The following is a 55,445-nucleotide window of genomic DNA, read 5'->3' as shown; positions in this document are numbered from 1 at the left end:
CGACTGCCCGGCCCGCTGCGCGCGCAAGGCGATCTCCACAACAAGAAATGTTCCCCTCGGGGCTGATCCGACCCCCCGCGTTCGGCAGGTCGCCGTTGCCCGAAGGCTCAAGGCTCCGTGGTCAGTCCTCGCCGTCGGCGTCAGGACGCGGTAGACGCTGACCAGGGAGGGGTTGCTGCCCTTGTTCTTGCCGGTGGGGATGACCAAGCTTGGCTGCGATCTTCGGCACCGGCACCCCGGGCCCGCGCAGGCTGCGGGCATAAGCGATCACGTCGTCGTCGAATACCCTCCGGGGCCCGCCATTGCGGCCCGCCCTGAGAATGCGCCCGGCGTTGGGTCGGACGCGACACCCGTGTGACCTGCAACGCAGCTTGACCGGGAATCTGCAACATTATCTGGCCGTGTACGTCACGGTCAGCGACGGATGGTCCGCTGATTCTGAACCCGCCCCTCCGAGCGGAGGGCCCGGGGGAATTGCCAAGGGTGTCAGTCGGCGGAAGGGATGGGGCGTGGTGGTGCCCATGGCACCATGCTCACGATCGAGTGAGCCTCAGCGAGACTGGCGCGCATGATCACCAGGCTCTCGCCGCAACGGCTCAGGGCGTCGTGCAGCAGTATGCGGGTCTGCTGCGCCTTGTCGAGCTGACGCAGGACGGCCTGGTGGTGGTGCGCGGCCTGCTCCCGCAGAGCCCCGGACCGGCGGATGATGTCATTCAGTGGCGGGTCAACCCGCTGAGGGCGGGGCTGGGATCGCAGGTGGCTGCCTGAGCGGCGGACGCGTGGCGTGTGAGGGACATTGTGCAGGGTACGCAGCGGCGGATGCCGGAGCACGGGAGGTGACACGAGAGCTGACGCGGGGGTGAGGGGGGTGTCGATCTGGTAGGACTCGACATCGGTGGCGGACATGGCCTCGGCCATGCTGGCGTAGACCGGTATGTCCGGTAAGCCATGCTCGGCTGCCAGCGCGATCAGCCGGCGCAGGGGCGGCTGAGCTTCGGCGATGGACAGATGCCCGCCCCTGGCCAGCATGGCCTGGTGCGCGGAGGCAAGCTGGCGGAATCCGTTCAGGTCACAAAACCCCAGGTCGGCGGCGGCCACGACCACGCAGGTCACCGCGGACTGAGCGAGCGGGTCGAGGAAGGCGGCCAGGATGGGTCTGGTCGTCGTGTCGAGTTCTCCCGTCAAGGCGATCACCAGGGTGGTGTCGCCGACGGGAACCAGCCGTATCGATAGCGGCATGGCCCGTCCCGCCCTTCGTCTCCGTCTGATGGAGGGTGAATATCTCGCGTGTCCCTGCCGAGGGCCCGGCCTATCACGCGGGCCGGTCGCGGGAGAACCGCAAGGTGTGAGCCAGTACCCGGTCGGCGACCTGCGACAGTGGCTCGTTGCCGGCGAAGGCGTAGGCGCGCAGCCGCAGCAGTGCCTGATCAGGTGAGCAGCCGAGCTGAACGGCGACGACGCCGCTGGCCTGGTGGATGTGCGCGGTCAATGTCAGGGCGTCGAACGGCACCACCGCACCGCCGCCGCCGTCGTGGGTCACCAGGCCGAGCAGCAGGATAAGAGCCGCATCCGCGAACAGCTGCGCCCGCCGCTGTTCGGCCGGGCTCAAGGTGCGCGGACCGACTGGGCATAACACCAGCACCCCGACGGCAACCGAGTCGGTCGGCGAACCGGCCACCAGTGAGCCGGTCAGCATCGGGAAGGCGAAGACCGCCCGCACCCGGGCCGCTTGGGGCATCGCGGTCAGCACCGGCCAGCGCGCCTGCTGATCCGCCTGCCGCAGATCAGCCGTCAGCACCGGCAGACGTGTCCCGGCCGCCTCGATGCACGGCCCGTCACCGCTGGTCAGTTCGGCTCCAGCAGCTGCTGGGCCGGTTCACCCACCGCGCACAGGGGCTCCAGCCGGCCACCGAGTCGGCCACTGCGGTTGCCGACGAGCACCGACAGGCCCACGCCGCCCACCCGGACCGAGATCGCGCACGCGGTACACACGTCCTGGGCCGCCATGGGTGCGTGCCGTCGCCGGGCGGCTTCCATGATGAGCACCCAGACCGGCAGCGCTCCCTCGTCGACCATTCGACCGGACCGCCTGCCTGTGGCTCGAAGCACACCTGAGGCCAGGCTACGCCTGTAATCCGGCGGCCGCCTTCTGATCAAACCGCAAGAGTAGCTGGCGGTGCTGCTCCACGTCATCGTCGCGCTCACCCAGAACGGGCCGTAAACACCAAGGGAGGTGGCCTGCCCTCGCCCGGCACAGGTCCACCCCCAAGATCGTTCGTCGCTCAGAGCGGGCCATCTGACTGCATGCCCTCGGCGCCCGGCCCCGGCCCGAGGTCGAGCTGTTCACTCAGGTCGAGCTCGAACCTGCCGTACAGGTTCAGATGGGACCAGAACAGAGTCGACAGGGCGCGCCAGTCGCCCCCTATCCAGCGGTGGACCGATCTCCTGCCGGCAGGCATCTCTCCGGATCCCCGATTCGCAGCCGCTCCGACAACCCGGGACTGCAATGAAGAAATTCCAACGAAGTAGCCTCTGACCTGGATTGATACGGACCCCTATGGCTAAGGTCTCGATTCGCTTACGGCGTTGACCATGAGCGACGACAAGCCGTAGTTCGGATACGGCGCGGGCGGTCGCCCGTTGTGGACGGTGCGAGGCAGGGATGCTGAGGTCATATGGAAGGCCGGTCCAGGTCGCGTGCGCCAATGACACGTCCGCGCAGGAGCTCGCCCGGTACTCCGACGACCTGTGCAGGGCCGGGTACCAAGTCCGGGGTTGAGGAACCTGCGGACAGCCGTTGGCGGTACCCGCGAGTAACTTAGCTGGACGCTTCGGCGGGTCGTTCTGTGCGCGCCGTCACCCCGCGAGCCTAGTTGCGGCCAACTGCACGTGCACGCTGGTCAATGTGCCGTAGAAGCTTCTTCGCCCTGCTAGTGGTCGGTGATGAGGGCGTCCAGGGCGGCGGCTTTGTCGGCTTCGGTGGGCAGGGCGTAGCGGCGGGTGGTGTCCAGCGAGCCGTGGCCGAGGAGTTCGGCGACCAGGATGGGGTCTTTGCCGTCGCGGATGAGCTGGGTGGCGAAGGTGTGGCGCAGGACGTGCGGGCTGAAGGGTTCGGTGGGGTCGTCACCCAGGCCGACGGCGTCGCCGAGGCCGGTGATGATGTCGCGGGCGGCGCGGTCGCTCAGGCGGCCGCCGCGGTGGTTGAGGAACAGCGCGGCGTGGGTGCCGGCCCCCTTCCAATCGGCGCGGGCCTGCAGCCAGTCGGTCAGGGCCTGGCGCAGGTCGGGGTGGACGGGCAGCAGGCGGATCTTGCCGCCGTCGCGGCCCTTGCCGCGGATGCGGAGTTCGCCCTTGCGGGCCGATAGGCGCACGTCGGCCAGGTCGAGGCCGACGACTTCGGAGATGCGCAGGCCGGCGTAGTAGGGCAGCAGGGCGATGGCCTTGTCGCGCGGCGGCGCGGTGAGCTGGACGTGGCGGATGTAGCGGCGGGTGCGCCGGGCGTCCAGGGCGCGGGGTGCGGTGCGGCGGGTGTCGCGTTCGCGGCGGGCTTGGGGTTTGCCGAGGCCGCGGCGGGCGTAGAAGTCGTCGATGGCCGACAGGTAGGTGTCGATGGTGTTGGGGGCGCGGCGACCGTTCTTCAGATGCCGGCGGAAGTCGCGTACCGCGCCGGTGGCGGCGATGGGGTCGGTGAGCGGGTCGCCGTCCAGGGCGCCGGCGTCGGCTTGGTCGGCGAGCCAGGCCAGGTAGCCGCGCAGCCGGGAGGCGTACTTGGTCTTGGTGGAGTCGGCCAGCGGGGCGTGCGCGAGCGCGGCGGTGTAGCCGGCCAGGACGGCGGCGTGCGGAGCGGAAAGCGGAAGGGCCCGCGGCCGGCGTGTGTTTCCGGAAGCTGATCCGACCGGTTCCGCGATCTCTGCGGGCCTGTTTCCGGTAGTCACTCCCACAGTCTACTTCCGGAATTGAGCGATTCCGGAAGTTATGAGGTAGAATAAAGATACCGAGGACTTTTCGAGCGTTGGCATTCAGGTCTGCGTCACCCGCGGCGAACCACCACCGGCCTCTTGGGGCCCGGACAGGTTAGGCGACATGACGCTGACACTTCTTTCTCAGCGTGCACCGCTCAGCGCCGCCTCATCGGCGATCCCCCTGGCCGATTCCGCGCTACGGCTCAGCCTCCACCCGGTGCCGAATCGGCGAGCCATGGTGGACGGGGCCTGGTGGCCCTACTCCCGCAATGCGGCCGCCGAACTGCCCGGCCTCATCGCCGCCGTCGACCGGCTGCTTGATCGAGTCACGCTCCGCGTCAGCGTCCATGGCGATACGTGGCAGAGCCTCCCACGCCGCATCCCGGCCCGCGGCCGGCAGATCCGCATCAGCTGGTCCCGCCACACCGATCCGCGCGTGATCACTCTCAGATTCGCCACCGGAGAGCCAGTGATCTTGCTGATCATCCCCTCGGGCGCCGCCGCCGGCGCCGCCGAGGCCACGCTCAAACTCACCGCCCAGGACACCGCCGGCCTGATGCCCGACGACATCCTCACCCTGGCGAATCTGCCATCCCAGCCCGCGGCGCGCCCGACCCGCCGTGCGGCGATCGCCGGCAGCTCGGCCAACTGAGACAACGAGGTCGGGTCGATCATCGGCCAGGAGACGACCACCTCAACCAACCGGCCGTCGGCAGCGGCGTGACCCACGTGCCGCCTGCCGGCCGGATCGAGCGGTCCAGGCACCGCCCTTACCGGCGGCGGCCCGATCTCCGGCCGGCAGGCATCCCATCCCCTTTCAGCTTCTTCAGTGAGGAAACTTCCATGACCGTCATCGACACCGCCCCACTCGGCGGCGCGACCGCCTCGGTACCGACCCTCGTGCATCTGTCCGGGAACATCGGCATCTTCAGCACAGCTCGGCTGCGCCAGCGACTGATCAACACCCTCACCCACAGCAGCGGCCTGCTCGTCCTGGACCTGTCCCGGGTCACCTTCTGCGGGGCCGGCGGGCTGGGTGTGCTGGTCGGCGTGCAAGGCCGTGCCCGGGCCCAGGGCATCACGCTGGCCCTGACCGGCCTTCCCCCGTTCATGGCCCGGCTGCTGCGCAGCGCCGGCCTGGACCACCGCTTCCCGATCATGGCATGACCGACACGCCCACCACCCGCAACACCGCCGCGGCGGGTTATGACGGCAGCTCGCCGTTCCCCCGGTCCGCAACGCCCGCGCGGACCGGCATCGCCCCGGTGACCCTGACAGCCGCGATCGTGGTCGCGCCGTTCATCGCGCTGGGCGCCGGCATCTGGCTGGCGTGGGGAAGCGGGGTAAGCCTCACCGACCTGCTGCTGGCCGCCACCTTCTACATGGTGACCGGGCTGGGGGTGACGGTCGGCTTCCACCGGCTGCTGACCCACCGCTCCTTCACCGCCCGCCCGTGGCTGCGCGTCGTCCTGGCCGTGGCCGGATCGATGAGCTTCCAGGGCAACCTCATCGACTGGGTGGCCGTCCACCGACGCCACCACGCCTTCACCGACCGGCCCGGCGACCCGCACTCCCCCTACCGCTACGGCACCGGCCTCGGCGGGCAACTGCGCGGCCTGGCCCACGCCCATCTGGGCTGGCTGTTTTCCAGCGAGTCCACCTCGGCCACACGGTATGCCGCCGACCTGCTGCGCAACGATCCGGCCATGCTGCGCATCTCGCGCGCCTTCCCCGCCTGGTGCGCCGCCTCCCTGCTCCTGCCGTTCGCGGCGGGCTGGGCGATCAGCGGCAGCCTGTACGGCGGGCTGACCGCGTTCATCTGGGCCGGCCTGGTCCGCATCGCCCTGCTGCAGCACGTCACCTGGAGCGTCAACTCCCTGTGCCACATGATCGGTGACCAGCCGCACAAGACTCGCCGCCATGACCGCTCCACCGACCTGTGGCCGCTGGCCCTGCTGTCCTTCGGCGAAAGCTGGCACAACGGCCACCACAGCCAGCCCGGCTGCGCCCGGCACGGCCGCGGCCCTCGCCAGATCGACCCCTCCGCCCGGCTGATCCGGCTGCTGGAACGGCTCGGCTGGGCCACCAACGTGCGCTGGCACCCCGCCGACGGCCTCCAACACCGTCGCATGGTGGCCGGCAAACACACACTGCGCACCACCATGCACCACTTCGGCGGCGCCTCCACCACCGGCGGCCACCGCGGCGCATGCCTCACTGATGGCCGCCGACCCGGCTCCGGGGCCCGGCCGTCAGGGACAATTCCCGACTGAACGCCCCTACCCGGAGCCAGGATGGCAGGTGAGTGATGACCAACGCCCGACCTCCGCAGCGACCAGGTCCTGGCAGTGGCGTGGATCAGGCCCTGGCCGGTGTCTTGAAGGCGCTCAGCACAGCCTCGCGCACTCTCGCCCTTCAGAACGCGATGAGCATGGCCTGCCACAGCGACCGGCAGCGGCTCGCCGCGTGTCTGGAGGCGATGACGCCTGGTCAGCTCGTTGAGGTAGCCGCCGCCGCACGATTGCTCAGCGCCGCGGCCGACCAGGTGCTGGACAAACCGGCGGCCCGGACGCAGTGACCGACGAGGGGACCGGCTGCCGGGGACGGTGGCCGGTCAGCGCGGTCCGGGCCAGTGGGCAGCCTGGTCGAGGCTGGCATAGGACGGGAACATGTCCACGAGCCGGGTGACGGACAGCAGCCGCGCCAGCGGCCCGTGCACCCCGATCAAGCGCAGCCCGCCGCCGCGGCCTTCGGCCTCGCGCTGGCCGGTGATCAGAGTCCACAGCCCGGAGGAATCGCAGAAGGCCAGCCGTGCGGCATCCACGACGATCTTCGGTGGGGCCTCGGTGAGCAGCTCGTTGAAGGCCTGCCTCAAGGGCAGTTGTGTGGTGCTGTCAAGTTCGCCTTCCAGCTGGACCAGGTGGAAGCCGGGGCGTTGGCGTACGGTGATGGCAAGTTCTGTCATGATCGGCCGTCGGTTGTCGGTGGATGTCGTCCTACCCGCCCCCGCAGCGCAGAACGGCGATATCGGACATTCGCGGGTGCCCCTACCCCGTAATGTCGTGACTTTGCCCGCGCGGCCGTCAGGTAAGCAACTTGTACCCGCCGAATCTTCGTGGCAGGCCTGATCTCGTGGCGCGGACTCGGGTGATGTTCACGTCACTCAGCCGAGGCGGTGGTCAGGCCGCCTCGTCTGGCCTCCGGCAGGGCGGCGTGGCGCTGTGCCGGCGGCGCGGGCTTAGGCGCTGTTACGAGGGGCGACATCGCGTGGCGGCCCCGGCGTCGGCCATGCCCCGCACCCGGGCCAGCAGACGACACGTTCTACAGGCGCGACCTATGGGTGGTGGCCGGTGCCGGACTGTCTCCTGTTCGGCTGAGCGTGGTCTCGCCGGCAGGGTTCATGAACTGGAAGCTCAAGGGGCGTGGGGTGGCGTCGATGCGGCGCGCGTACCAACGTTGCACGGCGTGGTGTGCGAGGTCGAGGTCGAGGGTCTGCTGAGGGAGCAGGAGGCGGTGGTCGTCCGGCGTGGTGTGGACGCTGCCCTGCTGCCAGAGGCGATGGGCCTGCCGGCGTTCGCGCTCAGGTACCTGAGGGCCGCAGGACAGATCCAGCCACCATTCGCGCAGGACCTCGCCGTCGCTGTCGATCTCGCACAGCGCTCCGGCGATGAAGCAGGTGCCCGTTGCCGTGACGGGCACCGCCCGGTAGAGGGGCCTGTCGATGTCGCGCAGCCAGTGCACAGTGTGATCCTCCCTGTCACATGGTGGGGCCCGCGTGTCGGCTCTCCTGCTCTGGAGCGCCGGTCAGGGCGCGGGACGGCGGGCGGGCTGTCGAGGCTGTCCGCCTTCGTTATCCCAACCGGCCAGGCCGAGCGCGTTCGCGGCAGTGTCGAGGCCGGCAGTGTCGAGGCCGGCGGGGGCGGAGGTGGTGGGGTTGTCTGGAGCTGCGGCGGTGAGGATGTCGCCGGGGCGGGTACGGCCCCGGCACCCGGTGGCCAGGCCGAGCGCCTTGTCGGCGGCGGCAGGCGCGGTGCCGGGCGGGATGACCAGCAGGTTGAGGTGTTCGATCCCCGGGATGATCAAATTGACCACGTGGGGATCGATGGTGCGGAACCAGCCCACTCTGATCTGGCGGCCGGGGGCGACGATGCGGCGCGGGATGTTGTCCCAGGTGTCCACATGCAGGCCCACGCGCAGAACCCGCCGCTCCAGCCGCTGGTCAATGGCGGCGATCAGGGCGGGCAGTTCCGCGCCGGCGTCGTAGCTGGCGGGCCACCACGCCCCGTCCACCGCACCCCGGCGCGCGAGGTCGGGATCCAGGCTGAGCCGCACCTTCTCAGGGCCGGTCATGAGGAAGGCTCGCGGCGTTGTGCGACCAGGCGTGCGGCCAGGCGCGCCGGGGTCGGCCAGCGCACGTCACGGGCCCAGCCGAACCGTTCCAGCAGCCGGATCAGCCGGGCGGAGATGTCGATCTGGCCGGGCAGCACGCCGTGGCGGGCGCAGGTGGGGTCGGCGTGGTGGCCATTGTGCCAGCTCTCGCCGAACGACAGGATCGCCAGCGGCCAGAAGTTCGCGGCCCGGTCCCCGGCACGGGTTTTCAGCGGCCGCTCGCCGAAGACATGGCAGACGGAGTTGATCGACCAGGTGACGTGGTGCAGCAGCGCGATCCGTACCAGGGCTCCCCAGAAGAACGCGGTCAGCGCGCCGCGCCAGGTGCCGGTGGCCAGTAGGCCGACGGCGGGCGGCAGCAGCAGCGAGGCCGCCACCAGCGGCCCGAACAACCGGTCCACCCGGCCCATGTCGGCGTCGGCGAGCAGGTCCTTGGCGAACCGCTCCCGATTGGTGACATCACGCCCGAACATCCAGCCGACATGCGCGAAGACCAGTCCCTTGGCCAGGCCGCGTACGCTGCGGCCGTAGCGCCAGGGCGAGTGCGGGTCACCGTCACGATCGGCGAAGGCATGATGGCGGCGGTGGTCGGCCACCCACTGGATGACCGAGCCCTGCACCGCCAGAGACCCGGCCACGGCCAGGCCGATCCGCAGCCACCGGCTCGCTTTGAACGCGCCGTGCGTGAGATAGCGGTGGAAACCCACCGTGACGCCGAGCCCGGTCAGGACGTAAGCCGTGGCGGCGATCGCCACGTCGGTCCAGCTCAGCCCCCACCCCCAGGCCACCGGCACCGCGGCGGCCAGCGCCGCGAACGGAACCAGCACGAACACCCACAACGCGACCACCGCCGCGACCGGTTTACGCCCATCGATGATCGGCGCCACGCCGACCCGCTCACGATCAACGACACCTGTGCCCGTTGAAGCCATGCCAGCATTGCCTCCCTGTCCCGTCGCAGCGCGCAGTCACGCGTTGCCATAAGTCAATTCGCCTTCCCACGCATACCGCGGCTACACACCACCGCGATCAACTCGCTCATGTGGGGCACGCTCGCGGGGGCCACCCTCCCCGCGAGGGCGGGAGGTCTTACGCCCCTTCCTCGTCCAGGTCGCCGCTGTCGGGGAAGGCGGGCAGGCCGTGCCGGATGCGGGCGCCGGGGGCTGTCACCCGTCCGGCGGCGGTTCGATGGTGCGCGCCACCACCGCCTGGGCCAGCTCCGTCAGGTGCAGGTGGCTACTGCGGGCGTGCTGACGCCAAGCAGCGCGAAGGCCTTCTGCAGGGACAGCGCGGGCCGCTCGCCGAGCATGCCTCTTGGCCTGCTCACTGACCACCCGGAGCTCGGGACATAGGATCCAGTAGGCGGCGTTTTCTCCCTTGATGGGAGGTCCGAAGATGCTGGATGAGCGGGAGGCGGCGGCGCTCGCCGCGCTGCTGCAGGAGCTGGCAGACCGGTCGGGGATGACCGGTTGTGCGCCGATGCGCGGCGGATGGCCGAAGCGCTGCACGAGCGCCTGGCCGGCGTCGGCCGGAGCGGTGTGACGCCCAGTGGATACGCCGAGGCATGCCAGGGCCGGGCCGTCGGCCGGGACCAGGCGGCCGGGCAGCGCGACCTTGCCGCTCGTCGGCGCGATAGCCGAGCAGCGTGATAGCACCGCCGCCGAACGGGGCCGCCAGACGCATCGCGGCCAGGGGGCGGCCGACGCGGCCGACCGGGCCTTCCACGACGTGCTGTGGGAAGCCGAACAACGTGATCACGCCGTCGACCGGCGTGACGACGCCGGCGAGCCGGGCGAGGGCCGGGACAGCACCGCGATGCGGCAGCGATGGCGCGATGCCCGCGAGCACGGCCGCAAGGATCGCACGGTGTTGCGTGAGTACTGGGAAGGGGCCGTGCGCCGGCAGCGGGCGGCGGCCCAAGCCGATGAGCAGGCCGCTCGGCAGGATCGGCGGCGGGCGCGCGAGGACCGTCGGACCGCTGCGGCGGATAGGACCGCGGCCGAGAGCGATCGGGACGCGGCCCTGGCCGATCGGGAGCAGGCCGAGATCGAGCGCCAGATGCTGAGGCCGCCCTGGCTGGACACGGCCGGCGACGTCGGCGGGACGGCCTGGCAGGATCAGTTCCTGGAGAGCGTGCAGGACGCCTGCGAGCGCGCGCGGGCCACCGTCAACCGGGCCAGACAGGCGCGCGAGCAGGCAATGGCGGCCCGCCGTCGGGCCGAGCAGCTGACCCAGCGCCCTTCAGCCGATCCGGCGTCGGGAGCTGAAGGGAGCAGGCCGGTGAGTGATCGACCGGCTCGCGGCGGTGGGGGTGCGTGAACGGCCGCAGATGCGTGAAATGGGTTTGCGCTGCCGCAGGGCTCGCGGTCGTCGCGGAAGTACTGTTCGCCCGCGTGCTGGTCGGAGCAGTGGCGCCCGCGCAAGCGGTCGGGTGAGGAGTACGCGGCGGCAGTGGGCGAGTTGGTCGCATTCGGCGTCGGGCGGGGTCCGACGCGTCGTGAGGTGCGGGCCCGACGGGAGAAGGCGACGTGCCCGGTGTGCGGGCGGACCTGGTGGGCAGGGCTGCAGAAGCGGTCGGATGCCACGTACCGCAGTCGGCGCTGCCGCATCCACACAGAGTGGACAAAGAGCGCCGCTGGAACCCTGCCAAAGAGCGCCGCACGTCACACCCGAGACCTCTCCTCTCGCGCGCGTGCGCGCGTAGGACTCCCGAAACTCCCGAAAGTGTGATCAGTTCTTTCCGGGTTCCTCCGCCTGCCGCCGAGCCTTGGCCTTGGCGATCCTGGCCATGATGTTCTCGATGACGGCCTGGTCGTCGGTCACATTCACGGGGCCGCCCTGTGGACCAGACACCTCGACCGCCCTAACCGGCCGCCAATCGTCGGGACACATTCGCGCGAGCAGTTCCAGGGCGACGCGTCCGTTCGGCGGGGTCCAAGCCCGTTCCCGAGTGCCGTCCGGCCGTTGAACATCGCGGATCAGGACGCCGCCCCCCGCATCGGCGAACGCGGCTGACACCAGCACGTCTGTCGCGCGTGCGCGTGCTCGCGTAAGAGCCTCGCAAAACTCCCGGTACTCGGGTGGTGCGTCCTCTTCCTCCCCACGGGCCATCCATCTGTGGACGGTCGAGCGCCCCACACCGCACAGGTCGGCAGCGGTGCCGAGGAAGTGACCCGCCTCCAGGTGGCGGCAGAGCTGGTCGCGCAGCTCGGGGGTGAGCTTGGAAGGCCGCCCCATCACCTGCACTCCTGACGGTGAGCGGCCAGTAGCCGACGGGCATGAGCTGCACCCCGATGCGCGATGTCAGGGTCTGTCACGCCTCGCGTACGGGGGACGGGCAGAACTGGTCGCGCAGCGGTGGGGCGCAGTCCGTACCGCATCAGGAGGGTTACGGCGTCGGCAGCCTTGCGCTCCGGGTCGGGCAGGCCCCACTCGTTGAGGAGTAGGGCGAGAGCGCGTTGGGCGCCTGTGATCGTGGCGGCCATCGCAGTGGTCAAGGGAAGAACCTCCGTGCTGGGTGGGCCGGGAAGAGCAGGGAGGCAGACTGCCAGGCTGCCACCGTCGTAGACGTAGGAGGAAATGGCAATCTGGCAGTCTGCCGAGGTCAGCCGCCTGAGCCGTTGGCAGCCTGGGGTAGGGACAGCCACCATTCACTCTTGCCATTGCGGCCGGTGGGCATCTGGTCGGGGACGACACCGAGGGCCTTACGCGCTCGGTGGAGGGTCCGCTGGCTGATGCCGTGCGCCTGGGCGGCCTCCTCCTCGATCTCCCGTGTGAGGACCTTCCGACCGCCTTCCAGGCGAGCCTTCAAGAACTCGACCGCCGTCATCTTTTCCTGGCGCTCTTCGCTGTTGAGCGATTGGCCGAGGATCTCCGAGACGCTGCGATCGGCCTCGCCTGCGAAGACGAGGCGGCCGACGTTGGCGATGCCCTTGCGGGTCTCGATCTCCGCCTGCTCGATGGTGTAAGCCAGGGAGGGCAGATCCTGGCTGCCCAGAGAGTTCTTGGTCTGGGTCATCACCCGCGTGCCGTCATCGGGGTCCCGAGCGAACCCGAACACCGCGCGGGCGACGTTCTTGAAGGCGCCTGAACCCGTGATGAGCGACGAGGCGTCGGTCCCGCTGCCCTTGTTGAAGTGGGCGATGCCGAGGATGATCGCTCCGGTCCGATCGGCGAGTTTCGCGAGCGGATCCAGTGCTCGGCGGGCGTCGCGTTCTTTGTGGGTGTCGATGCCTGCGCCGATCATGGACATGAGGGGGTCCAGGACGACGAGCGCAACGCCATTCTCGGCGATGACGTCGGCCAACTCCTCGATGTCGCGGGGCAGCGTGACGGTTCCGTGCGTGCCCTCGACCTCGACCGCCTCGACCCGGTACACCAGATCGAGGTCAGCCCCCGCCGCCATCAGACGCGGGACCAGTGTGTGCGCCCACGAGTCTTCGACCGCGACGTAGAGCACTGATCGACGCGTGCCGAAAAACATACCTGGAAGGGTTCCCCGGGTGATCCCTGTCGCGAGCCAGATGCCGAACGAGCTTTTGCCGGTTCCCTCACGACCAGCGGCAATGGTCAGGGCGCCGGCCGGGATGCGACCAAGCTCCCCCTCGCTCCACGCCCACTCCACGGGCTCGGGCTCGATCTCGGAGGCGCGAGTGAGGCGGAGCCGTCGGTGCTTGGCCGGTTCGGGCTCTCCGAGGAGGGCAGCCCGGACGGCGTCCCCCGCGCCGAGTTCTGCCGGAGTCATGTTCATGCCACACCTCGCTTGTGACGGTGCGGGCGGTCACCTTGTCGGTCCTGGTGGAACTGGTCTCGCGGACCACCCCATCGGACGAGTTCGAGTTCGCGGTAAGACGGCATGTCGGCCACCGCTCGAACCTTGCGGGCGACGGCAGCCCAGTGGGCGGCCATGTCGTTCTCGGCGCGGCCGTACCCGATCTCTTCGCCTGCGCTGAACCCCAGGAGGTAGCCCTGCCGGAAGGCGTCTCGCTCCCGCTGGTGCTGTCCCTCCAAGTCGCGGAGCAGGCGGCGAAGCTCGTCGGCGGGTACGCTGGGGTGATCGGTGCTGCTGAAGGCTGCCGAATTCTGGAGGCGCTCCTTGTGGAGAGGGGCGCCTCTCTCTATGTCACGCTGCACTGCTGATGACCTCGACTTCGATGTCAGGGGCGTTGAGCAGGGCCTGACCGCGTAGCCAGGCAACCGGAACGCGGTGAATCGCCCCGACCTTGGTGGCGGGGATCTGCCCCTCCCCGATGGCCTTCCGGATGGTGCGCTCGTCGGCACGCAGGATGCGGCTGACTTCGGGCACGGTGGCGAACAGCTTGTCGCCGAGTTTCTCGATCGTCATGCGCCCTCTCCCTTCTTGCTTGTGCCGGTCAGCCACGTCTCCACGTCCGGCCGGTGGTATCGGACCAGGCGCGGCCCAATGCGGTGAGGTCGGGGACCGATGCCGTTGCGTGCCCATCGGCGGACCGTGCTGAGGGAGACGCGGGCGAGACAGGCCAGTTCGGCCGAGGTAAGCCAGTCCTCCGAGCGTTGTGCTCCGAGGTGACAGATTTTGGAGAAGTTGTCATGCACGATCATGATGATGCAGAGCTGCTTGCAGGATGTCAACTTGGGCCATATTGTGCTTGTGTGTCACAAGACGAGTGGGCGGGCGACCTGGCCCGCATAATCGCCGGGGAAGTACGCCGACATCGGCAGCGTCGGGGGCTGAGTGCGCAGCAGCTCGCCGATGCATGTGAAGGGGCGGGGTTTCCCATCGCCCGGTCGGTGCTCGCCAACTTCGAGAACGGCCGGCGGCCCACCGTCAGCGTGGCCGAGGTCGTGGTTCTGGCGCGAGTGCTGAGGGTCCCACCGATCCTGCTGCTGTTCCCGCTGGGGCAGGCAGAGATGATCGAGATCGTCCCGGGCGTCCATGCGACGGTGTGGGACGCCTTCGACTGGTTCGTGGGCAGCGCACCTCTGCACTGGCGCAAAGACGGCAAACCATCCTCGCCGGCCACAACCACCGGCAAGGACATCAACGTATGGCGTGAGGAGGTGCGCCCGCTCGACCTACTGCGCGAGAACCAGCGCTACATCCGGCAGTGGCGACACGAGACCGAGATCACTGCTCATCAGCGCTGTGCCGTGGAAGAAGCGGAGGACGAGGAGGTTCGTCGCTGGCGCCGTGAAGCAGCGGAGACCCATGCGCAGATTGCACATCAACTGGAGTACGAGATCGCTAGGACCCGCAAGGAGATGCGGCATCTCGGGTGGACGGCGATCCCGCCGTTGCCCGACGAACTGGACCACATCGACGTGTTGATGCAAGACGAACCAGAGGAGATTGAGTGAGCAGTTCGACCAAGCGGAGACGATCCCCCGGGGAAGGGTCGGTCTTCAGCTACAAGCTGTCCAAGGGGCAGGTCCGGTACGGCATCAAGTTCATGGCCACGCTGCCGGACGGGTCGGCCAAGCAGGTCCTGCGGCGCCGCGACGAGAACAACCAGCCGTGGCTGACCCAGACGGACGCGCAGAAGGCCCTGCGCGAGGCCCTCGGCAAGGTGGACAAGGGGGAGTTCGTCCAGGCCAGCAAGCAGACCCTCGGGGTGTACCTCGACGAGTGGGTCGCCGGGCTCAGGCTCGAATCGTCCACGCTGGCCAGCTACAAGAAGAACATCCGGCTCCACCTCAAGCCGTACGACATCGGCAAGGCGACCCTCGCGGCTTTGACCGGGCCGAAGCTGACCGCCCACTACCGGTACCTGGAGGAGAGCGGCCGGAAGGACCACAGGGTTGGCGAAGGGCTGTCGGCCCGCACCGTGCGGTACGTGCACACCATCCTGAGCGCCGCGCTGTCGGAGGCCGTGGACGCCGGCCTGCTGGCCCGCAACCCGGCGGACAAGGCCAAGCCGCCGACCGCCAAGCAGGCCAAGGCGCCCGAGATGCACCCATGGACGGCGGCCCAGCTCAAGGATTTCCTGGCCTGGTCGCGCGACCACAGCCACCTGCACGTCGCCTGGCACCTCCTGGCGCACACCGGCATGCGCCGCGGCGAACTGCTCGCCCTGCGCTGGCGGCACATCGACCTGGAGGCCGGAACGGTCAGCGTCCGCCGGTCCGTGGGAGTCGTGCGGGTCAAGGGGGAGAAGGCCATCGTGAAGGAGGGCGACACCAAGACCGCCAAACCCCGCGTGGTCGATCTCGACGCCGCCACCGTGGCGTTACTCAAGGCGTACAAGCGCGAACGGGGCGGGATGGCCCTACAACTCGCCCGGGACGACGCGCTCGTCTTCGGAGACCAGGAGGGCAACCACCGGCATCCCGAGCGGTTCTCGCGCGGTTTCCAGGACCAGCTCGGGCGCTGCGCGAGGGCGTTCGAGAAGGCCGGCCGCGAGGCGCTGCCGCGCATCCGCGTTCACGACCTCCGCCACACCCACGCCACGATCCTCATCGCGGGCGGCAAGCCGCTGAAGATGGTCACCGAGCGCCTCGGCCACGCCGACCCCGCCATCACTCTCCGGGTCTACGCTCATGTCATGCCCGGCAATCAGCGAGAGGCCGCCGACTGGTTCGCGGCCCTGGTCGAGAGCGCGTAACCCTCGTGCTCAGGCCCACAAGTATCAGCGGAGTATCACGGCTCGTTCTGGAGGCGGAAATGAAAAAGCCCCGAGCCTGTGACCTGCACATTCTCAGGGCCTCCATGGTGTCCGAGGGGGGACTTGAACCCCCATGCCCATCACTGGGCACTAGCACCTCAAGCTAGCGCGTCTGCCTATTCCGCCACCCGGACTTTGGTGCCTGCACGCGGGACCGTCATCCCGCGTCGGCTCAGTAAGGTTAGCAAACTCTGCGGAGTGCGTCATACCAAGAATCCGGTCAGTCTTCGAAGACCTCTCTGCAGGGCCGGATGGCGCGGGTGCGGGGCTGCGATGGCGATCTCTTGGTGTGGGTCCCGGGCGATGTGGTGGTTGGGGCGGATTTGAGAGTTGTGCACTTGGGGAATTCGCGGGGCTCAGGTGAAAAGCCCTTGCGGCCACCTTGGGTGCTGCTACGGTTACGGACCGTTGAGGGGTGAGTCCACGGAACGACCTCACGATGTGGGGTCGGTTCCGGAGTCCGGGAGGTCACGTGGTGCGCGCGGCGGTGCGGCAGTCGAGGGCGATGCCCCTCGCTGTGTGCCGTCTGCCCGTGGCCGTTCCGGAGCAGGACACGACTGACTATCGGGTTCTCCGGATGGCGCGGTTCGCGGCCGGTGCCCGTCGGGTCGTCGTGCGGGCAGTCACGATCGGCGCCCTCGCGGTCGCCGGGTGGCTGCTCGCCGTTCTGTTCGGCATGCTCACCGCCGCTCCGGCGGCTGCGGACGTCACGGCGACGGCGGGTTCCGCCGTCGTGGAAGCGGGCGCGGAAACGGTCCCGGGTGCCGGCTCGTTCCAGGCGTTCGGCGACTCATCCCAGGCGAGTGGCGACGCACTCCAAGCCCTCGTGGGCACGGATCAGGGCTCGGCGTCGGACAACGCCGCGGCCATGGCCGGGCGCACGGTCGACGGGCTCAACAGCCAGCGGGATCCTGGCCTTCCATCACCCTCCACCGCCGGACAGATCCTGGACACCAATGGCTTGGTGCCCAACGGCGGTGGCAGCGGCCCGTTCGGGTCAGCCACGGGGGACATCGCGAGGTCCGTCTTCGACCCGCGACTCCAGGCGCGGCGCGCTCTCCCGGCGTACGTGCCGCCCCCCGTCGTCCGCACAGCGGCGGACGACCCTTCTTTCTCACCTGACTGATCCCCGCCTGCGCGCCGGTCGGCAATCCATCGTCGCCACCGGTCTTTCCATGCGACAGCGGCGGAGCGCGGCTTGATCCCCTCCGCCGGCGGGTGACACGTCAGTCAAACCGGTTCGCGGACCCGAGGTCCCGCTGTGCGTGAACCTCATCCGGTCTCGGGCTGCCCGTGATCCGTTCAGGTATCCCCCCAAGAACCACTAGGAGCATTCATCATGCGTACGTGGGCCAAGGCATCGACTCCTGCCGCCCTTCTCGCGGTGGCGGTCATGTCGTTCGGCGGCGGCACCGCCCTCGCCGACACCTCAGGCGACGGTTCCTTCGGCGGCGGCAACCAGGTCGACCTGCCGATCTCTCTCCCCATCGACATCAGCGGCAACTCCGTCGCGGCGGCCGGCTCGGCGGAGGCCTCCTCGCAGGGCGGCGCCGAGGTCGTGAACAACGGCAAGGGCGGCATCTCCAGCAGGACCTCGGGTGACGGTTCTGTCGGCGGCGGCAACCAGGTCAACGTTCCGATCAGCGCCCCGGTCAACGCCTGCGGCAACGCGGTGTCGCTGTTCGGCAAGTCCGACGCCGGCTGCAAGGGCGGCGCGAGCGTTCGCAACCAGGGGAAGGGCGGCGCCGGCGGCAACCGTACCTCCGGGGACGGGAGCGTGCTCGGCGGCAACCAGGTCGTCGCGCCCATCTCCGCCCCGCTGAACGCCTGCGGCAACGCGGTGGCGATCTTCGGCGACGCCACGGCGGGCTGCACGGGCGGCGCGAACGTCTACGGCGGCGGCGCCGGCGGCAACCGTACTTCTGGGGACGGGAGCGTGCTGGGCGGCAACCAGGTCGTCGCGCCGATCAGCGCGCCGGTCAACATCTGCGGGAACTCGGTGGCCGTGTTCGGGCGGGCGTTCTCGGGCTGCAAGGGCGGCTCTTCGGTGAGCAGCGGCGGTTCGGGCTACCGCAAGCACCACAGGAGCGCCGGCAACGACACCGACGGGCGCTTCGCGGTGGGCAGCGGCAACCAGGTCGTGGCCCCGGTCAGCCTGCCGGTCGAGGTCTGCGGCAACGCCGCGGGCAACGCGACCGCGGGCTGCAAGGGCGGCGCCGAGGTCCGGAACGCGGGTGCGGGCGGCAACCGTACGTCGGGGCGGGGCGGTGTGCTGAGCGGCAACCAGGCCGTCGCGCCGATCGCCGCACCCGTCAACATCTGCGGCAACGCCGCCGCCCTGCTCGGGAACGCCTTCGCCGGCTGCAAGGGCGGCGCGAAGGTCCGTCACTCCGGCGCGGGCGGCAACGGTACGTCGGGGCGGGGCGGTGTGCTGAGCGGCAACCAGGCCGTCGCGCCGATCGCCGCACCGGTCAACATCTGCGGCAACGCGGCCGCGGTCCTCGGGGCCTCCGAGGCCCACTGCAAGGGCGGAGCGGGCGTCTCGCCGCGTAACGGCGGCGGCAACTGGACGTCCGGCAGGGGCGGCGTGCTGGCCGGCAACCAGATCGTGGCGCCGATCGCCGCGCCGGTGAACGTCTGCGGCAACGCCGTGGCCGTCCTCGGCGACGCCGCGGCCGGATGCCTGGGCGGGGCGCACGTCGGCAAGCCCGGGCACGACAAGCACGGCCCGTACCGCTTCGCCCACACCACCGGGGTCCACGCCGCCGGCAAGAGCGCGGCCGCGAAGAGCGGTCTGCTGCCCATGCTGGCCGGCGTCCCGGCGCTGGGCGGCCTCCAGGGTGTCCCGGCCGTGGGGGCTCTGGAGAGCGTTCCGGCGGTCGAGGCACTGGAGAGCGTTCCCGCCGCGGGGGCGCTGAACGAGACCGTGGGTGGCGTCTCCGCCGCTACCGAGCAGGTGCACGGTCTGGCGAATGGCGCTGGGCTGCAGGACGTTGCCGACGCCGCGCAGCTCGACGCCGTTTTCGGTCAGGTGACCGCGGTGCCGCTGGTCGAGGACGCCGCCAGGACGTTCGGCCTGCCGCAGCTGCCCGAGCTGCCCGGCCTGCCCGCCCAGGCGCAGGCCCCGGCCAAGGCGTCGAAGGCCGCGCACGCCGGTCCCGCCGACCGCCGCGCGCCGGCCCGCTCGTCCTCCCCGCTCGGCTCGGCGACCGACCTGGTCTCCTCCACCCCCGTCGGCGGCGCGGTGACTTCCGTCACCCGGGGCCTGCCGGTCGGCGACATCGGCCTGATGAGCGCCCAGCAGCCCGCCGGCCTGACCGGGATGAACCCGAGCTCGCTGCTCGCCCTCGCGCTCGGCGCCATGTTCGCCGCCTCGGCGACGCTGTTCGCCTCGGCTCGCCGCTTCCGGCTCGGCCGTCAGTAAGTCCCATCCGTCTTCCGGCTTCGACCCGGCCGGAAGTGAGGGAATCGGCGAGTACGTAAACAGGTACGGCTGCTGCTCACCGCCCGTGAGCAGTCAGCGATAGATGCTTTGCCCGTTCCGGGGGCGCGGCCCGGGACGGGCAAAGCTATGTCCACGTTCAGAGCGTGCGGCGTACCCGCATGACCTTGCGGCGTAGCCGTACGTGACGACTTCCGTCGGGGTGGACGCGTACGCGCGCTAGCTCCCATCGACCGTACTCCGCGTGTTCGGTCAGCAGCTGACGTGCTGCTTCGCGAGTGAGGTCGCGTGGAATGAAGATATCCATGTAGGAGTAGTCGAGCACAACGATTAGTCTCCAGGGTGAGTCAGGGCGCCATACCGCTCGATGGGCCTTATTCTGCGTCCTTGTGGGTGGACCCGGAAGGTTGTGGGTAGCCCGGGGGAAGGAAATTTCCGCGAGTCGGGTTACCTTTCAGTCTGTGCCGACTCCCGGCAGGGGGATTTTGCAAGCGAACAGCGAGGTAGGAAGCAGCGTGCCAGCCAAGAACGGCAGCGCCGGCGGAACACGCCTGGTGATCGTCGAGTCGCCGGCCAAGGCGAAGACGATCGCGGGGTACCTGGGGCGCGGCTACATCGTCGAATCGAGCATCGGCCACATCCGCGACCTGCCGGAGAAAGCCGACGACATCCCCGAGAAGTTCAAAGGCGCCCCATGGGCCCGCCTCGGGGTGAATGTCGAGCACGACTTCGAGCCGCTGTACGTCGTCAACCCCGACAAGAGGTCCCAAGTCGCCAAGTTGCGGCAGCTGCTGAAGGACGCCGACGAGCTCTATCTGGCCACTGACGAGGACCGCGAGGGCGAGGCCATCGCCTGGCACCTGCGCGAGGTGCTCAAGCCCAAGGTGCCGGTGCACCGCATGGTGTTCCACGAGATCACCCCTCAGGCCATCCAGGACGCCGTGGCCAACCCGCGTGACCTCAACCTCCGCCTCGTGGACGCCCAGGAGACCAGGCGCATCCTCGACCGGCTCTACGGCTACGAGGTCAGCCCCGTGCTGTGGAAGAAGGTCAAGCCTCGCCTGTCGGCCGGCCGGGTGCAGTCGGTGGCGACGAGGCTGGTGGTGGAGCGTGAGCGGGAGCGCATGGCGTTCACGTCTGCCCACTACTGGGACCTGCAGGCGCTGTTCGACACCAACAAGCCGGAGGAGCGCCCGCGCGACTTCACCGCCACGCTGACCGTGGTCAACGGCAAGCGCGTGGCGCAGGGTCGCGACTTCGCCAGCACCGGGCAGCTCAAGAACGCCGACGTGCTGCACCTGTCCGAGGCGGCCGCGGGCGAGCTCGCCGGCCGGCTCCAGGGGGCGTCGTTCGCGGTCAAGTCGGTCGAGCGCAAGCCGTATACGCGCAAGCCGTACGCGCCGTTCCGGACGACCACATTGCAGCAGGAGGCCAGCCGGAAGCTGGGATTCTCCGCCAAGTACACGATGCAGGTCGCCCAGCGGCTCTACGAGAACGGCTACATCACGTACATGCGTACCGACAGCATCACGCTGTCGGAGACGGCGATCGCGGCCGCGCGGTCGCAGGCGATCAAGCTGTACGGCCGCGAGTACGTCCCGGACAAGCCGCGCGTCTACAGCAGCAAGGTCAAAAGCGCCCAGGAGGCGCACGAGGCGATCCGGCCCTCTGGCGAGGAGTTCCGCACGCCGGGCGAGACCGGGCTGACGGGCGACCAGTTCCGCCTGTACGAGCTGATCTGGCAGCGGACCGTGTCCTCCCAGATGAAGGACGCGGTCGGCGAGTCGGTCACCGTGAAGGTGGGCGGCAGGTCGGCCACCGGCGAGGACGTCGAGTTCAGCGCCTCCGGCCGGACGATCACGTTCTACGGGTTCCTCAAGGCCTACGTGGAGGCGACCGACGACCCGTCGGGCGACCGCGACGACGCCGAGAAGCGGCTGCCCAACCTGGCGGAGGGCGACCCGCTCAGCGTGACCAGGCTCGACGTGGCCGGGCACTCGACCAAGCCGCCCGCGCGCTACACCGAGGCGTCGCTGGTCAAGGAGCTGGAGGATCGGGAGATCGGGCGGCCGTCGACGTACGCCTCGATCATCGGGACCATCCTCGACCGTGGCTACGTGTTCAAGAAGGGCACGGCCCTGGTGCCGTCGTTCCTGGCGTTCGCCGTGGTCAACCTGCTGGAGCAGCATTTCGGCAACCTGGTCGACTACGACTTCACGGCCGAGATGGAGAAGGTGCTCGACGACATCGCCAACGACCGGGCGGAGCGGGTGCCGGAGCTGCAGCGCTTCTACTACGGCTCCGACGGCGACGAGGGTCTGAAGGAGATGGTCACCGACCTGGGCGACATCGACGCCAAGGAGATCAGCTCCTTCCCGATCAAGGGGACGGACATCGTCCTGCGGGTCGGGCGGTACGGCCCCTACCTGGACAGGAGCGGCGCCCGGGTCAACGTGCCCGAGGACATGACGCCCGACGAGCTGACCGCGGAGAAGGCCGAGGAGCTGTTCTCGCGGCCGACGGGTGACCGGGAGCTGGGGCACGACCCGGTGACCGGGCACATGATCGTGGCCAAGGACGGCCGGTACGGGCCTTATGTGACGGAGGTCCTGCCCGAGCCGGCCGTGGACGAGGAGGCTCCCAAGCGGCGCACGAAGAAGGCCGACGTGCCGAAGCCCCGTACGAGCTCGCTGTTCAAGACGATGTCGCTGGACACGATCACGCTCGAGGACGCGCTCAAGCTGCTGTCGATCCCCAGGCTCGTGGGCGAGCTGGAGGGCGAGGAGGTCGTGGCGTACAACGGGAAGTTCGGCCCCTACCTGAAGAAGGGGACGGACTCGCGTTCGCTGGCCTCCGAGGACGACCTGCTCACGGTCACCATCGACCAGGCGAAGGAGCTGTTCGCGCAGCCCAAGCAGCGCGGGCGGCGCGCCGCGGCCGCGGCGCCGCTGCGCGAGCTGGGCGCCGATCCCCACTCCAAGAAGCCGGTCGTGGTGAAGGAGGGGCGCTTCGGCCCGTACGTGACGGATGGCGAGACCAACGCCTCCCTGCGCAAGGGCGACACGGTCGAGGACATCACGATCGAGCGGGCGGCGGAGCTGCTGGCCGAGCGCCGTGAGCGGGCGCCCGCGCCGAAGAAGACCACCACCAGGAAGGCGCCGGCGAAAAAGGCTCCCGCCAAGAAGCCTGCCAGCAAATCGTAAGTAGCATCGAATACGTGGTGGTCCTGGTCTTCGTCGGCCTCATCCTGCTGGCGCACTATTACCTCTGGCACCGGATGGTGCGCTCGACCACGGGCCCCGGGCGGCTGCGCAAGGCGCTGACCTGGGGCATGGTGGGGCTGTTCGTGCTGGTCGTGGGCACGTTCGTCGGCACGCGGATGGAGCTTGGAAGTGGGCTGGCCTGGCCGGGATATGTCTGGCTGGCGTTGCTGTTCTACCTGGTCCTGTTCTTCGTGGTGCTGGAGGTTCCGCGGGCCGTGGCGGGGGTGTTCCTGCGCCGGGCGGAGCGGAAGCGGGCGGCGGCACCCGAGCTCACGCCCAAGCGGAAGCGGGCACCGGAACCCGAGCTCACGCCCGAGCCCGTCGCGGTCCTGGCGAGCACAGCCGCGCCGGTCGTCGAGGAGACCGCGCCGGTGGAGACGGTCCCGCCTGCTGAGGGCGCTGCGCCGGTTGAGCAGGTTGCCGAGAAGATTGCGCCGCCTGCTCCGTTGAGCAGGCGGTTGTTCCTCGGGCGGGCCACCGCCGCCGTGGCCGGGCTCGGTGCGCTGAGCACGGTCGGGTACGGCATCACGAGCGCGCTGGGCGATCCCGTGATCGAACGGGTCAAGGTCACGCTGCCGAAACTGGACCCGCGCCTCGGCGGCCTGAGGTTCGCCGTGGTCAGCGACATCCACCTGGGTCCGCTCACGGGCAAGGCCCACACCGAGCGCATCGTCCGCATGATCAACGGTCTTGAGGCCGACGTCGTCGCGATCGTGGGCGACCTGGTGGACGGGTCGGTGGCCGAGCTCGGCGCGCTGGCACGGCCGCTGAAGAACCTCGAGTCCCGCTATGGGGCATATTTCGTCACCGGCAATCACGAGTACTTCTCCCCAGGCGGGTTCGCCGAGTGGATCGAGGAGCTCGGGCAGCTCGGCGTACGCCCGCTGCGAAACGAACGCGTGGAGATCAGGCACCAGGGCGCCGTCCTGGACCTGGCCGGCGTGAACGACCTCAACGGCACGTCCCAGGGCGACGGCCCGGACTTCGGCAAGGCGCTCGGCAACCGCGACACCAGCCGGTCCACGGTGCTGCTCGCGCATCAGCCGGTCCAGGTGGGCGAGGCCGCCCGCCACGGCGTGGACCTGCAGTTGTCCGGGCACACGCACGGCGGCCAGATGGCGCCGTTCAGCCTTGTCGTGGGGTTGCAGCAGCCGGTGGTGTCCGGCCTGGCCACGGTGGACGGGGTGCAGGTCTACGTCACCAGGGGCGCCGGATTCTGGGGGCCGCCGGTCCGCGTCGGCGCTCCGCCCGAGGTCACGATGCTGGAGCTGGCTTAGTGTAGTCGAGTGGCCACGGCACGCCATCATGCCGTAGTATCCCTCCGGATACATCCGGGAGGGGGAGATCCATGGTGTCCTCGCCGATGGAGGCGGCGCTGGCGTCCGGTGTCGCCGGCTGGGCCAAGCGCGGCGGGCTGCTGTTCAAGCAGGCCAGGCACGCCGCGAGCATGAACCAGAAGGCGCTGGCCAGTGTCAGCGGCACGTCGCGGACCACGTTGTCGGCCTATGAGCACGGCAGGAAGTCGCCGACGCTCGAGACGGCCGGGCGCATTCTCGACGCGGCCGGGTTCCGGCTGGCGTTGGAGCCGAAGGTGGAGTTCGCCGCTCGGCCTTTTCCTGTGCCGAGCCGGTTGTGGCGGCTGCCGGTCGCCGCGGCGCTGGGGGTGGCGCGGCTGCACGGGCGGGCCTACGACCTGGCCGACCGTGCGGAGCGGCGGGCGGCGTACATGTTGTTGTTGTGCGAGGGCAGTCCCCAGGAGTTGCTCGATCACGTGGACGGCGTGCTGCTCGCGGAGCTCTGGGATGAGCTGGATCTACCATCTGATATCCGGGCCGAGTGGTGGCCATTGGTGGAAGAGGCCCGACATGGGACCGGAGTTATCAATTGATGACATTTTCGCGGACCCATTCGAGCTGTGTAACCTGCGCACGGGGCCGCGAACGTAATACCCTCGGCCACGAGCCGCCGGGAATATCCCGCTCGTCTCTTGTCCGCCTGCTTCTGGCCAACATCTGGATACGCTGACATCATGACTGCCCCCGGCCGACGCCGCCCTACTCACGTGCTGGCCAACGCGCCGTTTCGACGGCTCTGGACGGCCATGTCGGTGTGCAGCCTGGGTGACTGGCTCAACATACTCGCGCTGACCGCACTGGCCGCCAACCTCACCCAGGGCGACGACTACCGAGTGCAGTCGCTGGCCGTCGGCGGCGTCTTCGTCGCCAAGATGTTGCCGGCCGTGCTGCTCGGCCCGCTCGCGGGGGTGTTCGCCGACCGGTTCGACCGGCGGCTGACGATGTTCGTGGCGGACCTGGCCAGGTTCGCCGTGGTGTTGTCCATCCCCTTCGTCAACAGCTACCAGTGGGTCATCATCGCGACCGTCCTGGTCGAGTGCATCAACCTGTTCTGGGTCCCGGCCAAGGACGCCACGGTGCCCAACCTGGTGCCGAAGGAGCAGTTGGAGTCGGCCAACCGGCTCAACCTGCTGGTCACGTACGGCAGCGCGCCGGTCGCGGCCATGTTGTTCGCGGCGCTGTCCGTGGCGGGCGACCTGATCAGCACCATCGTGCCGTTCCCGGCCGGACGGGACGCCACCGGCCTGGCGCTGATCGTCAACGCCTGCGCCTACCTGGTGTCGGCGTTCCTGATCTTCACGTTGCGCGACATCCCCAAGCGGGACGGCGCGATCTCCACGCCGTCCGTGCTCAAGCAGATCGTCGAGGGCTGGCGCTTCGTCGGCCGTAACCGGCTGGTGCGGGGCCTGGTCATCGGCATGCTGGGGGCGTTCGCCGCCGGCGGGGCCGTGGTGGGCGTGGCCAAGATCTACGTGGTGACGCTCGGCGGCGGCGACGCCGCCTACGGTGTCGTGTTCGCCGCGGTCTTCGTCGGCATGGCACTCGGCATGTTCTTCGGGCTCCGGCTGCTGCGTGAGCTGTCGCGACGGCGGCTGTTCGGGCTGGCCATCACGGCGGCGGGGCCGGTCCTGATCGCGATCGCGCTGGTGCACAACCTGGTGATCGTGGTCATGCTGACCGTGCTGCTCGGGGCCTGCGCCGGGATTGCCTGGATCATCGGCTACACGTTGATCGGGCTGGAGGTCGAGGACGGGCTGCGGGGCCGTACGTTCGCGTTCCTGCAGTCGACCGCGCGGGTGACGCTGCTGCTGGTGGTCGCCATGGCCAGCCCGCTGGCGGCGCTGTTCGGCGTGCACCAGCTGCGGTTGGGCGAGTTCGGCTACCGGTTCGACGGGACCAACCTGGTGCTCGTGGTCGGCGGGGCGCTCGCGATGACCGTCGGCCTTCTCGCGCTGCGCCACATGGACGACAGGAAGGGCGTCTCCCTGGCGGCGGACCTCATCGCCGCGGTGCGCGGCGAGCGGTTCCCCGCCGAGGCGGCCGAGCACGTGCCCGGGCTGTTCGTGGCGTTCGAGGGCGGCGAGGGGTCGGGCAAGACGACCCAGTCGCGGCTGATCGCCATCTGGCTGCGCGATCAGGGATACGACGTCGTGCAGACGCGCGAGCCCGGCTCCACCAAGGTCGGCATGCGGCTGCGGGCCATCCTGCTCGACGCGGCCGAGCGCGGGCTGACGGCACGGGCGGAGGCGCTGCTCTATGCCGCCGACCGGGCCGAGCACGTGGAGAAGGTGATCAGGCCGGCGCTCTATCGGGGCTCGCTGGTGATCACCGACCGCTACGTGGACTCGTCGCTGGCCTACCAGGGCGCTGGGCGGGCGCTCGACCCCGAGGACGTGTCCAAGATCAATGCCTGGGCGACGGGTGGCCTCGTGCCGCACCTGACCGTGCTCATCGACACGCCGCCCCAGGTGGGGTTGACCCGGCTGGGCGGGGCGGTCGACCGGATCGAGGCCGAGCCGCTGGAGTTCCACGAGCGGGTGCGCAAGGAGTTCCGCGCGCTGGCGGCCGCCGCGCCCGAGCGTTACCTGGTCGTCGACGGCACGCAGCCGCTCGAGGTGATCACCCGGCAGATCCAGGACCGCATCCGCGACATCCTGCCCGACCCGGTGCCGGAGGAGACAGAGGACGTCACGGGCACGATGCCGGCGATCCGCGACTGGGGGTGAGGCCCTCGCCCCCGTTGTTGTGCCACGTGGGGTGGCGGGCAACTAGCCTTAGCGCGTGACGGTTTTCGATGACCTCGTCGGGCAGGACAAGGCGGTGGCCGTGCTGTCGCGGGCCGCGGCGGCGGCCGGAGAGGTCGTCGGTGGCGGGCGCGGCGCGGGCATGACGCATGCCTGGTTGTTCACCGGCCCGCCCGGCTCCGGGCGGGAGGACGCCGCCCGCGCCTTCGCCGCGGCGCTGCTGTGCCCCGACGGTGGTTGCGGCCACTGCGACCAGTGCCATCAGGTGCTGATCGGCTCCCACCCCGACCTGGAGACCGTACGCCCCGAGGGGCTGTCCTACAGCGTCAAGCAGACCCGCGAGCTCATCCTGCGCGCCGCGGGGGCGCCGACACAGGGACGGTGGCGGGTCATCCTGTTCGAAGACGCCGACCGGGCCACGGAGTCGGCCGCGAACGCCCTCCTCAAGGCCATCGAAGAGCCGCCGCCCCGTACGGTGTGGCTGCTGTGCGCGCCCGCCCTCGACGACCTGATGATCACCATCAGGTCGCGCTGCCGAGTGGTCACGCTGACCACGCCCAGCACGGACGCGGTCGCCCATGTGCTGGCCACGCGTGACAGCGTGCCGTGGGAGACGGCCTCGTTCGCCGCCCGGGCCGCTCAGGGGCACATCAGAAGGGCGCGGGCGCTGGCCCTCGACGAGGGAGCCAGGCAGCGCCGCGAGGCCGTGCTGAGCATTCCACGTTCGCTCACGGGGGTGGGGGAGTGCGTTTCCGCCGCCGAGCGTCTGGTGAAGACGGCGGAGGAGGAGGCGGCCGCGGCCACGGCCGCGCTCAATGAGAACGAGACCACTGAGCTGCGCAAGCTGTACGGCGAGGGTTCCACGGGCAAGGGGCTCAACCGAGGGCTGGTGCGGGGCGGGGCTGGGGCGCTGAAGGAGCTGGAGGACCGGCAGAAGTCGCGGGCCACGCGGATCAAGCGGGACTCGCTGGACGCGGCGTTGCTCGAGCTGGTGTCGTTCTACCGGGACGTGCTGGCCATGCAGTTCGGGGCCGCGGTGGAGTTGGCGAACGATGACATCCGGTTCGATCTGGATCAACTGGCCAAGCGGTCGACGCCCGAGGAAACGCTGCGGCGCATCGATGCGATCATGCAGTGCAGGGAACGGCTTGCGGCCAATGTCAACCCGCAGATCGCGGTCGAGGCGATGATGCTGGCGCTGCGCCCCTGAGGGATCGCGGCGGGGACGCCGCCCACTGGGCGGACAGGCGGGGACCGGGATGCGGCGCTTGCCGGCCGGCGGAAGATGACCGGGTGACCGAAGCAGCAGACGAGGTTGCCGGGCGTCTCTGTTACGTGGAAGTGGAACTGCTCACCCAAGATGAGCCCCTGGCGCGGCGGCAGGTCGACGTGGCGGCGATCTTCGCCGATCATCACGTGGGTCTCGTACGGCTGGCCCTCATCATGGTCGGCGATCAGGCGACCGCCGAGGACGTCGTGCAGGAGGCGTTCGCCCGCACCCATGCCGGCCGGGGCAGGCTGCGGGACCCCGACAAGGCGCTGGTCTACGTGCGCTCCGCGGTGCTCAACGGGTGCCGGTCGGTGTTGCGAAGACGGGCGACGGTGTTCCGGCGGGCGGTGCCGTACGAACCGCCCGTCTGGTCGGCGGAGAGCGCCGCGCTCCTGGGCGAGGAGCGGCGCGAGGTGCTGCTCGCCCTGCGCGAGCTGCCGCGCAGGCAGCGTGAGGCGCTGACGCTGCGCTACTACCTCGACCTGGCCGACCAGGAGACCGCCGAGACCATGGGGATCAGCGCGAGCACGGCCAGGTCCACGATCGCGCGAGGGCTGGCCGCCCTCGGCCGAGCACTCAGGGAGGGATCATGAACAGCCCGGTGGAAGACAGACTGCGTGAGGCGCTCGCCGAGGCGGGAGCGGCGATCGACCCCAGCACCCTCAGGCCGCTGCGGGCACCGGAGCGGCGGCGGCTCCGGATGGATTTCCGGCTGATGGCCGTGGCGGTGACCGTAGTGCTCGCGGGGGTGGCGACCGCCGCGGGGCTGGGCGGTCTCGAAGGCGAGGACCAGGTGGTGGCCACGAACCCGGAGCAGGCGGATATGGCCGTCTTCTTGTGCACGAAGTCAACGCCGAAGGAGACGCTGTGCCGAGGGCGCGGCGTGAGCATGGAGGAGGTGCGCGCGGTCGAGCGGGCGGTGAAGGGGCTGAAGCAGGTCGAAGCGGTGTTCTTCGTGGACCAGGCGAGCGCCTACGACAGCTTCCGGGTCAGCTTCGCGAACAACAAGGCGCTGCTTGACTCGGTCAAGGTCACCGACCTGCCGATGTCGTTCCGGCTGGAGATCAAGGAGGGGGCTGATCGGCGCGAGGTGCAGCAGGCGCTGCGAGGACTGCCTGGGATACAGAGTGTCGTGGACCAGAAAGCCGCCTCTGCCGAGGCGTCGTCCGAGCGGCTGTCGGAGCCGCGGCTCAGCGTGTTTCTCTGCGGCAAGGGGTCCATCCTGCCGGCGTGCGGTGCCGAGCGCGAGTCCCGGGGCAAGGACAAACTCTTTGCCAAGCGGGGCAAGGAAGCGACGAACGCTCAGAAGGCGGCCATCAGGAAGCTGATCGAGGCCATGCCTGAGGTCCACTCGTACGTCTTCGAGGACAAGAAAGCGGCGTATGAGAACTTCATGCGCGCGTACAAGAGCAACAAGGTGCTGGTCGAGGCAACCCGCGTGGAGGACATGCCCGAATCCTTCCGGTTGGTGCTGAAGCCGAACACCGACTGGGCCGAGACGGTCGCCACGCTGAAGCACCAACCAGGGGTGGCCTCGGCCAACTACACCCCCTGCCTGGCCGATCAGGCCACGCTGGAGATCGACTACGGCTTGTTCCTGGATGACAGCAAGGTGTGCCCGATCAGCAAGTGATCCGGCGAACATCCACCTCCGCACCCCTGACCTTCCGCGTACGGACCCACGTAGTGTGGCAACGAAGGCCGCAAGGACCCCCGAGGCCGTCAGGAGGCGAGCTCGAGCCCATGGGAATGATCATGGCCGTGAGCTTCACCCGTTATGGGAGGCTCTACTACCTCGATCCCGGTGAGCACAACCCGAAAGTGGGCGACAAGGTGCTCGTGCCGACCGACTCGGGTCCGGAGGTGGCGGAGTGTGTGTGGGCGCCGCAATACACGAGCGAGGACATCGACGGGTTGCCGGTGTGCGCGGGGTTGGCGGGCGAAGAGCACCTCGCCCGCGACGAGTCCAACAAACGCCGCAGGGCCGAGGCCCGCAGCGTGTCCAAACGACTGATCAAACGGCACACGCTGCCGATGAAGGTGGTCGGGATCGACTACCTCGAGCAAGACAACGTCTATACGGTCTATTTCTCGGCGCCGCACCGGGTGGACTTCCGCGCCCTGGTGCGCGACCTGGCCCGCAACCTGCGGGCCCGGGTCGAGCTGCGCCAGATCGGTCCGAGGGACGAGGCGCGGTTGCAGGGCGGCATCGGCCCCTGCGGCCGTGACCTGTGTTGTGCCACCTTCCTGAAGGACTTCGAGCCGGTCTCGGTGCGGATGGCCAAAGATCAGGATCTTCCGGTCAACCCGCTGCGCATCGCGGGTGCGTGTGGGCGGCTCATGTGCTGCCTGAAGTATGAGCATCCGCTGTATCAGGAGTTCCGCGCCTCGGCACCCCGGGTGGGGGCGAGTGTGGAGACCCCGCAGGGCGCCGGGACGGTGGTGGGGCACAACGTGCCGTCCGACTCGGTCGTGGTGCGGCTCAACGACGGGGGGCGGCGGTGTTCGTGCTCCAAAGCCAGCGTGTGCTCGCCGCGTAAACAACACGATGCCATGTATGGCGACGGATCGTCGTAACCAGAGAGTTCGGGCAGTACGGTCACAGCACGACGGGGGGCGCCGGCCGGTGACTACCCGACGAAGATCATGGGAAGGCCCGGGGCGGGGCGACGGGAAGGGGGCGGAGGACGGGCGATCTGTCCGGGCATCGGGTGATCGGTGGGAGCGAGAACCCCTCGGGCTCCTGTAGACTCTTTCACGCTGCACGGCACGCCGCCTTAGCTCAGTCGGCCAGAGCACTTCACTCGTAATGAAGGGGTCTGGGGTTCGAATCCCCAAGGCGGCTCCAGCTCATAGGCCCCTCGCGATGATCGCGAGGGGCCTTTTGCTAACACTCCTGCTAACAGCGTCCCCACCGGGTAAGGATCGCCCGCGTTGCGACACCACTGACGCCAATCCGCCCATATCGCACCACTAGGCGGCAAGAGTTGTGTAGGCGTAGAACCCGCCCGCTCAGATGGATCTGCGAGAGGTAGGTGGCGTGGGGGTACGTGTTCATGCTCGCTTTGGCTGCTTCGGTGCCAGCGCCGGGCTTGGCACAGTAGTTGCTGGAGTGCTGATCGCCGTCAGTTCGGCCACCACGCCAAGTTCGGGCGATCTTCAGGGCGTGCTGGGAACAATCCGTTGATCGATAGAAGGACCTCACCAGTTCCAGGGTGCGCGGCAGGAAGACAAATACCGGCAACGGCGGCCGACAGGGAGCGAGCCGGAGAGTCGTTCTCCAGGGAGCGGCGGTGGCGCGGCGCCGCGCGCCGGCTCACACCATCGATTGTCGCAAGCCAGCGCGCCCTCTTCACCACAACCGATGGCGAAAGCCCTCGGCTGGCAGGCTTGCCGCTACAGGTCGAGCTGTAGTGTCACCCTCTGGTGGGTCGGCAGGTAGCCGAGCGCGTCATTGATGACACGCATGTGGCGGTTGCTGTCGGCGGTGTCGGTCAGCAGACCATCGAGGTCCGGGTAGCGCTTGCGCGCCTGCAGGATGGCCTCGGCTTTCATCCAGCGGGCCAGGCCGTGTCCGCGATGTTCGGGGAGCACGCCGGTGGCGTAGTGCTGGGCGTCGCCCTTGCCGTCTCCCGGGACGACCAGCTCGGTGAATCCCGCGATGGAATCATCGGATTCGGCGATGGCGGCGACGGTATGGAGCAGGTCGCCCCGGTTCTCGATTGCCAGCGCCGCGTCCCGTACGCGCTGGACGTCCCAACTCACGGTGCCGTAGTCGGTGTCGTCCATCGGCATGTCGTCCAAGGCGTGGCGGGACGCGGCGAACGTCTCGGCCAGCTCATCGGGCACGACCCCGTCCCACGCGACCAGCCGGTAGCCGGGATGTGGGCTGTGCACGATCTTCCCGAGGGCGGCGAGGTCAGCCTGGGCCAGCGGCAGCCTTGCATAGGTCAAGGTCAACACCTTGCGAAAGCCCCGCGCCGACAGGAAGGCCTCTCCCGACGAACTGGGCTCCACCTGGGCGATGACGCAGCGCCGATCCTCTTCGCGGGCTGCGGCCAGCGCGGTGGTCAGCAGGAGAGAACCGACGCCGCTACGCTGCTCGGCCGGGTGGACCTGGAGATCGAGTTCGGCCAGGTGATCCTGGCCCGCCCTGATGAACAGGCGAAGGAACGCTGATCCGACGGGAACGCCGGCAGGCAGGGTGGCCAGCCACGCCAGGCGGCGACTGGACGACGTGAGTTGAGGGTCAATCAAAGGGGTGATGCGAATCGACACGATGTCTCCGGCTTGAGGAGGTTGGTGAAAGCAGAGCTGTGGCTTCGCTGCTGAACGGTCCTGCGCATCTGCTGCACACCTCCTTCAAGAACGGCCTCGACATCGGGCGCGATCAAGACTATAGCGGTCCCGCCGCATCGCTCGCCAGTTCGATCCCGGCACAGCGCGACGGTGGGATGTGACCAAGCCGGTCCGTAACGCGCGGCACCGTCCGCGCGTGCGCGAGGACGGTGGAGGCCTCTCCCGCCGACGAAGCTGTCACCAAGTACACAGGAGGGGCGAAAGGCCCGGTGGAATCATCATTACAGGCCTCTTTCGATCATGTCGATCAGGAGTCGGGTGGTTTCGTCGGCCTGGGTGGTCTGCAGACTGCGCAAAGGGCCGTCGATGAGGAGTATGGCGAGACCGTGCACGGCCGACCAGACGAGGAACTCCATGCCTGGGCGTCGGTCGGTGGGCATGCGGCCGCATGCGACGAGATCGTCCAAGGCCGCGCCGAGCAGTTGGAAAGGGGTTAGTCCGGCGGTTCCTGCGGAGGTGTCGACCTTGGCTTCGGCCATGGTGTCGGGGACGAAGAACGCCGCACGGAACAGCCCGGGCTCGGTCTGGGCGAAGCGCAGGTAGCCGGTGCCGAGGGCGCGGAAGCGCGCGCAGGCCGCTTGGACCGGGTCGGTGACCGGTGACAGGGCGGCCTGCTCGGCTTCCATGGTGCGGGCCAGCTGGGCCATCGCGGCCAAGGACACGGCGTGCACGAGAGCGTGCCGGTCGGCGAAGTGGCGATAGGCGGCGTTGGGGACCACTCCCGCGCGCCGGGTGGCCTCGCGCAGCACCACCGCGTCAGGGCCGCCCTCGCGGGCCAGTTCGATCCCTGCTTCCAGCAGGGCCTGGCGCAGATTGCCGTGCCGGTAGGTGCTCCGCTTGGCCGTGTCGACCATGACATCTCCCAATGTGGACAGCATCCACTTGTCTGTGTAATGTTCTGCCTGTCCGCAGATGTGGACATCGTACACAAAGGAAGTGAAGATCATGGAGCTCAGCGTCCACACCTTCGTGAGCCTCGACGGCATCATGCAGGGCCCGGGCGGAGTCCAGGAGGACCCCAGCAACGGCTTCGAGCGCGGAGGCTGGCTCGTGCCCCACACCCACGCCGGCCAACTCAGCCCCGTCGACGGGTGGTTCCGGCGGGCCGACGCCTTCCTCCTGGGGCGGACCACCTTCGAGATGATGCGCACGTACTGGTCGCAGGTGACCGATCCTGAGAACATCGTGGCCACCGCCCTGAACACGTGGCAGAAGTACGTCGTCAGCGACACCCTGTCCGACGCGGACACGGCCTGGGGGAAGACCACAGTGCTGCGCGGCGACATCGTCGATCAGGTGCGCCGGCTCAAGGAACAGCCGGGCGGTGAGCTGCAAGTGCACGGCAGTTGGCAACTGGTGCGCACCCTGCACGACGCCGGGCTCGTCGACACCTACCGACTGCTCCAATTCCCCGTCGTCGTCGGGGACGGCAAGCGGCTGTTCGCCGACGGCGCCACACCAGCGACCTACCGGATCACCGAGTCGGAGGTGCTGAGCGGGGGTGCCGGCGCGGTCTCGCTCACCCTGCGCCAGGCCGGGTTCGGCACCACCGGCACCGGTGAGTTCGTCGTGCGTGACGGCAAGGAAGCCATCGCGTGAGCACGGCAACCCGGATGGGCTATCGCTACCTGGCAGCCCCTGGTGGCGGAGAAGGACGCCGCCCTGCGCGAGCGCCTGCTGGGCTGACCTGCGCACGATCTCTTCGCTGATCTGACACGATTGCCTCGCACGCCGTCGCGGTCGGCGAACCACTGCCGGTACGGCGGCATCGTCGCCCGCACGTCCCGCGCCAGCAGCTCCGCGACCTCGGTCAGGTCGCCGCGCTCCACCGCGGACATGTAGCGGCGCAGGATCCTGCGGTCCTCGTGGGTGTACGGGGCTGACGGGGCCCAGTCCGACCGGCCGGGCGGCAGGTGGGTGCGCAGGGTGGCTCTGGCCCGCTGCAGGGCGCTGTTGACCGAGGCGACACTGCCGTCCAGGGCCTCGGCCGTCTGGCGGACCCGCCAGCTCAGCACGTCGCACAGGATCGTCGCGGCGCGCTGCCTCGGCGGCAGGTGCCTGATGGCGACCAGGAACGCCAGCTCCAGGGTCTCCTTGGCGACCACCGCGGCCTCCGGGTCGTCGGCGCTGGGCACCGCCGGCTCCCACAGGTGGCCGGGGAACGGCTGCAACCACGGGCCGGCCGGCGAATCGGCCTGGTCGGGCAGCGTCCGCGGCTCCGGCCGTCGAGGAAGTCCAGGCAGGCGTTGGTGGCGATCCGGTACGGCCAGGCGCGCAGTGAGGAACGGCCCTCGAAGCCGTCCCGCCCGCGCCACGCCCGCAGGAACACCTCCTGGACCAGGTCTTCCGCCTCGTCGAACGACCCGAGCATGCGGTAGCAGTGCACCCGCGGCTCGCCCCGGTGCCGCTCGGCACGTTCGGCGAAGTCGGTCACCCGGCCGCCGTCCGGGCGTACCGCAGCTGGTGGGTCAGCTCGCCGCCTATCGGGGCGTCGCGGGTGACGCCGTCCGCCGACCAGCCGGCCTTCTCGTAGAACGGGCGGGCCCGCTTGTTGCCCTCCAGCACCCACAGCACCGCGCGCGGGCCCAGGTGCGGCAGCGCGTCGTCCATCAGCGCCCGGCCCACGCCGGTTCCCACGTGCCCGGGCAGCACGTGGATGGCGTACAACTCGGTCACGCCCTCGTCCTCGCTCGGCCCCAGATAGCTGAACCCGACGATGCCGGAAACCGAGACGGCGACGGTCAGCCGGTGGGTGCCGGCCTCCCAGCGCCGGCGCTCGGCCCACCACTCGCCGAGCGCCTCCTCCGAGCCGAAGGTCAGCGCCTCCGGTGCGACCAGGCCGGCGTAAGCCGAGGCCCGGGACCGGTGGTGCAGGGCGCCGACGGCGGGCATATCGAGATCGTTCGCGGTACGCAGACGGACGGTCATTCGCCCGACGGTATCCGGGCCGGCACCGCCGACGCGCATCAGGTCCTGGGCCACCACGGTATCGCCGTCGAACTCGGCGGCCAGCCCCGCGAACCGGAGCGCCCATCCGGGCGAGTCCGTCTGTCACAGGTTCTCGTGGTTCGCGCGTGCTCGCGGGGACAGTGGGCCGCACCGGCGCTGCCGAGTTTCCCGACGGCGGCCCGGGATAAGGGTCCAGGTCAGAGGGGAGGATGTCGCATGCCACGCCGAGTCAAGGTCGAGGGGGACATGTACCACGGGCGGGTGCCTGAGGGGGCGATCTACGTCGGCCGGGCCGCGCCTGGTCTGAAGGCGAGTCCGTACAACAGCCCGCACAGCGTGAGACGGGAGGGGTGCCGGGCTTGTGGCGGGCGGGTGCACGAGCGGTCCGAGGTGATCGAGCTGTACCGGGTTCATCTGCGCGAGCATCCTGAGCTCGTCGAGCAGGCTCGCCGGGAGCTCGCCGGGAAGGATCTCGGGTGCTGGTGCCCGGCTGATCAGCCCTGTCACGCGGACGTGTTGCTTGCCGTCGTGGCGGGCGAAGAACCGTGAGCGATCCCGGTTCTACTGGAGCAGGTGGCGGGTTTCGGCCAGGAGCTCGACTTGGGCTCGCCAGTCGCCGCCTGCGATGCCGCTGACGCGCCGGTGCGGCCCTTGTGCCCGAGAGGGAAATCGCTTAGGAAGGTTTCCTATTAGTTTTTTAAGGGGTGAGGCGAGTGCGGGCAAAGCTTGTCGCGACGGCTGCCCTATTAGGAGGGCTCCTGCTGATCATCGCCGGCTGCGGGCGATCCGAAGCCCCCGAAGCGCCGGTGAACGCCGACGATGTCATGTTCGTGCAGATGATGGTGCAGCACCACCGGCAGGGCATCGAGATCGCCAAGGTGGGCACCGAACGTGCCGCCACGCCGGAGATCAAGACGCTCACCGCGGCCATCGAGAGCACGCAGCAGAACGAGGTCGAGATGATGTTGCGATGGCTGCACTCCTGGGATCAGCCCCTCACTGCCCCGTCGACGGGGCACGATCATCACGGCGGCATGCCCGAGACCGACGTCAAGCAGATCCAGGCATTGAAGAAGTCCAAGTCCTTCGAGCGCGACCTCCTCAACCTGCTGATCGCTCATCAGGACGACGCTGTGCAGATGGCGGGCATGGAGGTCTACAACGGGGCGAATCCGGCGGTCAAGGAGTGGGCCCGGCAGGTGCAGGCCTCCAGGAAGGGCCAGATCGACATGATGACGGAGTGGCTCAAGCGCTGACGCGTGCCATGAAATCGCGTAACGCCCGCTCGCCACGAAAACCACTCTGCTCATAGACGCCAATGGCATTAAGTGATTAGATCACTTGATATGTCCGAGGTAACGCGGCCCACGCTTTCCGACGCTCTGACCGAGCGCATGCTGGAGCTCATCCGTACCGGAGGGCACCGGCCGGGGGACAGGCTGCCCTCGACCAGGGAGCTCTCGCAGCGCTTCGCCGTCACCACCCCGACGCTGCGCGAGGCGCTGCGCAGGCTCGAGGCCACCGGGGCCATCGAGATGCGGCACGGGTCCGGCATCTACGTCGGTGCCGACATCGAGCGGCTGGTCCTGCCCAACCCCAACATGCGCGAGATCCATGCCGCCCGGCTGCTGGAGCTGCTGGACGCGCGCATCCTCATCGAGCCGCCGCTGGCCGCGCTGGCCGCCGAGCACGCCGGGCGCGAGGAACTGGCCGCGCTCCAACAAGTGCTCGACGAGGCAGGCAGGCACCTGCGCGGCGAGGACGCCGAGCTGCACGACGCGAACATGACCTTCCACCGGGCGACCGCGCGGATGGCGGGCAACAGCGTGCTGCACGAGGTCGTCGACTCGCTGCTCACCGTCCACGGGCCCGAGCAGCGGGAGATCCTGCAGATCTTCGATGACCGGCGCCGCGACTACGAGGAGCACCTGGCGATCCTGGAGGCCATCGAAGCACGTGACGCGGCCGAGGCCGAGGAGCGGATGCGGGCCCACCTGGTGGACGTGAAGACGGTTATAGAGCACCGGTTGCAACCCCCCAAGTAGAGAACCAAGGAGGCCGGTCCATGCTCCGGTCACGCATGGCCACGCTCGGCGTGGCGGCGCTCGTCCTGACCGCGTGCGGCGGCGGCAACGCCGCCGCGCCGCAGAAGAAGACCGAGTTAACCCTGTACAACGACAAAGGCGCCTGGACGAAGTTCTTCGACGAGATGGGCGCGCTGTCCAAGCCGAGCATCGGCCTGGGCATGAAGCCGACGGGATACACGGACTCGGCGCAGTACCAGGCCTTCATCAAGGCGTCGTTCCGCACGAACGTCAAGCCCGATCTGTTCACCTGGCAGACCGGCGGGATGCTCGAGGAGATCGTCAAGCAGAAGCAGGTGGCCGACACCACCGCCGTCTGGCAGGAGGCGATCAAGGCGGGCGACCTGTCGCAGGACCTCGCCCCCTACTACACGATCGGCGGCAAGCAGTATTGCGTGCCGATGAACGTCGCCTACTGGGGCATGTTCTACAACAAGAAGATCTTCGACAAGTACGGCCTGCAGCCGCCGCAGACGTGGGACGACCTCATCAAGACGGCCGACACCCTGAAGCAGAACGGGGTGAAGGCGTTTTATCACACCAGCGTGTTGTTCTCGTTCGTCTGGTTCGAGCAGCTCATGGCCGGCACCGACCCCGACCTGTACGACCGCCTGTCCACAGGCAAGGCGAAGTACACCGACCCGGGCGTGGTGCAGGTGATGGAGCGGTGGAAGCAGCTCATTGACGCCGGATATTTCATCAACCCGGGCGATAAGACGGATCCCGGGGACGTGCTCAAGACCGGCAAGGCGGCGATGGTGTCGTTCGGGACCTGGTTCAACACCAGCATGACCCAGCGCGACTTGAAGCCGGGCACCGACTACGACTTCTTCGTCATCCCCAACGTCAACGCCTCGCTCCCCAAGACGTCGATGATCTTCGAGAGCGGCCCGCTCTGCTCGCTGGCCAAGGCCGCCGACCCCGACGCGAGCATGAAGTACCTCAAGTGGTGGACGACCGCCGAAGCCCAGGAGAAGTGGGCCACCAGCCGGGGCGACGTGAGCGCCAACCCCAAGGTCACCATCAAGGACGAGGCGCTCGGCACCGTCACCAAGGACGCGGGCAGCGGCAAGTACCGGCTGGTCAACCGCTACTTCGAGGCCACGCCGCCACCCATCCTGACGGCCGCGCTGGACGGTTTCAGCAAGTTCGTCACCGAGCCCGGCGCCTACAAGGAGGTGCTGGAGACCATCCAGAAGGCCGCCGACGAGTACTGGAGCACGCATCAGTGACAACCCGCGCGCCTATGCTGGGGCGGTTCCGTCACGGGTACGTGGCGCCGGCGGCCATTCTGGTCGCGGTGCTGCTCTACGCGCCGTTCGTGTGGACCGCCTACCTGAGCCTCACCCGCTACGACGGGTTGGAGCCGCCCGCCTGGGTCGGCTTCGCGAACTTCGGCAAGTTGCTGGACGACCCGGCGTTGCTCACCTCGACCCGCAACACGCTGATCTGGGTGGCCGGCACGATGGTGCTGCCGGTCGGGCTCGGGCTGCTGGTCGCGGTCCTGTCGTACGACATCAAGGGCGGCGCCTGGTACCGCGTGCCGTTCATGTTGCCGTACGCGCTGAGCGGCGCGGGCCTGGCCATGGTGTGGAGCCCGATCCTGTCCCACGGCGGGATCGCCAACCTGCTGCTCGGCGTGGACACCGCGTTCTTGCAGGAAGCGCCGCACAACACCCTCGCCATGCTGCTGGTGTGGACCTGGCAGCAGCTGGGCGTGAACACGCTGTTGTTCGTCGTGGGCCTGCAGTCCATCCCCAAGGAGCCGATCGAGGCGGCGCGGCTGGACGGGGCGTCGGGGTGGCGGTTGTTCAGGCACGTGATCTGGCCGCTGATGCGGCCGCTGACGGCGGTCGTGGTGGGGCTGGCGCTGGTGGCCAGCCTGAAGACGTTCGACATCGTGTGGGTGCTGACGCAGGGCGGTCCGGGACGCAACTCCGAGACGCTGGCGGTCACCATGTACAAGGAGACCTTCGTGGCCAGTGATTACGGCTACGGCTCGGCCGTGGCGGTGTTGCTCACCGTGGTCACCGGACTGGCGTCCTACCTCTACCTGAGGAGGCAGGTGGCGTCATGATCCGGCGTGCCGTGCTCATCGTGCTCGGGCTGATCTGGCTCGGGCCGACCTATCTGCTGCTCGTCAACGCTTCGCGGCCGGCGACCTCGTACGATCCGGACCGCGCCTGGGTGCCGTCCGCCGACTTCTCGCTGCTGGAGAACTTCGGCCACGCCATCGAGGGCGCCAACCTGGGCGGGAGCCTGGCCAGCACCGCGCTCTACGCCATCGTCTCGCCGCTGCTCGCTGTGATCATCGGGGCGCTGGCGGGATACACCATCGTGGTGCTGCGGCTGCGTCATGGGTTCTGGTGGTTCCTGCTGATCTTCGGCGGCACCGTCTTCCCCTCGCAGATGTTGCTCGTGCCGCTGTTCGTCAGCTACAGCGACGCCGGCCTGTACGACACCCACCTCGGCCTGATCGTCATCTACACGGCGATCAACGTGCCGCTGGGCGCGTTCGTGTTGCGGAACTTCTACTCCGGAGTGGCGTTCTCGATCTTCGAGGCGGCCCGCATGGACGGCGCCTCGACGTGGCGCATCTTCTGGCGCATCTACCTGCCGATGTCGCTGAGCGCCCTGACGGCCGTGTTCATCCTCGAGTTCACCTTCATCTGGAACGACCTCGTCTTCGGCCTGACCCTGACCCAGACCGAGAACGTTCGCCCGGTGATGACCGCCATCGCCGGGCTCATGACCGACGTGTACGCCGGAACGCCGGTGCCCGTCGGACTGGCCGCGGGACTGGTGGTCTCGTTGCCGACCGTCGTGTTGTTCCTCGCCACCCAGCGCCTCTTCGCCCGAGGCCTGTCTCTAGGGAGTGTGTGATGACCAGCCGGTTGCTCCAGCGCAGCCTGGGTAGCCCCGACTACGACGGGATCAGGCAGGCCCTGCGGGACGACACCTCGACCCCCGTCATCAGCGTGCGCGGGCTGGAGGTGCGGGTCGCGGTGGTGCCGCTGTTCACCCACGACGGCCGGCAGGCGGTCAGGGTGTCGAGCACCGAGCCGCTGACGCATGTGCTGGTGGGGGTGGACAGCGCCTCCGGCAAGGACGTGACCTTGCTGGTGCCCGAGGTGGACGCGCCGCGCGAGTTCACCCTGGAGTGCCGCGACGACGCCGGGGTGGTCGGCAGCGCCCGGATCACCGTCACCCCGCAGCGTAAGTGGAGCGTGTTCGTCGTGCACCACTCGCACCTGGACATCGGCTACACCGATCCGCAGGGCACCGTGCTCCGGCATCACCTCGACTACCTGGACGCGGCGCTGCGGCTGGCGGAGGAGACCGCGTCCTGGCCGGACGACGCCAAGTTCCGGTGGACGGTCGAGTCGTCGATGCCGGCGCTGAAGTGGCTGGCCGCCCGCCCGGCCGAGATGGTCGAGTCCTTCACGCGACGCGGCCGCGAGGGCGTGATCGAGGTGACCGCGCTGCCGTTCCAGCTGCACACGGAGGCGTGCTCGACCGAGGAGCTGCACCGGCAGCTGCGCTTCACCCGGCAGTTCAGCTTCCCGGTCACCTCGGCCATGCACACCGACGTTCCCGGCGCGGTCGTCGGGCTGGTGGACGCGCTCAGCCAGGCGGGGGTGCGCTACCTGGCGGCGGCGCACAACTGGGCCGGCCGGTCGGTGCCCTACCTGCACGGCGGGGACAAGCTCACCAGGCCGTTCCGGTGGCGGGCTCCGAGCGGGAACGAGCTGCTGGTGTGGTTCACGGACACGCCGCACGGGATGGCGTACATGGAGGGCAACACGGTCGGGCTGACCGACTCCTACGAGCTGGCCGACGATCTGCTGCCGCGCTACCTGTCTGCGCTGGCCACGCGCGGCTACCCGTACGGGCCCGGCACGTTCGGATGGCAGGGGCCCGACGCGCCGCGGGAGCCGTACGAGCTGGACGTGCTGCACCTGCGGGTGCAGGGTGCGCACGCCGACAACGCGGGACCGTCGATCGTGCCCGCCTCGATCGCCCGCAGGTGGAACGAGGAGTGGGCCTACCCGCGGCTGCGGTCGGCGGTCAACAGCGACTTCTTCCGGCACGTCGAGGAGCGTTACCTCGACCGGCTGGCGGTGCACGAGGGCGACTGGACCGACTGGTGGGCCGACGGGCTCGGCTCGGGCGCGCGTCCGCTGGGCTACGTCCGCCGCGCCCAGTCCGCGCTGCGCGCCGCCGAGACCCTGCACACGCTGGCCGGGGCGGACGTGACCGAGGAGATCGACGCCGCCTACGACAAGGTCGCCCTGTTCAACGAGCACACGTGGGGCGCGGCCAATCCCTGGGAGGACGCCGAGGAGGCCGGGGACTCCGGCGGGCTGCAGTGGACCCGCAAGTCCTCGGGGGCCTACCAGGCGCAGGACGACGCGGCCGACCTGTTGCACGCCGCCGTCAGACGGTTCGCCGCGGCGTTGTCGGAGACGGGGACCGAGGGCGGCGCTCTGACGTCCTTCGCGGTCTTCAACCCCGCGACCCGGGCGCGCACCGACGTCGTGCACGCGTTCCTGCCGCGTGACGTGGTGGGCGTGGACGTGCCGATCGCGCTGGTGGACGCGCGGACCGGGGAGACGGTCCCGCACCACGAGGAGTTCGTGGACCCGGACGACTGGCCGACCCGGCCGATCGGTCGGCACGTCCACGCGGTCGTGCGTGAGGTGCCCGGGTTCGGCTACGTACGGCTTGACGTCGTGCCCGGCGAGACCCAGGCCCCCGAGCCGGTGGAGCTCCGGGAGCTCGGCGACACCACGGCGATCGAGAACGAGTTCTACCGCGTGGCCTACGACGTGCGCGAGGGCCACATCAGCTCGATCTTCGACAAGCGGGCGGGCCGCGAGCTGGTCAACGGGGACGCCGCCGCCGGGTTCGGCCAGTACGTGTACGACCAGTACGCCACCGCCCCGCATTTCAACCATTTGTCGGGGCACGTCGGGGCGCATGATCGTACGCTCCTCGGCGACCGGGCCATCGGCAAGCACGCCACCATCACCAAGTGCCAGCGCACGGCCGTGGGCGAGAAGCTGGTCGTGGAGCTGCGCGGCAAGGGTGTGGACTGGATCCGCACCACGATCGAGCTGCACTACGGCGTGCCCCGGCTGGACCTCACTTACCAGCTCGCCAAGCAGGGCACCCCGGCCAAGGAGGCGGTGTTCCTGGCTTTCCCGTTCGCGGCCGGACGGGCCACCGCCTGGGAGCTCACCGGCGGCGTCGGCGGACCGGACGTGCCCCGCGTGCCGGGCTCGGCCGAGTACATGTTGCCGATCAGGCACTGGATCGCGTTCGAGGACCCCGAGCTGACCATCGCCTGGGCCACGCTGGAGGCTCCGCTGGTGCAGCTGGGCACCATCCACATGCCGTACGCGCCGTTCCCGCCGACCCTCGACCAGGAGGACGGCACGGTCTATTCCTGGGCGCTCAACAACATCTGGGACACCAACTTCCCGGCGCAGCAACAGGGCGAGACCACTTTCCGCTATGCCGTCACGTCGGAAACAGGCGTCCAGGGCAGGCGGCTGGGCGCGGCGGCGGCAGCCGGGCTGACCGAGCCGTTCGTCGGCGCGCTGGTCACCGACAGCCCGGCGGTCACCGAGACGTACGCCTCGGTCGACCATCCGGACGTGCTCATCACCTCGATCGGGAAGGACAGTGTCAGGCTCCAGTCGCTGGCCGCCGAGCCGGTCGAGGCGACGGTCACCATGCCAGGAGATGAGACCGTGGCGGTACGGCTGCCCGCCTGCGGGGTCGCCGTCATTGGGGGTACGCGCTCGTGAAGATCGTTGACATCCGGGCCACGACGGTCGCGGTCCCGCTGGAGGCGCCGCTGCGGCACAGCAACGGCGCCCACTGGGGGCGGTTCGTCCGCACGATCGTCGAGGTCGAGGCCGACAACGGGCTCGTCGGCCTGGGGGAGATGGGCGGGGGCGGGGAGAGCGCCGAGGCCGCGTTCCGCGCGCTGGTGCCGTACCTGAAGGACCACGACCCCTTCCAGCTCGAAGCGCTGCGCTTCAAGATCGCCAACCCGACGGCCTCCCTCTACAACAACCGCACGCAGCTCCTGGCCGCCATCGAGTTCGCCTGCATCGACCTCATCGGCCAGCAGCTCGGGGTGCCCGCCTCCGACCTGCTCGGCGGGCGGGTCCGCGACGCCGTGCCGTTCGCCTCGTACCTGTTCTTCCGGTACGCCGACGCCGGCTACGGCGAGATCCGCACACCCGAGCAGCTCGTCGAGCACACCGCGCAGCTCAAGGCGGCGCACGGGTTCACCGTGCACAAGCTCAAGGGCGGCGTGTTCCCGCCGGACTACGAGCTGGAGTGTTACCGGGCGCTGGCCGAGGCGTTCCCCCGGGACCGGCTCAGGTACGACCCGAACGCCGTGTTGTCGGTGGCCGAGGGCCTGCGCTTCGGCCGGGCCATCGAGGACCTGAACAACGACTACCTGGAGGACCCGGTCTGGGGTCTCGAAGGGCTCAGGGCCATACGCGAGCAGGTCAGGGTGCCGCTGGCGACGAACACCGTGGTCGTCAACTTCGAGCAGCTCGCCTCGAACGTGCTGCGCAGGGCCGCCGACGTGGTGCTGCTCGACACGACGTTCTGGGGCGGGATCAGGCCGTGCGTCAAGGCGGCGGGCGTGTGCGAGACGTTCCAGATCGGCGTGGCCGTGCACTCGTCGGGGGAGCTCGGGATCCAGCTCGCGACCATGCTGCACCTCGGCGCCGTGTTGCCGAACCTCACCTACGCCGCCGACGCCCACTATCACCAGCTGCGTGACGACGTGATCGAGGGCGGCAAGCTGGCCTACGTGGACGGGGCCATCGCCGTGCCGCAGGGGCCGGGGCTGGGGGTGCGGCTGGACCGGGAGCGGGTCGCCCGCTATGCCGAGCTTTATCGGGAACAAGGCGGCTATCCGTATGATCGCGACCCTGGACGGCCCGGCTGGTACGCCACGGTCCCGAACGAGCGTTTCGCCGACCCCGCCGTGTCCCTGGATGTGGCTCCATAATGGGGCCTCATGTCTGAAACCCAGCCTGCTCCCCCTGCCGACAACCTCGTCACCACGGCCCACACCCTGCCGTCGGGCGAGGCGTACACCGCCGTCACCGGCACCATGGTGTTGCGTGAGGAGGTGTTCACCGACGGTACGTTCGACGGCCTGCGGCCGAAGGCCGAGATGTTCGTCACGGCGTACACACTCGACGGAGCCGACCCGCTGACCAGGCCGGTCACCTTCGCGTTCAACGGCGGTCCCGGATCGTCGAGCGTGTGGTTGCATCTCGGTGTGTTCGGGCCGCGCCGGGTCGTCATGGGCGACGCCGGGGCGTTGTCGCCGCCGCCCTACGGGCTGGCCGACAACGAGGAGAGCCTGCTGAACGTGAGCGACCTGGTCTTCATCGACCCGGTCTCGACCGGCTACTCGCGGGCGGCCGAAGGCGAGAAGGCCGAGCCGTACCACGGGTTCACCGGTGACCTGGAGTCGGTGGGCGAGCTCATCCGGTTGTGGACCACCAGGAACGGGCGGTGGATGTCGCCGAAGTTCCTGGCCGGGGAGTCGTACGGGACGGTCAGGGCGGCCGGGCTGGCCGACCACCTGCAGTCGCGTTATGGCCTTTACCTCAACGGCGTGATCCTCATCTCGTCGGTGCTCGACTTCGTCACCGGGGAGTTCAACGAGGGCAACGACCTGGCCTACGCCCTCTATCTGCCGACTTATGCGGCTATAGCGCACTATCACGGACTGCACGGGGACCGGCCGCTGGCGGACGTGCTGCGCGAGGCCGAGGCGTTCGCCGAGCGCGACTACCTGTGGGCACTGGCCCGTGGCAGCCGGCTGACGCGGGAGGAACGCGCCGCCACGGTCGCCAGGATCGCCGCGCTCACCGGGCTGAGCGAGGACTACGTCGACCGGGTGAACCTGCGGATCGAGCACATCAGGTTCTTCACCGAGCTGCTGCGCTCGCGGCGGCTGACCGTCGGGCGCCTCGACGGCCGCTTCACCGGCTGGGACCCCGACGCGGGGCGCGAGCACTTCTCCGCCGATCCCAGCATGAGCGCGATCATGGGGCCCTACAGCGCCGCGCTCAACCACTACCTCCGGGCGGAGCTCGGGTACGCCAACGACCTGCCGTACGAGGTGCTCACCTCGCGCGTGCAGCCGTGGTCGTACAAGGAGTTCGAGGGTGCGCACGTCACGGTGGTCGACAAGCTCGGCGCCGCCATGCGCGCCAACCCGCACCTGCGCGTGCACGTGGCCTGCGGCTACCACGACGGGGCGACGCCGTACTACGCCGCCGAGCACACCCTCGCCCACCTGCCCGTGCCCGCCGAGCTGGCGGGCAACGTGGAGGTCAAATACTACGAAGCCGGGCACATGATGTACGTCCACGAGCCCAGCAGGCTGCGCCAGTCAGCCGACATCGCCGCCTTCGTGCGCGGCGAGCACGCTTGACGCCCTCTTGAGGCGCTGCTCCAGGTTGGCGCGGAGCGCGGCGAAGCGGTCGGCGTTGTCCCTGACGACAGCACGCTGCAACGCCGCGTCCGCCGCGTACCAGGCGGCCACCAGACCCGACGCCCACTTGCACTGCGTGTCGGCGGTCGCCGTCTGCTTCTCGTCCTCGGTCACAGTGCTCTTTTCCAGATCCCAGCGGCTGTCGCCAATGGCCGCCTCGGGAGCCGGGTACGAGTGGCCCTGCTGGCTCATGCACGACTGCCAGCGCTGGACCGCGCTCGTCACCGACGAGTGCTTGGCGGACTGCTCCAACGTGAGCGAGTCCTGCAGGGCCAGCCACGGCCAGTCCGCCTTCCGAGCACCCCGCTCCAGCGCCAGCGCCGCCCGGTCCAGGCACCCGCGGTCGGCGGCGGTCCCGTACAGGCGGTGGCGGGCGGGCTTGGGCAGTTTGGCCGCCCAGGATCGGGTCGTGTCGGGAGACGGCGGACGGGCGAGGTGGTAGCCGTAGCGCCGGGCCGCCTCGGTGTCCACGACGCCGTAGCGGCGTGAGTTGCCGGGTTCCACGGCGGCGATCGTCGCCGGGTCCTCGGCGGGCGGCTCGATCGTGACGCCCTTTTTGCGCATGCACCGCACGACCAGGAGATTGTGCGCGTTGCCCAGAATGGCCTGCTGCTCGGGAGTGGTCTTGTACGCGTCGAACGGCAACACCAGCTGCGCCACTGACGTGACGGCTGGTGCCGACGTCTGCGGCCGCGGTTCGTCGGCGGAGCAGCCCGCGACGCCCGTCAGCAGCAGCATGGCCGAGCTCGCCGCGAGGAGCACGCGACAGCCGGTTTCCGGCGGCCAGACCCGGAAACCGGCACTCCCGGTATGTGTCAGCGGCACCAGACGTCGAGGGAGCTGGCGCGGTCGTTGCCTACGGCGTTGTTCGCCAGGAACCCGTCGTTCGAGTTATGCGTGAACGTGCTGTGGGCGCCCGTGTAGTAGGGGTGCTGCCACAGGGTGGCAGCGCAGCCGACCCGGTTGCGCACCGAAGTCGTGTCGTTGTTCATGGTGCGCCAGGAATTGCTGAAGTCCCAGTTCAGCCAGTTGTTGTCGATGAGGTTGGCGTCGTCGCCCATGAAGTCGCGCCAGTAGTCGACCTGGCCGCGGTTGTAGTCGAAGCCGGCGTACAGGCAGACGCGGCCGCCGTAGCAGGTGGAGCGGGGGCTCGCCACCGCGGCGGTGGCGGGGACGACCATGGTGAACATCGCGGCAGCGGCGACGAAGCCGGCCGCCTTTTTGGATAGCCTCACAGGTCTCTCCTAGATCGGTGAGTCGATTCGACCTCGTAACGTGGCATGCCGAATCGAATGCGAGCCGTTATGGCTCGCGCTCCGACGGGAGGCTGCGCGCCCGTGCCGGGTCGCGTGCCGGGCACGCCGTCACACTCGTATCAAGGGGGTGACCTGGAAGTTCTTCCTATTGACGCAACTGTTGCCAGCTTTGCAAAAAGACCGGGGGAATTGGTGGGGCGGGCTCGACCTGTTCGACCATTCAGAAATGGGGCTATTCGGGGAGTGACGCCGGGTTCTGCGCCAACAGCCCGCCGTCCACCCGGTGCTCCGCCCCCGTGATGAACGACGAGCGCGGGCCCGCCAGGAACGCCACCAGCTCCGCGACCTCCTCCGGCCGGCCCACCCGGCCCAGAGGATGGGCGCGGCCCCACTGCCTGACCTGCTCCTCCTGCGACAGGTCACCCCGCCACAGATCCGCCGCCCAGCGCAGCATCGGCGTGTCGACCGAGCCGGGGCACACCACATTCACCCTGATCCCGTCGGCGGCGTGGTCAAGCGCCATGGCTCTGGTCAGGCCGTTGAGCGCGGCCTTGCTCGCGGTGTAGGCGGCCACCCGCGCCTGCGAGGAGAACGCCTGCACCGAGGAGATGAGCACGATCGAGCCGCCGCCGCGGGCCCGCAGCCGCGGGACGGCCGCCTTGCACGTCAGATAGACGCCTTTGAGATTGATGTCGAGCACTTCGTCCCAGAGGTCCTCGGGCGTGTCCTCGACGGTGCCGTACCGTTGCACGCCCGCGCACGTCACGACGATGTCGAGGCCGCCGAACCTGCGCACGGCAAGGTCCACCAGGTCCCGCATCTCGCCGCCCCGGCGCACGTCGGCGATCCGGCCGATGACGTGTTCGGTGTCGAGCTCCGCGTCCTTGTCCATTCCGCAGAACACGACGGACGCCCCGCCGTCTGCCAGCCGGTCCACCACCGCCCGCCCGATGCCCGTCGACCCGCCCGTGACCAGCGCCACCTTGCCGCCGAACTCGCTCACGCCATCACCTCCGCGCGCATCTTCAACGTCTTCGTCTCGTAGGGATCCAGGACGAGGGCCGTGCCGTTGGCCACGGCGGCGGCCAGGCCGTCGGTCGGCATGCTGGAGAACGGCTCGAGCCCGACCGTGTAGGCCCGGCCCCACCAGGGATAGCCTGTGGACGCGCCCAGCTCCTGCCACATCCACAGGTACGGCAGGAGTGAGGCATCCCACTCCACCCGCATACCGATATCCCCCGAAATTTCGTACCAACCCTCGTTGAAGCCGGTCAGGTAGACGATGTCGCTCGGCGACCCCGGCTCCTGCACCACGCTGAGGTCGGTGTGACCGCCGCCGTCCGCCGGAACGATCGGCCACGTCCATGGCCCACCCGCCCGGACCCGGCGCCCGGCCGGGTTGATCGCCGTCGCGTGCGGGATCACCTGAACACCGTCCGGCAGCCGGATCCTCGCCCCCGGACGCAGGAAAGGCCGCCCGTAGACGATGTGCTGCCCCCACATGGCGTGCAGCGCCACCGGGGAGTCATTGCCGGCCATGCTCTCGATCTCCAGCGCGGCCGTGCCCGACCGCAGCCTGAAGACCTTCTCCATCCGGTACGGCAGCCGCCTGGTCCTGACGCTGAGCCGGATCGCGACCTCGTCCTCGGAGTCCGCGGTCACCTCGTAGGACCATGGCAGTCCGGAGACCTCGCCGTGCTGGGCCAGCCGCGCGCCGCGGTATTCGCTCGGCGCGCCGCCGTTGGGGAAGACCTCTTGCCAGCCGCCCTCGTAGTGGTCCACGAACTGGGCGACGTCGTCGGCCGCGCCCTGGAGGTGGTCGCGCGGGCTGCGCAGGCCCTGCGGGGAGAGCCAGACGAAGTCCGTGTCGGTGGGCTTGTGCAGGAACTCGACGACGTCCCCGCCCTTGTCCGGCACGACGGTCACGCGCAGCAGCTCGTTCTCCAGCACGACCGCCCGCAGCCCGTCGATCACGACGTGCCGCAGGCGGGCCGCCCAGTTGCGTCTCACTGGAAGGTCACGTCCAGGAAGCGCGGCCGGTAGATGGACACGTCGCGGTAGTGGTCGGTGTTCACGAAGCTGTTGACGTTGTACGACACCACCAGCCCGTTGCCGGCGATCTCGGGATGGGCGTGGGCGTTGTAGGTGAAGATGTTCCCGCCGGTCTCGGGGGTCGTGTAGACGTGCTGCTTGCCGGTGAACGGGCCGAACGGCGAGCATGAGGCGTAGGCCACGATGTTGGCGCTCAGCGCCTCGGTCGTGTCATGCGTGATCAGGACATATCCGGACCCGACCTTGCTGACGCTGTACTCGTTCGCCACGCCGCTCATGATCCGCGCCGAGTCGGCCTCGTTCGGCGACCAGGTGCCGTCGCCCTTGAGATACTCCCAGGCGCCCAGCAGGCTCTGGCCCTTGACGCGGGCGATGTGCATGTACTTGGGCGAGCCGAAGTCCTCCACGCCATAGATGTAGGTGTACTGGCCGTCCTTGAGCGTCGCCGAGGCCCAGGCCACACCGTGGTCGGACGGCAGATCGTGCACGCTGATCGGCCGGTTGAGCCGTCCCGGGGCGAACCTGGCCACCACGTTCCGGTGCCAGCGCCAGTCCCACGCACCGGGGCCGTACCGCTCGTACTCCTGGTAGGTGACCTCCACGATCCCGCCGGCGAGCGTCGCGTCGCCGGCCCAGTACCAGTGGTTCTTGTCGCGCGGCGGCATCACGGCGGTGGGCTTCGCGGGGGTGCCGTCGTAAATGGTGGACAGCCTGCCGTCGCGCTCGACGGCGAAGGAGTTGTTGAGGAAGACCGTCGTGCCGCCTTCCTCGACCACGGGCGGGCGTGAGCCGTCGGGGTTGACCTGGCCGAGGAACGTGTCGGAGAAGATCCAGAGCTCCTTGCCGCTCGGCAGCCTGAGCGAGTAGGTGCCGTCGGCGCCCGTCCAGTCGTCCAGCCGGCTGTTGTCGTTGCCGTAGGCGGTGAACAGGCTGGTCAGGCGGGCATTCGTGGTCGTGCTCTTGACCGTTGGGGCGCAGGGAGAGGCGGGGGTGGCTGCTTGCTGCTCCTGTGCCACGGTCGGCACCGGCTTGGGCGGGGCGGCCCATGCCTCCTGCGGCACGGCCGTGAGCCCGATCAACGCGATGGCCAGGGGGGCGAGGGCAGAGCGGAATCGCGTCATCACTTGGTTTCCTCTGCGGGGAGGGGGATTCCCCCACAGTTCTAGTCATTAGATCACTTGCTGTCCAGGGCTTCCCAAGGATCAACAGTCACTGATTCCCGCCTGTACTAAGGTGATGATCCCCTGCAAACACCTCAAAGGAGGCCAAATGTCGATGACCCGCCGCAGCCTGCTCACAATCGGCGCCGGAGCCGCCGTCACGGCGCTGGCCGGCGCCGAGCCGGTGGCAGCCTCCGCAGCGGGCCGCTTCGACCTGGCCGCGCCTGCCAGCCCGCTGATCTGGAAGAAGGCACTCTACGACGAGACGGTCCTCCAGTCGTTCGCCTTCGACAACGTCAACGGGCATATTTACGCGGTGCAGCTGAAGAACGGCGCAGGGTCGGCGGCGGCGGGCGACCTGTGCCTCACCAAGCTCAGCCTGACCGGCACGGTGCTCGGCCACATGTACCTCAGGGGCTTCGGCCACGGCGTGCAGATCGGCGTCGAACCTGCGGGGACCTCGGCGTACCTGTGGACCGAGACCGACGCGGTGCGTGACAGTACGGGGAACGCCTGGGGGAGGCGGCTGGCGAGGTTCAAGTTCGTCAACGGCCGGACGCTCACGCCGTCGTCCTCGGGGCTGACGAAGTACGCCCCGATCTCCGGCGCGACCAGCACCACCTGCGCGATCGACCCGTCCACCAACCGGCTGATCATGCGGTATCGGAACAGCGGCGCCCCGCGCTACGCGGTGTACTCGCTGGCGGAGCTCAAGGCGGGGGCGCCGCGGAAGCTGCACGACGTCGCCCAGCCGTCAGGACTGGGCGTCTTCCAGGGGTACACCGCCTACGGCAACTACCTCTACCTGCTGGACGGCACCGCCTACAGCGGCTCCAACCCCGCGCCGGGCAATGCCCACCTCACCTGCGTCGACCTGCGGACGGGCGCCAAGGTCCAGCGCTCGCTCACCCAGGCGGGCAAGTCCCTGGACTACCGCGAGCCCGAGGGCTTGGCCGTCCAGATCGTCTCGGGCCGGCCCCGGCTGTGCCTCGGCCTCGCCTCGGGCGTCGCCGGAGCCCGCAAGGTCAGCATCTTCTACAAGAGCGCCCTCGTCTGACCGGGCGGAAAATTGGATGCCCGGGAGGGAGAACACCGGCTAGCCTGCCGGGATGGGCCACGTCGAAGTAGGACATTTGACATACGTGCTGCCCGACGGTCGGCCCCTGCTCAACGACGTCTCCTTCAGAATCGGTGATGGCGTCAAGGCCGCGCTGGTCGGGCCCAACGGCGCGGGCAAGACCACGCTCCTGCGCTTGATCGCCGGTGATCTGCAGCCGGTCGACGGCAGCGTGGCCAGCTCGGGCGGTCTGGGCGTGATGCGGCAGTTCATCGGCAGCGTGCGGGACGGCAGCAGCCTGCGGGACCTGCTGCTCGGCGTCGCGCCGCCCGCGGTGCGGCGGGCCGCCGAGCGGCTCGACGAGGCCGAGCTGGCGATGATGGAGCGCGACGACGAGAAGACGCAGATGCGGTACGCGCAGGCCATCGCGGACTACACCGACGCGGGCGGCTATGAGATCGAGGTGTTGTGGGACACCTGTACGGTGGCCGCCCTCGGCGTGCCGTACGAAAGGGTGAAATATCGCGAAGTGTCGACGCTGTCGGGTGGCGAGCAGAAGCGGCTCGTCCTCGAGGCGCTGCTCCGCGGCCCCGACCAGACCCTGCTGCTCGACGAGCCCGACAACTACCTCGACGTGCCCGGCAAGGAGTGGCTGGAGCAGCAGCTCAGGGAGACGTCCAAGACGGTGCTGCTGGTCAGCCATGACCGCCAGTTGCTCGCCAACGCCGCCGACCGGATCGTGACCGTCGAGTCGGGAAACGTCTGGATTCACGGCGGCGGCTTCACCACGTACGCCGAGGCCCGCAGGGCTCGCAACGAGCGGCTCGACGAACTGCGCAGGCGCTGGGACGAGGAGCACGCCAAGCTCAAGGCCCTGGTCAACATGCTGAAGAACAAGGCCAGGTACAACGACGGCATGGCCGCCGCCTACCACGCCGCCCAGACGCGGCTGCGTAAGTTCGAGGAGGCGGGCCCGCCCGAGGTGGCCCCGAGCGAGCAGAACATCCGGATGCGGCTCAGAGGCGGCCGCACCGGCAAACGCGCGGTCATCTGCGAGCGGCTGGAGCTCACCGGCCTGATGCGGCCGTTCGACCTGGAGGTCTGGTACGCCGAGCGCGTCGCCGTGCTCGGCTCCAACGGCTCGGGCAAGTCGCACTTCCTGCGTCTGCTGGCCGGGGAGCCGATCGCCCACGAGGGCGTGGCCAGACTGGGGGCCCGCGTGGTGCCCGGGCATTTCGCCCAGACCCACGCCAGGCCCGACCTGATCGGCCGCACTCCGGTCGAGATCGTCATGGGCGAGCACGCCAAGCTCAAGAACGAGGCGATGAAGGCCCTGGCCCGCTATGAGCTGGCGGGCCGGGTCGCCGAGCAGCGGTTCGAGACGTTGTCCGGCGGGCAGCAGGCCCGGCTGCAGATCCTGCTGCTGGAGTTGTCCGGGGCCACGCTGCTGCTGCTCGACGAGCCGACCGACAACCTCGACCTGGCCAGCGCCGAGGCGCTCCAGGCCGGGCTCGACGCCTTCGACGGGACCGTGCTGGCGGTCACCCACGACCGCTGGTTCGCCGCCGACTTCGACCGATTTCTGATCTTCGGCTCGGACGGCACGGTCTACGAGTCGGCCGAGCCGATCTGGGACGAGGCCAGGGTCGTGCGGCCCCGTTAAAGAGTTGGTACGGCTGGCGCGTGTCCTCTGCCAGCCGTACCCATGCTCGGGTTATCACGGCAAAGTGATCCCGCACAGTCGAATCATCAACGTACTCGCACTAGGGGCACTCGGGGCGTTCTGCCTCTCCGGGTGCGGCAGCGAGGAGCGGCCGGCACCAGTGCTCAAGCCCCTCGCGCTCAAGGAACAGGTCTCGAACATCGCCAAGTCCACGGACGGCTACGCCGTCACCTGGGCGGGCGTGCTCAGCAACGCCAACCCGTGGCACTTCGGCGAGCACGTGGTGGCCACGATCGTCGGGCAGGACGCCAAGGGCACCGAGGTCGTCCGGCTGGACCAGCCGCTCGACGCCGTGCCGCCGGGCGGTTCCCTGGCCTTCACCGGACAAGCCAGCGCCGCCGAGAAACCGGCCAAGGTGACGATCCAGTACCGTCCCGCGCAGTGGCGGCCGGCGGCGCGGATGGCCTCCGCTTTCCAGCCGTTCCCCATCACTCGTGCCCAGACATTGCGCCAGAAAGACGGCTCATACCTTATTACGGGATATGTGGGGAATCCGTATCAGACATCGGCCAGCAGCCTCGTCGTGAATGCGTTGTTGCGCGACAAAGCGGGCAAACTGCTGGGTGGTGGCAGCACGTTCGTGGACGACGTGAAGGCCGGGAGCCCGCCCAGATTCATCCTCACCGTGTCCGGGTTGCCGGCCCGCGCGGACGTCGCGAAGACCGAAATCACGGCCAGGACCTGGGGGTCGACCGGCCGTCCTTATGAGGATCTGGCGCTCGGCGGCGCCGTTCCCGTGCACACGGTCAAACCCAAGAGCGACCAGTTCCAGGAGGACCGGAGCACCCAAGTCGTATCCGTCCCTAAACAATAATTTTTCGCACCAAAGCCCGAAAAATCGGGTGGATTAATGACGTGAGATTCGCGGCCGACAACGCCAAATCGGTGGAACTAGTAGTTACGAATCCATTACATTCGGTCACATGACCGACCGCGCCCTGGTGGAAGCACTCCGCGCCCGCCATCCCGGCGCCCCCGCCGCGCTCTACGACGCGTACGCGGAGGACGTCTACCGCTACTGCTGGTCCCTCCTCCTGAGCGCCGAGAGTGCCCAGGTGGCGCTCCGCGACACGCTGATCGCCGCCGAGGCGCACGCGCGCGCGCTGACCGAGCCCGACCAGCTCCGTACGTGGCTGTACGCACTGGCCCGCGTCGAGTGCCTGCGCCGTCGCGCGGCCGCGCCGCCGGGCGCCGCCGAGGCGCTGGCCGAGGCGCCACCGCTGGACGACCCCGCCGACGCCGACCTGCGGGTCATGGCGTGGAACGCGGTCCAGGGCCTGCCCGTCGCCGACCGGGAGATCCTGGAGTTGTCGATCAGGCACGGGCTGGCCGACACCGAGCTGGGTCAGGTGCTCGGCGTCCCGGTACGCGAGGTGGAGGAGGCCATGGCGGCCGCCCGCGACCACCTGCGCGACGCGATCACCGCGGAGATCCTGGCCAGGAAGGGCCCGTACGACTGCCCGCGACGGGCCGCCATCCTCTCCGGCTTCTCCGGCGAGCTCACCTCGGGCATGCGCGAGCGCCTGGTCAGGCACCTCTCGCAGTGCGACATCTGCGCGCCGCACCGCGGCCGGCAGGTCTCGGCGACCAAGGTCTTCGAGTTGTTGCCGCGCACGGCGCTGCCCGACGCGTTGCGCATCAGGGTGATGAGCTGCTTCGTCGACCCCGAGTTGCTGCCCTACCGCCGCTACGTCGCCAGGCGTACCGGCGCACTGGGTGCTGCCGGGTTTCCCTTCCCCGCGGCGAAGAACGTTCGAAGGTGGCCTCAGGCGGTGGCGAGCGCACTGGCGGCGGTCGCGGCCGTGGTGGCGATAGCGGTGATCTTCCAGGTGATGGGCAGGGACGGCGCGGGACTGGCGGGAGGCGGGGCGGCCGCCCTGCCGGCGACGGGCGAGTCGCCCCCCATCCCTGTGCCGCGGCAGAGCGAGCCGCAGAACGTGCCGATGACCGTGGAGCCCACCCTGGACAACACGGGCACGCAGCCCGTCCAGACGGCCGGCTCACCCGTTCACGGCACCGTGTGGCGCCCGCCTCCCATCACCGCATCGGCGCCTGTGCCGCCGTCGGCCGGCCCTCCGGTGCGGACACCGCCCCAGCAGCAACCAGGACAGCCGCCGCAGCAGCAACCAGGAGAGCCCACCTGGCGACCGCCGGCGAACCCGCCGCCCGGCACGCACCCCGGCGGACCCGGTCCC

Annotated in this window: 57 protein-coding genes, 2 tRNA genes and 1 pseudogene (2 of these 60 only partly in view); 35 read left to right on the top strand and 25 right to left on the bottom strand. The window is 69.3% G+C overall.

The annotated features are described in order from the left end of the window. The 6 genes from EDD27_RS42130 to EDD27_RS42110 form a co-directional block, all read right to left on the bottom strand. Positions 1 to 39 carry the 5' end (the start) of a hypothetical protein gene (locus EDD27_RS42130; RefSeq protein WP_127937466.1) on the bottom strand. It extends 753 nt beyond the left edge of the window, so 39 of the gene's 792 nt are visible here — the first part of the coding sequence; its start codon is at positions 37 to 39; the stop codon falls past the left edge of the window. 447 nt (positions 40 to 486) lie between these two features. After that, a complete protein-coding gene (locus tag EDD27_RS42125) occupies positions 487 to 1,239 on the bottom strand; it encodes an STAS domain-containing protein (protein ID WP_127937464.1) in 753 nt (250 codons plus the stop codon). A 73-nt stretch (positions 1,240 to 1,312) separates the two neighbouring features. Next, positions 1,313 to 1,798 carry an ANTAR domain-containing protein gene (locus tag EDD27_RS42120; protein WP_127937462.1) on the bottom strand — a complete coding sequence of 162 codons (486 nt, stop codon included), beginning with the start codon at positions 1,796 to 1,798 and terminating at the stop codon, positions 1,313 to 1,315. Positions 1,799 to 1,845: 47 nt separating this feature from the next. After that, on the bottom strand, positions 1,846 to 2,076 hold the full coding sequence (locus EDD27_RS42115; protein ID WP_127937460.1) for a hypothetical protein: 231 nt from the start codon (positions 2,074 to 2,076) through the stop codon (positions 1,846 to 1,848). A 206-nt stretch (positions 2,077 to 2,282) separates the two neighbouring features. Beyond that, positions 2,283 to 2,459 (bottom strand): transposase, encoded by a 177-nt coding sequence (locus tag EDD27_RS54930; protein WP_164904025.1) that lies wholly within the window; start codon positions 2,457 to 2,459, stop codon positions 2,283 to 2,285. A 471-nt stretch (positions 2,460 to 2,930) separates the two neighbouring features. After that, positions 2,931 to 3,935, bottom strand: a complete 1,005-nt coding sequence (locus EDD27_RS42110) for a tyrosine-type recombinase/integrase (RefSeq protein ID WP_127937458.1) — start codon at positions 3,933 to 3,935, stop codon at positions 2,931 to 2,933. Positions 3,936 to 4,083: 148 nt separating this feature from the next. Here EDD27_RS42110 and EDD27_RS42105 point away from each other — a divergent pair, with 148 nt between their 5' ends. The 4 genes from EDD27_RS42105 (at position 4,084) to EDD27_RS42090 (ending at position 6,540) form a co-directional block, all read left to right on the top strand. After that, positions 4,084 to 4,614 (top strand): DUF5994 family protein, encoded by a 531-nt coding sequence (locus tag EDD27_RS42105; RefSeq protein WP_127937456.1) that lies wholly within the window; start codon positions 4,084 to 4,086, stop codon positions 4,612 to 4,614. Between the two features lie 191 nt (positions 4,615 to 4,805). Further along, positions 4,806 to 5,129: an STAS domain-containing protein gene (locus EDD27_RS42100; RefSeq protein ID WP_127937454.1), complete on the top strand. Its 324-nt coding sequence runs from the start codon at positions 4,806 to 4,808 to the stop codon at positions 5,127 to 5,129. Then, the gene (locus EDD27_RS42095; protein WP_127937452.1) at positions 5,126 to 6,235 is read left to right on the top strand and encodes an acyl-CoA desaturase; all 1,110 of its coding nucleotides are present in this window, start codon (positions 5,126 to 5,128) and stop codon (positions 6,233 to 6,235) included. The genes EDD27_RS42100 and EDD27_RS42095 overlap by 4 nt, the downstream gene beginning before the upstream one ends. A gap of 80 nt (positions 6,236 to 6,315) precedes the next feature. Beyond that, entirely contained in the window at positions 6,316 to 6,540 is a 225-nt protein-coding gene (locus EDD27_RS42090) for a hypothetical protein (protein ID WP_127937450.1), read from the top strand. A 36-nt stretch (positions 6,541 to 6,576) separates the two neighbouring features. Here the strand turns inward: EDD27_RS42090 and EDD27_RS42085 are convergent, their stop codons facing one another. The 4 genes from EDD27_RS42085 to EDD27_RS42070 all read right to left on the bottom strand — a co-directional run bounded on the left by EDD27_RS42085 (position 6,577) and on the right by EDD27_RS42070 (position 9,283). Continuing rightward, a complete protein-coding gene (locus tag EDD27_RS42085) occupies positions 6,577 to 6,927 on the bottom strand; it encodes an STAS domain-containing protein (RefSeq protein WP_127937448.1) in 351 nt (116 codons plus the stop codon). 356 nt (positions 6,928 to 7,283) lie between these two features. Further along, positions 7,284 to 7,703: a hypothetical protein gene (locus EDD27_RS42080; protein ID WP_127937446.1), complete on the bottom strand. Its 420-nt coding sequence runs from the start codon at positions 7,701 to 7,703 to the stop codon at positions 7,284 to 7,286. 63 nt (positions 7,704 to 7,766) lie between these two features. After that, positions 7,767 to 8,312 (bottom strand): DUF5994 family protein, encoded by a 546-nt coding sequence (locus tag EDD27_RS42075; protein WP_127937444.1) that lies wholly within the window; start codon positions 8,310 to 8,312, stop codon positions 7,767 to 7,769. After that, the gene (locus EDD27_RS42070; protein ID WP_127937442.1) at positions 8,309 to 9,283 is read right to left on the bottom strand and encodes an acyl-CoA desaturase; all 975 of its coding nucleotides are present in this window, start codon (positions 9,281 to 9,283) and stop codon (positions 8,309 to 8,311) included. The genes EDD27_RS42075 and EDD27_RS42070 overlap by 4 nt, the downstream gene beginning before the upstream one ends. A 463-nt stretch (positions 9,284 to 9,746) precedes the next feature. Here EDD27_RS42070 and EDD27_RS54925 point away from each other — a divergent pair, with 463 nt between their 5' ends. Next, on the top strand, positions 9,747 to 9,893 hold the full coding sequence (locus tag EDD27_RS54925) for a hypothetical protein (protein WP_164904024.1): 147 nt from the start codon (positions 9,747 to 9,749) through the stop codon (positions 9,891 to 9,893). Positions 9,894 to 9,899: 6 nt separating this feature from the next. Continuing rightward, a complete protein-coding gene (locus tag EDD27_RS42065; protein WP_127937440.1) occupies positions 9,900 to 10,670 on the top strand; it encodes a hypothetical protein in 771 nt (256 codons plus the stop codon). A gap of 1,285 nt (positions 10,671 to 11,955) precedes the next feature. On the opposite strand, the gene EDD27_RS42060 is transcribed toward EDD27_RS42065, so the two are convergent. Further along, positions 11,956 to 13,101 carry an AAA family ATPase gene (locus tag EDD27_RS42060; RefSeq protein WP_127937438.1) on the bottom strand — a complete coding sequence of 382 codons (1,146 nt, stop codon included), beginning with the start codon at positions 13,099 to 13,101 and terminating at the stop codon, positions 11,956 to 11,958. Between the two features lie 14 nt (positions 13,102 to 13,115). Here EDD27_RS42060 and EDD27_RS42055 point away from each other — a divergent pair, with 14 nt between their 5' ends. Next, the gene (locus EDD27_RS42055) at positions 13,116 to 13,490 is read left to right on the top strand and encodes a hypothetical protein (RefSeq protein WP_127937436.1); all 375 of its coding nucleotides are present in this window, start codon (positions 13,116 to 13,118) and stop codon (positions 13,488 to 13,490) included. Here EDD27_RS42055 and EDD27_RS42050 read toward each other — a convergent pair. Together EDD27_RS42050 and EDD27_RS42045 are read right to left on the bottom strand one after the other, a co-directional pair. Further along, positions 13,474 to 13,695 (bottom strand): helix-turn-helix domain-containing protein, encoded by a 222-nt coding sequence (locus EDD27_RS42050; protein WP_127937434.1) that lies wholly within the window; start codon positions 13,693 to 13,695, stop codon positions 13,474 to 13,476. The two genes, EDD27_RS42055 and EDD27_RS42050, sit on opposite strands and share 17 nt — an antisense overlap. After that, on the bottom strand, positions 13,692 to 13,931 hold the full coding sequence (locus tag EDD27_RS42045; RefSeq protein ID WP_127937432.1) for a helix-turn-helix transcriptional regulator: 240 nt from the start codon (positions 13,929 to 13,931) through the stop codon (positions 13,692 to 13,694). The genes EDD27_RS42050 and EDD27_RS42045 overlap by 4 nt, the downstream gene beginning before the upstream one ends. A gap of 51 nt (positions 13,932 to 13,982) precedes the next feature. Between EDD27_RS42045 and EDD27_RS42040 the strand changes: the two genes are divergently transcribed. Next, positions 13,983 to 14,687 carry a helix-turn-helix domain-containing protein gene (locus EDD27_RS42040; protein WP_164904023.1) on the top strand — a complete coding sequence of 235 codons (705 nt, stop codon included), beginning with the start codon at positions 13,983 to 13,985 and terminating at the stop codon, positions 14,685 to 14,687. Next, a complete protein-coding gene (locus EDD27_RS42035) occupies positions 14,684 to 15,931 on the top strand; it encodes a tyrosine-type recombinase/integrase (RefSeq protein ID WP_127937428.1) in 1,248 nt (415 codons plus the stop codon). The genes EDD27_RS42040 and EDD27_RS42035 overlap by 4 nt, the downstream gene beginning before the upstream one ends. A gap of 105 nt (positions 15,932 to 16,036) precedes the next feature. Here the strand turns inward: EDD27_RS42035 and EDD27_RS42030 are convergent. Then, positions 16,037 to 16,125: transfer RNA gene (locus EDD27_RS42030), tRNA-Leu, on the bottom strand. Positions 16,126 to 16,523: 398 nt separating this feature from the next. On the opposite strand from EDD27_RS42030, the gene EDD27_RS42025 reads away from it, so the two are divergent. Both EDD27_RS42025 and EDD27_RS42020 read left to right on the top strand, forming a co-directional pair. Then, entirely contained in the window at positions 16,524 to 17,117 is a 594-nt protein-coding gene (locus EDD27_RS42025) for a hypothetical protein (RefSeq protein ID WP_241564538.1), read from the top strand. Between the two features lie 213 nt (positions 17,118 to 17,330). Beyond that, positions 17,331 to 19,415: a chaplin family protein gene (locus EDD27_RS42020; protein ID WP_127937426.1), complete on the top strand. Its 2,085-nt coding sequence runs from the start codon at positions 17,331 to 17,333 to the stop codon at positions 19,413 to 19,415. Positions 19,416 to 19,572: 157 nt separating this feature from the next. On the opposite strand, the gene EDD27_RS57310 is transcribed toward EDD27_RS42020, so the two are convergent. After that, on the bottom strand, positions 19,573 to 19,740 hold the full coding sequence (locus EDD27_RS57310; protein ID WP_421916622.1) for a DUF5703 family protein: 168 nt from the start codon (positions 19,738 to 19,740) through the stop codon (positions 19,573 to 19,575). Between the two features lie 208 nt (positions 19,741 to 19,948). On the opposite strand from EDD27_RS57310, the gene topA reads away from it, so the two are divergent. The 9 genes from topA (at position 19,949) to EDD27_RS41970 (ending at position 30,913) form a co-directional block, all read left to right on the top strand. After that, positions 19,949 to 22,636 (top strand): type I DNA topoisomerase, encoded by a 2,688-nt coding sequence (gene topA / locus EDD27_RS42010; protein ID WP_127937422.1) that lies wholly within the window; start codon positions 19,949 to 19,951, stop codon positions 22,634 to 22,636. Between the two features lie 14 nt (positions 22,637 to 22,650). After that, positions 22,651 to 23,973: a metallophosphoesterase gene (locus EDD27_RS42005; RefSeq protein ID WP_206641889.1), complete on the top strand. Its 1,323-nt coding sequence runs from the start codon at positions 22,651 to 22,653 to the stop codon at positions 23,971 to 23,973. 71 nt (positions 23,974 to 24,044) lie between these two features. Continuing rightward, on the top strand, positions 24,045 to 24,584 hold the full coding sequence (locus EDD27_RS42000; protein WP_206641888.1) for a helix-turn-helix transcriptional regulator: 540 nt from the start codon (positions 24,045 to 24,047) through the stop codon (positions 24,582 to 24,584). A 141-nt stretch (positions 24,585 to 24,725) separates the two neighbouring features. Beyond that, a complete protein-coding gene (gene tmk, locus EDD27_RS41995) occupies positions 24,726 to 26,777 on the top strand; it encodes a dTMP kinase (protein WP_127937420.1) in 2,052 nt (683 codons plus the stop codon). A gap of 55 nt (positions 26,778 to 26,832) precedes the next feature. Next, positions 26,833 to 28,005: a DNA polymerase III subunit delta' gene (locus EDD27_RS41990; protein WP_127937419.1), complete on the top strand. Its 1,173-nt coding sequence runs from the start codon at positions 26,833 to 26,835 to the stop codon at positions 28,003 to 28,005. An 83-nt stretch (positions 28,006 to 28,088) separates the two neighbouring features. After that, complete coding sequence (locus EDD27_RS41985; RefSeq protein ID WP_241564537.1) at positions 28,089 to 28,658, top strand: SigE family RNA polymerase sigma factor; 570 nt, start codon at positions 28,089 to 28,091, stop codon at positions 28,656 to 28,658. After that, positions 28,655 to 29,698 (top strand): permease-like cell division protein FtsX, encoded by a 1,044-nt coding sequence (locus EDD27_RS41980; RefSeq protein ID WP_127937417.1) that lies wholly within the window; start codon positions 28,655 to 28,657, stop codon positions 29,696 to 29,698. The genes EDD27_RS41985 and EDD27_RS41980 overlap by 4 nt, the downstream gene beginning before the upstream one ends. Positions 29,699 to 29,820: 122 nt before the next feature. Then, positions 29,821 to 30,642 carry a PSP1 domain-containing protein gene (locus tag EDD27_RS41975; RefSeq protein ID WP_421917361.1) on the top strand — a complete coding sequence of 274 codons (822 nt, stop codon included), beginning with the start codon at positions 29,821 to 29,823 and terminating at the stop codon, positions 30,640 to 30,642. 194 nt (positions 30,643 to 30,836) lie between these two features. Next, positions 30,837 to 30,913, top strand: a tRNA-Thr gene (locus EDD27_RS41970). Positions 30,914 to 31,461: 548 nt separating this feature from the next. Here EDD27_RS41970 and EDD27_RS41965 read toward each other — a convergent pair. Next, positions 31,462 to 32,322, bottom strand: coding sequence for a GNAT family N-acetyltransferase (locus tag EDD27_RS41965; RefSeq protein ID WP_206641887.1), 861 nt, complete (start codon positions 32,320 to 32,322; stop codon positions 31,462 to 31,464). A 59-nt stretch (positions 32,323 to 32,381) separates the two neighbouring features. On the opposite strand from EDD27_RS41965, the gene EDD27_RS54920 reads away from it, so the two are divergent. After that, positions 32,382 to 32,525: a hypothetical protein gene (locus EDD27_RS54920; protein WP_164904022.1), complete on the top strand. Its 144-nt coding sequence runs from the start codon at positions 32,382 to 32,384 to the stop codon at positions 32,523 to 32,525. Positions 32,526 to 32,645: 120 nt separating this feature from the next. Here the strand turns inward: EDD27_RS54920 and EDD27_RS41960 are convergent, their stop codons facing one another. Then, positions 32,646 to 33,389 carry a TetR/AcrR family transcriptional regulator gene (locus EDD27_RS41960; RefSeq protein WP_206641886.1) on the bottom strand — a complete coding sequence of 248 codons (744 nt, stop codon included), beginning with the start codon at positions 33,387 to 33,389 and terminating at the stop codon, positions 32,646 to 32,648. On the opposite strand from EDD27_RS41960, the gene EDD27_RS41955 reads away from it, so the two are divergent. Beyond that, complete coding sequence (locus EDD27_RS41955) at positions 33,370 to 34,023, top strand: dihydrofolate reductase family protein (RefSeq protein WP_127937411.1); 654 nt, start codon at positions 33,370 to 33,372, stop codon at positions 34,021 to 34,023. The genes EDD27_RS41960 and EDD27_RS41955 overlap by 20 nt on opposite strands. Before the next feature lie 335 nt (positions 34,024 to 34,358). Here EDD27_RS41955 and EDD27_RS59025 read toward each other — a convergent pair. The 3 genes and pseudogenes from EDD27_RS59025 to EDD27_RS41945 all read right to left on the bottom strand — a co-directional run. Then, positions 34,359 to 34,496: pseudogene (locus EDD27_RS59025) on the bottom strand (sigma factor-like helix-turn-helix DNA-binding protein); the annotation flags it as partial. Continuing rightward, complete coding sequence (locus EDD27_RS57300; protein WP_241564908.1) at positions 34,433 to 34,795, bottom strand: sigma factor; 363 nt, start codon at positions 34,793 to 34,795, stop codon at positions 34,433 to 34,435. The gene EDD27_RS57300 and the pseudogene EDD27_RS59025, both read right to left, overlap by 64 nt. Before the next feature lie 59 nt (positions 34,796 to 34,854). Next, the gene (locus EDD27_RS41945; RefSeq protein ID WP_127937409.1) at positions 34,855 to 35,352 is read right to left on the bottom strand and encodes a GNAT family N-acetyltransferase; all 498 of its coding nucleotides are present in this window, start codon (positions 35,350 to 35,352) and stop codon (positions 34,855 to 34,857) included. A gap of 237 nt (positions 35,353 to 35,589) precedes the next feature. Between EDD27_RS41945 and EDD27_RS41940 the strand changes: the two genes are divergently transcribed. The 9 genes from EDD27_RS41940 (at position 35,590) to EDD27_RS41900 (ending at position 45,942) form a co-directional block, all read left to right on the top strand. After that, positions 35,590 to 35,922 (top strand): DUF4326 domain-containing protein, encoded by a 333-nt coding sequence (locus tag EDD27_RS41940; protein WP_206641885.1) that lies wholly within the window; start codon positions 35,590 to 35,592, stop codon positions 35,920 to 35,922. A 164-nt stretch (positions 35,923 to 36,086) separates the two neighbouring features. Then, positions 36,087 to 36,629 (top strand): DUF305 domain-containing protein, encoded by a 543-nt coding sequence (locus tag EDD27_RS41935; protein ID WP_127937407.1) that lies wholly within the window; start codon positions 36,087 to 36,089, stop codon positions 36,627 to 36,629. Between the two features lie 90 nt (positions 36,630 to 36,719). Further along, positions 36,720 to 37,418 carry a FadR/GntR family transcriptional regulator gene (locus EDD27_RS41930; protein WP_127937405.1) on the top strand — a complete coding sequence of 233 codons (699 nt, stop codon included), beginning with the start codon at positions 36,720 to 36,722 and terminating at the stop codon, positions 37,416 to 37,418. 20 nt (positions 37,419 to 37,438) lie between these two features. Beyond that, positions 37,439 to 38,689 carry an ABC transporter substrate-binding protein gene (locus EDD27_RS41925; RefSeq protein ID WP_127937404.1) on the top strand — a complete coding sequence of 417 codons (1,251 nt, stop codon included), beginning with the start codon at positions 37,439 to 37,441 and terminating at the stop codon, positions 38,687 to 38,689. Between the two features lie 14 nt (positions 38,690 to 38,703). After that, complete coding sequence (locus EDD27_RS41920) at positions 38,704 to 39,534, top strand: carbohydrate ABC transporter permease (protein WP_127937402.1); 831 nt, start codon at positions 38,704 to 38,706, stop codon at positions 39,532 to 39,534. Then, the gene (locus EDD27_RS41915) at positions 39,531 to 40,340 is read left to right on the top strand and encodes a carbohydrate ABC transporter permease (protein WP_127937400.1); all 810 of its coding nucleotides are present in this window, start codon (positions 39,531 to 39,533) and stop codon (positions 40,338 to 40,340) included. The genes EDD27_RS41920 and EDD27_RS41915 overlap by 4 nt, the downstream gene beginning before the upstream one ends. Beyond that, complete coding sequence (locus tag EDD27_RS41910) at positions 40,340 to 43,270, top strand: glycoside hydrolase family 38 N-terminal domain-containing protein (protein WP_127937398.1); 2,931 nt, start codon at positions 40,340 to 40,342, stop codon at positions 43,268 to 43,270. The genes EDD27_RS41915 and EDD27_RS41910 overlap by 1 nt, the downstream gene beginning before the upstream one ends. After that, positions 43,267 to 44,499: an enolase C-terminal domain-like protein gene (locus EDD27_RS41905; RefSeq protein WP_127937396.1), complete on the top strand. Its 1,233-nt coding sequence runs from the start codon at positions 43,267 to 43,269 to the stop codon at positions 44,497 to 44,499. The genes EDD27_RS41910 and EDD27_RS41905 overlap by 4 nt, the downstream gene beginning before the upstream one ends. A 9-nt stretch (positions 44,500 to 44,508) precedes the next feature. Next, positions 44,509 to 45,942: a S10 family peptidase gene (locus EDD27_RS41900; protein ID WP_127937394.1), complete on the top strand. Its 1,434-nt coding sequence runs from the start codon at positions 44,509 to 44,511 to the stop codon at positions 45,940 to 45,942. On the opposite strand, the gene EDD27_RS41895 is transcribed toward EDD27_RS41900, so the two are convergent. From EDD27_RS41895 to EDD27_RS41875, 5 genes are all read right to left on the bottom strand, one after another. After that, a complete protein-coding gene (locus EDD27_RS41895) occupies positions 45,901 to 46,764 on the bottom strand; it encodes a hypothetical protein (RefSeq protein WP_127937392.1) in 864 nt (287 codons plus the stop codon). The two genes, EDD27_RS41900 and EDD27_RS41895, sit on opposite strands and share 42 nt — an antisense overlap. Positions 46,765 to 46,817: 53 nt before the next feature. Continuing rightward, on the bottom strand, positions 46,818 to 47,237 hold the full coding sequence (locus EDD27_RS41890; RefSeq protein WP_127937390.1) for a peptidase inhibitor family I36 protein: 420 nt from the start codon (positions 47,235 to 47,237) through the stop codon (positions 46,818 to 46,820). 253 nt (positions 47,238 to 47,490) lie between these two features. Continuing rightward, positions 47,491 to 48,261 (bottom strand): SDR family NAD(P)-dependent oxidoreductase, encoded by a 771-nt coding sequence (locus tag EDD27_RS41885; RefSeq protein WP_127937388.1) that lies wholly within the window; start codon positions 48,259 to 48,261, stop codon positions 47,491 to 47,493. Further along, positions 48,258 to 49,268: a DUF4432 family protein gene (locus EDD27_RS41880; RefSeq protein ID WP_127937386.1), complete on the bottom strand. Its 1,011-nt coding sequence runs from the start codon at positions 49,266 to 49,268 to the stop codon at positions 48,258 to 48,260. The genes EDD27_RS41885 and EDD27_RS41880 overlap by 4 nt, the downstream gene beginning before the upstream one ends. Beyond that, entirely contained in the window at positions 49,265 to 50,431 is a 1,167-nt protein-coding gene (locus EDD27_RS41875; protein WP_127937384.1) for a DUF4185 domain-containing protein, read from the bottom strand. The genes EDD27_RS41880 and EDD27_RS41875 overlap by 4 nt, the downstream gene beginning before the upstream one ends. Before the next feature lie 148 nt (positions 50,432 to 50,579). On the opposite strand from EDD27_RS41875, the gene EDD27_RS41870 reads away from it, so the two are divergent. The 4 genes from EDD27_RS41870 to EDD27_RS58070 all read left to right on the top strand — a co-directional run. After that, positions 50,580 to 51,527: a phage baseplate protein gene (locus EDD27_RS41870; protein ID WP_127937382.1), complete on the top strand. Its 948-nt coding sequence runs from the start codon at positions 50,580 to 50,582 to the stop codon at positions 51,525 to 51,527. 52 nt (positions 51,528 to 51,579) lie between these two features. After that, positions 51,580 to 53,190: an ABC-F family ATP-binding cassette domain-containing protein gene (locus EDD27_RS41865; RefSeq protein WP_127937380.1), complete on the top strand. Its 1,611-nt coding sequence runs from the start codon at positions 51,580 to 51,582 to the stop codon at positions 53,188 to 53,190. Positions 53,191 to 53,350: 160 nt separating this feature from the next. After that, complete coding sequence (locus EDD27_RS41860; RefSeq protein ID WP_241564536.1) at positions 53,351 to 54,064, top strand: hypothetical protein; 714 nt, start codon at positions 53,351 to 53,353, stop codon at positions 54,062 to 54,064. Positions 54,065 to 54,173: 109 nt separating this feature from the next. After that, a protein-coding gene (locus EDD27_RS58070; RefSeq protein ID WP_127937378.1) for an RNA polymerase sigma factor crosses the window boundary here: on the top strand, positions 54,174 to 55,445 show its 5' portion. The gene runs 228 nt beyond the window's last position; the window shows 1,272 of its 1,500 coding nt (coding positions 1–1,272); it begins with the start codon at positions 54,174 to 54,176; its stop codon lies beyond the right edge, outside the window.

Origin of the sequence: Nonomuraea polychroma (genome assembly GCF_004011505.1) — a bacterium.
GTDB classification, from domain to species: domain Bacteria; phylum Actinomycetota; class Actinomycetes; order Streptosporangiales; family Streptosporangiaceae; genus Nonomuraea; species Nonomuraea polychroma.
The sequence above is the reverse complement of the archived record's forward strand: the minus strand, read 5'-3'. Positions and strand labels throughout refer to the sequence as shown.

Excerpts from the sequence above, each read along its gene's own strand:
- tmk (WP_127937420.1), top strand. The coding sequence starts at position 24,726 with ATGACTGCCCCCGGCCGACGCCGCCCTACTCACGTGCTGGCCAACGCG.
- EDD27_RS41930 (WP_127937405.1), top strand. The coding sequence starts at position 36,720 with ATGTCCGAGGTAACGCGGCCCACGCTTTCCGACGCTCTGACCGAGCGC.
- EDD27_RS42060 (WP_127937438.1), bottom strand. The coding sequence starts at position 13,101 with ATGAACATGACTCCGGCAGAACTCGGCGCGGGGGACGCCGTCCGGGCT.
- EDD27_RS41875 (WP_127937384.1), bottom strand. The coding sequence starts at position 50,431 with ATGACGCGATTCCGCTCTGCCCTCGCCCCCCTGGCCATCGCGTTGATC.
- EDD27_RS57300 (WP_241564908.1), bottom strand. The coding sequence starts at position 34,795 with ATGCTCGGGTCGTTCGACGAGGCGGAAGACCTGGTCCAGGAGGTGTTC.
- EDD27_RS41915 (WP_127937400.1), top strand. The coding sequence starts at position 39,531 with ATGATCCGGCGTGCCGTGCTCATCGTGCTCGGGCTGATCTGGCTCGGG.
- EDD27_RS41925 (WP_127937404.1), top strand. The coding sequence starts at position 37,439 with ATGCTCCGGTCACGCATGGCCACGCTCGGCGTGGCGGCGCTCGTCCTG.
- EDD27_RS41975 (WP_421917361.1), top strand. The coding sequence starts at position 29,821 with ATGGCCGTGAGCTTCACCCGTTATGGGAGGCTCTACTACCTCGATCCC.
- EDD27_RS41955 (WP_127937411.1), top strand. The coding sequence starts at position 33,370 with ATGGAGCTCAGCGTCCACACCTTCGTGAGCCTCGACGGCATCATGCAG.
- EDD27_RS42000 (WP_206641888.1), top strand. The coding sequence starts at position 24,045 with ATGGTGTCCTCGCCGATGGAGGCGGCGCTGGCGTCCGGTGTCGCCGGC.
- EDD27_RS42075 (WP_127937444.1), bottom strand. The coding sequence starts at position 8,312 with ATGACCGGCCCTGAGAAGGTGCGGCTCAGCCTGGATCCCGACCTCGCG.
- EDD27_RS42085 (WP_127937448.1), bottom strand. The coding sequence starts at position 6,927 with ATGACAGAACTTGCCATCACCGTACGCCAACGCCCCGGCTTCCACCTG.
- EDD27_RS54925 (WP_164904024.1), top strand. The coding sequence starts at position 9,747 with ATGCTGGATGAGCGGGAGGCGGCGGCGCTCGCCGCGCTGCTGCAGGAG.
- EDD27_RS41865 (WP_127937380.1), top strand. The coding sequence starts at position 51,580 with ATGGGCCACGTCGAAGTAGGACATTTGACATACGTGCTGCCCGACGGT.
- EDD27_RS41900 (WP_127937394.1), top strand. The coding sequence starts at position 44,509 with ATGTCTGAAACCCAGCCTGCTCCCCCTGCCGACAACCTCGTCACCACG.
- EDD27_RS42020 (WP_127937426.1), top strand. The coding sequence starts at position 17,331 with ATGCGTACGTGGGCCAAGGCATCGACTCCTGCCGCCCTTCTCGCGGTG.
- EDD27_RS41920 (WP_127937402.1), top strand. The coding sequence starts at position 38,704 with ATGCTGGGGCGGTTCCGTCACGGGTACGTGGCGCCGGCGGCCATTCTG.
- EDD27_RS41910 (WP_127937398.1), top strand. The coding sequence starts at position 40,340 with ATGACCAGCCGGTTGCTCCAGCGCAGCCTGGGTAGCCCCGACTACGAC.
- EDD27_RS41940 (WP_206641885.1), top strand. The coding sequence starts at position 35,590 with ATGCCACGCCGAGTCAAGGTCGAGGGGGACATGTACCACGGGCGGGTG.
- EDD27_RS42100 (WP_127937454.1), top strand. The coding sequence starts at position 4,806 with ATGACCGTCATCGACACCGCCCCACTCGGCGGCGCGACCGCCTCGGTA.
- EDD27_RS41870 (WP_127937382.1), top strand. The coding sequence starts at position 50,580 with ATGTCGATGACCCGCCGCAGCCTGCTCACAATCGGCGCCGGAGCCGCC.
- EDD27_RS42125 (WP_127937464.1), bottom strand. The coding sequence starts at position 1,239 with ATGCCGCTATCGATACGGCTGGTTCCCGTCGGCGACACCACCCTGGTG.
- EDD27_RS42045 (WP_127937432.1), bottom strand. The coding sequence starts at position 13,931 with ATGATCGTGCATGACAACTTCTCCAAAATCTGTCACCTCGGAGCACAA.
- EDD27_RS42050 (WP_127937434.1), bottom strand. The coding sequence starts at position 13,695 with ATGACGATCGAGAAACTCGGCGACAAGCTGTTCGCCACCGTGCCCGAA.
- EDD27_RS42105 (WP_127937456.1), top strand. The coding sequence starts at position 4,084 with ATGACGCTGACACTTCTTTCTCAGCGTGCACCGCTCAGCGCCGCCTCA.
- EDD27_RS42095 (WP_127937452.1), top strand. The coding sequence starts at position 5,126 with ATGACCGACACGCCCACCACCCGCAACACCGCCGCGGCGGGTTATGAC.
- EDD27_RS42115 (WP_127937460.1), bottom strand. The coding sequence starts at position 2,076 with ATGGTCGACGAGGGAGCGCTGCCGGTCTGGGTGCTCATCATGGAAGCC.
- EDD27_RS41945 (WP_127937409.1), bottom strand. The coding sequence starts at position 35,352 with ATGACCGTCCGTCTGCGTACCGCGAACGATCTCGATATGCCCGCCGTC.
- EDD27_RS42070 (WP_127937442.1), bottom strand. The coding sequence starts at position 9,283 with ATGGCTTCAACGGGCACAGGTGTCGTTGATCGTGAGCGGGTCGGCGTG.
- EDD27_RS41980 (WP_127937417.1), top strand. The coding sequence starts at position 28,655 with ATGAACAGCCCGGTGGAAGACAGACTGCGTGAGGCGCTCGCCGAGGCG.
- EDD27_RS54930 (WP_164904025.1), bottom strand. The coding sequence starts at position 2,459 with ATGCCTGCCGGCAGGAGATCGGTCCACCGCTGGATAGGGGGCGACTGG.
- EDD27_RS57310 (WP_421916622.1), bottom strand. The coding sequence starts at position 19,740 with ATGGATATCTTCATTCCACGCGACCTCACTCGCGAAGCAGCACGTCAG.